This window comes from Candidatus Accumulibacter sp. ACC007 (assembly GCF_907163205.1).
Classification (GTDB): Bacteria; Pseudomonadota; Gammaproteobacteria; order Burkholderiales; family Rhodocyclaceae; genus Accumulibacter; species Accumulibacter regalis.
Map to the genome: position 1 here is coordinate 1,782,847 of NZ_CAJQUD010000001.1, position 57,671 is coordinate 1,840,517.

General features: G+C 63.6%; 42 protein-coding genes, 1 tRNA gene and 1 pseudogene (2 of these 44 only partly in view). 20 read left to right on the forward strand and 24 right to left on the reverse strand.

What is annotated here, in order from left to right; all coding sequences use genetic code 11:
- Together QZ634_RS07695 and QZ634_RS07700 are read right to left on the reverse strand one after the other, a co-directional pair.
- Positions 1–298, reverse strand: the start of a protein-coding gene (locus QZ634_RS07695) for an acetyl-CoA C-acyltransferase (RefSeq protein ID WP_291986966.1). The gene continues 884 nt to the left of window position 1, outside the view; the window shows 298 of its 1,182 coding nt (coding positions 1–298); it begins with the start codon at positions 296–298; the stop codon falls past the left edge of the window.
- Between the two features lie 66 nt (positions 299–364).
- Positions 365–1,132, reverse strand: a complete 768-nt coding sequence (locus tag QZ634_RS07700; RefSeq protein ID WP_042332477.1) for a 3-hydroxyacyl-CoA dehydrogenase — start codon at positions 1,130–1,132, stop codon at positions 365–367.
- A 519-nt stretch (positions 1,133–1,651) separates the two neighbouring features.
- On the opposite strand from QZ634_RS07700, the gene QZ634_RS07705 reads away from it, so the two are divergent.
- Complete coding sequence (locus tag QZ634_RS07705) at positions 1,652–3,184, forward strand: PLP-dependent aminotransferase family protein (protein WP_291986969.1); 1,533 nt, start codon at positions 1,652–1,654, stop codon at positions 3,182–3,184.
- Here QZ634_RS07705 and QZ634_RS07710 read toward each other — a convergent pair.
- The 4 genes from QZ634_RS07710 to QZ634_RS07725 all read right to left on the reverse strand — a co-directional run bounded on the left by QZ634_RS07710 (position 3,181) and on the right by QZ634_RS07725 (position 6,712).
- Complete coding sequence (locus QZ634_RS07710; RefSeq protein ID WP_291986971.1) at positions 3,181–3,378, reverse strand: hypothetical protein; 198 nt, start codon at positions 3,376–3,378, stop codon at positions 3,181–3,183. The two genes, QZ634_RS07705 and QZ634_RS07710, sit on opposite strands and share 4 nt — an antisense overlap.
- A 72-nt stretch (positions 3,379–3,450) precedes the next feature.
- The gene (locus QZ634_RS07715) at positions 3,451–4,773 is read right to left on the reverse strand and encodes a TRAP transporter large permease subunit (RefSeq protein WP_291986973.1); all 1,323 of its coding nucleotides are present in this window, start codon (positions 4,771–4,773) and stop codon (positions 3,451–3,453) included.
- The gene (locus tag QZ634_RS07720) at positions 4,763–5,305 is read right to left on the reverse strand and encodes a TRAP transporter small permease subunit (RefSeq protein WP_291986975.1); all 543 of its coding nucleotides are present in this window, start codon (positions 5,303–5,305) and stop codon (positions 4,763–4,765) included. Before QZ634_RS07720 ends, QZ634_RS07715 begins: the two co-directional genes overlap by 11 nt.
- A 417-nt stretch (positions 5,306–5,722) precedes the next feature.
- Positions 5,723–6,712 carry a TRAP transporter substrate-binding protein gene (locus tag QZ634_RS07725; protein WP_291988082.1) on the reverse strand — a complete coding sequence of 330 codons (990 nt, stop codon included), beginning with the start codon at positions 6,710–6,712 and terminating at the stop codon, positions 5,723–5,725.
- Between the two features lie 1,263 nt (positions 6,713–7,975).
- On the opposite strand from QZ634_RS07725, the gene QZ634_RS07730 reads away from it, so the two are divergent.
- Complete coding sequence (locus QZ634_RS07730; protein ID WP_291986977.1) at positions 7,976–10,078, forward strand: alpha/beta fold hydrolase; 2,103 nt, start codon at positions 7,976–7,978, stop codon at positions 10,076–10,078.
- A gap of 47 nt (positions 10,079–10,125) precedes the next feature.
- On the opposite strand, the gene QZ634_RS07735 is transcribed toward QZ634_RS07730, so the two are convergent.
- Positions 10,126–11,661 (reverse strand): AMP-binding protein, encoded by a 1,536-nt coding sequence (locus tag QZ634_RS07735; RefSeq protein WP_291986979.1) that lies wholly within the window; start codon positions 11,659–11,661, stop codon positions 10,126–10,128.
- 629 nt (positions 11,662–12,290) lie between these two features.
- On the opposite strand from QZ634_RS07735, the gene QZ634_RS07740 reads away from it, so the two are divergent.
- Positions 12,291–13,760 (forward strand): metal transporter, encoded by a 1,470-nt coding sequence (locus QZ634_RS07740; RefSeq protein ID WP_291986981.1) that lies wholly within the window; start codon positions 12,291–12,293, stop codon positions 13,758–13,760.
- A 276-nt stretch (positions 13,761–14,036) separates the two neighbouring features.
- Positions 14,037–14,813, forward strand: a complete 777-nt coding sequence (locus QZ634_RS07745; protein ID WP_291986983.1) for an enoyl-CoA hydratase — start codon at positions 14,037–14,039, stop codon at positions 14,811–14,813.
- Positions 14,814–14,876: 63 nt separating this feature from the next.
- Here the strand turns inward: QZ634_RS07745 and QZ634_RS07750 are convergent, their stop codons facing one another.
- The 3 genes from QZ634_RS07750 to prsT all read right to left on the reverse strand — a co-directional run bounded on the left by QZ634_RS07750 (position 14,877) and on the right by prsT (position 21,521).
- Positions 14,877–17,501, reverse strand: a complete 2,625-nt coding sequence (locus QZ634_RS07750; RefSeq protein WP_291986985.1) for a PHB depolymerase family esterase — start codon at positions 17,499–17,501, stop codon at positions 14,877–14,879.
- A 199-nt stretch (positions 17,502–17,700) separates the two neighbouring features.
- The gene (gene xdp1, locus QZ634_RS07755) at positions 17,701–18,510 is read right to left on the reverse strand and encodes an exosortase-dependent surface protein XDP1 (RefSeq protein WP_291986987.1); all 810 of its coding nucleotides are present in this window, start codon (positions 18,508–18,510) and stop codon (positions 17,701–17,703) included.
- A 143-nt stretch (positions 18,511–18,653) separates the two neighbouring features.
- Entirely contained in the window at positions 18,654–21,521 is a 2,868-nt protein-coding gene (gene prsT / locus QZ634_RS07760; protein ID WP_291986989.1) for an XrtA/PEP-CTERM system TPR-repeat protein PrsT, read from the reverse strand.
- Between the two features lie 358 nt (positions 21,522–21,879).
- Between prsT and fumC the strand changes: the two genes are divergently transcribed.
- Positions 21,880–23,280: a class II fumarate hydratase gene (gene fumC / locus QZ634_RS07765; protein WP_291986991.1), complete on the forward strand. Its 1,401-nt coding sequence runs from the start codon at positions 21,880–21,882 to the stop codon at positions 23,278–23,280.
- Here the strand turns inward: fumC and QZ634_RS07770 are convergent.
- Positions 23,277–24,680 (reverse strand): ATP-binding protein, encoded by a 1,404-nt coding sequence (locus tag QZ634_RS07770; RefSeq protein WP_291986993.1) that lies wholly within the window; start codon positions 24,678–24,680, stop codon positions 23,277–23,279. The two genes, fumC and QZ634_RS07770, sit on opposite strands and share 4 nt — an antisense overlap.
- Positions 24,681–25,031: 351 nt before the next feature.
- On the opposite strand from QZ634_RS07770, the gene QZ634_RS07775 reads away from it, so the two are divergent.
- The 9 genes from QZ634_RS07775 (at position 25,032) to QZ634_RS07815 (ending at position 33,399) form a co-directional block, all read left to right on the forward strand.
- Entirely contained in the window at positions 25,032–26,204 is a 1,173-nt protein-coding gene (locus QZ634_RS07775) for a hydrogenase small subunit (RefSeq protein ID WP_291986995.1), read from the forward strand.
- Position 26,205: 1 nt separating this feature from the next.
- Positions 26,206–27,279 carry a hydrogenase 2 operon protein HybA gene (hybA, locus tag QZ634_RS07780; protein WP_291986998.1) on the forward strand — a complete coding sequence of 358 codons (1,074 nt, stop codon included), beginning with the start codon at positions 26,206–26,208 and terminating at the stop codon, positions 27,277–27,279.
- Entirely contained in the window at positions 27,276–28,445 is a 1,170-nt protein-coding gene (gene hybB / locus QZ634_RS07785) for a Ni/Fe-hydrogenase cytochrome b subunit (protein WP_291987000.1), read from the forward strand. The genes hybA and hybB overlap by 4 nt, the downstream gene beginning before the upstream one ends.
- Positions 28,446–28,467: 22 nt before the next feature.
- Positions 28,468–30,171 (forward strand): nickel-dependent hydrogenase large subunit, encoded by a 1,704-nt coding sequence (locus QZ634_RS07790; protein ID WP_291987002.1) that lies wholly within the window; start codon positions 28,468–28,470, stop codon positions 30,169–30,171.
- 89 nt (positions 30,172–30,260) lie between these two features.
- On the forward strand, positions 30,261–30,752 hold the full coding sequence (locus QZ634_RS07795; RefSeq protein WP_291987004.1) for a HyaD/HybD family hydrogenase maturation endopeptidase: 492 nt from the start codon (positions 30,261–30,263) through the stop codon (positions 30,750–30,752).
- Positions 30,752–31,063: a HypC/HybG/HupF family hydrogenase formation chaperone gene (locus tag QZ634_RS07800; RefSeq protein WP_291987006.1), complete on the forward strand. Its 312-nt coding sequence runs from the start codon at positions 30,752–30,754 to the stop codon at positions 31,061–31,063. Before QZ634_RS07795 ends, QZ634_RS07800 begins: the two co-directional genes overlap by 1 nt.
- Positions 31,060–31,710, forward strand: a complete 651-nt coding sequence (gene hybE, locus QZ634_RS07805) for a [NiFe]-hydrogenase assembly chaperone HybE (protein WP_291987008.1) — start codon at positions 31,060–31,062, stop codon at positions 31,708–31,710. Before QZ634_RS07800 ends, hybE begins: the two co-directional genes overlap by 4 nt.
- A gap of 84 nt (positions 31,711–31,794) precedes the next feature.
- Positions 31,795–32,628: an alpha/beta hydrolase gene (locus QZ634_RS07810; protein ID WP_291987010.1), complete on the forward strand. Its 834-nt coding sequence runs from the start codon at positions 31,795–31,797 to the stop codon at positions 32,626–32,628.
- A gap of 39 nt (positions 32,629–32,667) precedes the next feature.
- Positions 32,668–33,399: a 2-phosphosulfolactate phosphatase gene (locus QZ634_RS07815; RefSeq protein ID WP_291987012.1), complete on the forward strand. Its 732-nt coding sequence runs from the start codon at positions 32,668–32,670 to the stop codon at positions 33,397–33,399.
- A 50-nt stretch (positions 33,400–33,449) separates the two neighbouring features.
- Here the strand turns inward: QZ634_RS07815 and QZ634_RS07820 are convergent, their stop codons facing one another.
- A complete protein-coding gene (locus QZ634_RS07820; RefSeq protein WP_291987013.1) occupies positions 33,450–34,037 on the reverse strand; it encodes a TlpA disulfide reductase family protein in 588 nt (195 codons plus the stop codon).
- A 25-nt stretch (positions 34,038–34,062) separates the two neighbouring features.
- Positions 34,063–35,385: a cbb3-type cytochrome c oxidase subunit I gene (locus QZ634_RS07825; protein WP_291987015.1), complete on the reverse strand. Its 1,323-nt coding sequence runs from the start codon at positions 35,383–35,385 to the stop codon at positions 34,063–34,065.
- 269 nt (positions 35,386–35,654) lie between these two features.
- Here QZ634_RS07825 and QZ634_RS07830 point away from each other — a divergent pair, with 269 nt between their 5' ends.
- The 3 genes from QZ634_RS07830 to dacB all read left to right on the forward strand — a co-directional run bounded on the left by QZ634_RS07830 (position 35,655) and on the right by dacB (position 39,358).
- Complete coding sequence (locus QZ634_RS07830) at positions 35,655–36,347, forward strand: Crp/Fnr family transcriptional regulator (protein WP_291987017.1); 693 nt, start codon at positions 35,655–35,657, stop codon at positions 36,345–36,347.
- A gap of 42 nt (positions 36,348–36,389) precedes the next feature.
- Complete coding sequence (locus tag QZ634_RS07835; protein WP_291987019.1) at positions 36,390–37,868, forward strand: CYTH and CHAD domain-containing protein; 1,479 nt, start codon at positions 36,390–36,392, stop codon at positions 37,866–37,868.
- A 65-nt stretch (positions 37,869–37,933) separates the two neighbouring features.
- The gene (gene dacB, locus QZ634_RS07840) at positions 37,934–39,358 is read left to right on the forward strand and encodes a D-alanyl-D-alanine carboxypeptidase/D-alanyl-D-alanine-endopeptidase (RefSeq protein ID WP_291987021.1); all 1,425 of its coding nucleotides are present in this window, start codon (positions 37,934–37,936) and stop codon (positions 39,356–39,358) included.
- Positions 39,359–39,365: 7 nt separating this feature from the next.
- Here dacB and QZ634_RS07845 read toward each other — a convergent pair whose 3' ends face one another.
- From QZ634_RS07845 to rnr, 11 genes and pseudogenes are all read right to left on the reverse strand, one after another.
- A complete protein-coding gene (locus tag QZ634_RS07845) occupies positions 39,366–42,809 on the reverse strand; it encodes an EAL domain-containing protein (protein WP_291987023.1) in 3,444 nt (1,147 codons plus the stop codon).
- 156 nt (positions 42,810–42,965) lie between these two features.
- Complete coding sequence (locus QZ634_RS07850; protein ID WP_291987024.1) at positions 42,966–43,367, reverse strand: hypothetical protein; 402 nt, start codon at positions 43,365–43,367, stop codon at positions 42,966–42,968.
- Positions 43,368–43,476: 109 nt separating this feature from the next.
- Positions 43,477–44,940 carry a 4-hydroxy-3-polyprenylbenzoate decarboxylase gene (ubiD, locus tag QZ634_RS07855; protein WP_291987026.1) on the reverse strand — a complete coding sequence of 488 codons (1,464 nt, stop codon included), beginning with the start codon at positions 44,938–44,940 and terminating at the stop codon, positions 43,477–43,479.
- A 257-nt stretch (positions 44,941–45,197) separates the two neighbouring features.
- Positions 45,198–46,661 (reverse strand): alpha/beta fold hydrolase, encoded by a 1,464-nt coding sequence (locus QZ634_RS07860; RefSeq protein ID WP_291987028.1) that lies wholly within the window; start codon positions 46,659–46,661, stop codon positions 45,198–45,200.
- Between the two features lie 457 nt (positions 46,662–47,118).
- Positions 47,119–47,553 carry a cytochrome C gene (locus tag QZ634_RS07865; protein ID WP_291987030.1) on the reverse strand — a complete coding sequence of 145 codons (435 nt, stop codon included), beginning with the start codon at positions 47,551–47,553 and terminating at the stop codon, positions 47,119–47,121.
- On the reverse strand, positions 47,550–48,455 hold the full coding sequence (gene ubiA, locus QZ634_RS07870) for a 4-hydroxybenzoate octaprenyltransferase (RefSeq protein ID WP_291987032.1): 906 nt from the start codon (positions 48,453–48,455) through the stop codon (positions 47,550–47,552). The genes QZ634_RS07865 and ubiA overlap by 4 nt, the downstream gene beginning before the upstream one ends.
- A gap of 69 nt (positions 48,456–48,524) precedes the next feature.
- The gene (locus tag QZ634_RS07875; RefSeq protein ID WP_291987034.1) at positions 48,525–50,408 is read right to left on the reverse strand and encodes an MFS transporter; all 1,884 of its coding nucleotides are present in this window, start codon (positions 50,406–50,408) and stop codon (positions 48,525–48,527) included.
- Complete coding sequence (locus QZ634_RS07880) at positions 50,405–51,646, reverse strand: amidohydrolase family protein (protein WP_291987036.1); 1,242 nt, start codon at positions 51,644–51,646, stop codon at positions 50,405–50,407. Before QZ634_RS07880 ends, QZ634_RS07875 begins: the two co-directional genes overlap by 4 nt.
- A gap of 26 nt (positions 51,647–51,672) precedes the next feature.
- A complete protein-coding gene (locus QZ634_RS07885; RefSeq protein ID WP_291987038.1) occupies positions 51,673–51,981 on the reverse strand; it encodes a metalloregulator ArsR/SmtB family transcription factor in 309 nt (102 codons plus the stop codon).
- 473 nt (positions 51,982–52,454) lie between these two features.
- Positions 52,455–52,841 (reverse strand): annotated as a pseudogene (locus QZ634_RS07890) (integrase core domain-containing protein); the annotation flags it as partial.
- A 222-nt stretch (positions 52,842–53,063) separates the two neighbouring features.
- Complete coding sequence (rnr, locus tag QZ634_RS07895) at positions 53,064–55,232, reverse strand: ribonuclease R (protein WP_291987040.1); 2,169 nt, start codon at positions 55,230–55,232, stop codon at positions 53,064–53,066.
- A gap of 38 nt (positions 55,233–55,270) precedes the next feature.
- Between rnr and QZ634_RS07900 the strand changes: the two genes are divergently transcribed.
- The 3 genes from QZ634_RS07900 to QZ634_RS07910 all read left to right on the forward strand — a co-directional run.
- Positions 55,271–55,357, forward strand: a tRNA-Leu gene (locus QZ634_RS07900).
- Positions 55,358–55,806: 449 nt separating this feature from the next.
- Positions 55,807–57,360 carry an acyl-CoA carboxylase subunit beta gene (locus QZ634_RS07905; RefSeq protein WP_291987042.1) on the forward strand — a complete coding sequence of 518 codons (1,554 nt, stop codon included), beginning with the start codon at positions 55,807–55,809 and terminating at the stop codon, positions 57,358–57,360.
- A gap of 24 nt (positions 57,361–57,384) precedes the next feature.
- Positions 57,385–57,671, forward strand: partial view of a hypothetical protein gene (locus QZ634_RS07910; protein WP_291987045.1) — the 5' portion only. 49 nt of this gene lie beyond the right edge of the window; the window shows 287 of its 336 coding nt (coding positions 1–287); its start codon is at positions 57,385–57,387; its stop codon lies beyond the right edge, outside the window.

Here is a 57,671-nt window from a genome sequence, read left to right on the forward strand (position 1 = left end):
GCGCGATCATGACCGTTTTTTGCGCCGAGCTGCACATCTTGGTCAGCGTGGTGCAGGGCACCGACGTCGGTAGACCGGCGCCGAGAACGGCCTGGCGCGCCGGTGCCTGCCGCACACCGGCCATCAGGCAGCAGCCCATCAGCGCTTCGTCGATATCCTCGACCTTGACGCCCGACTGTGCGACGGCGGCCTTGATGGCCACGGCGCCGAGTTCCGGCGCAGTGACTGCCGAAAACTGGCCCTGGAAAGAACCGACGGGGGTACGCTTGGCGCCCACGATGACAACTGATTCACTCATGTAACACTCCTTTCATGCATTAGGGATTGGCGGCATCGACCGCTCGAAGCTCGCGTCTGGCCGTAATTACTTCGGAGCCATGCGGATGGAACCGTCTATGCGGATCACTTCGCCATTCAGGTACGAGTTCTCGCAGATGTGCTGAACGAGAGCGGCGTATTCGGCCGGCTTGCCCAGGCGCGATGGGAACGGAACCATCTGGCCCAGGGAGTCCTGAGCGGCTTGCGGCAGACCCTTGAGCATCGGCGTCTCGAAGATGCCTGGAGCGATGCACATCACCCGGATGCCGTGCGCGGCCAGTTCACGCGCCACCGGCAGCGTCAAGCCAGCCACCGCGGCCTTCGAAGAGGCATAGGCGGCCTGACCGATCTGGCCATCGAAAGCGGCAACCGAAGCGGTATTGACGATCACGCCGCGCTCGCCTTTGTCGTTCGGCTCGTTCTTGCTCATCGCATCGGCCGCCAGGCGAATCATGTTGAAAGTGCCGACCAGATTGATGCTCACCACGCGCGCGAAGGTCGCCAGGTCATGGGGGCCGTTGCGGCCAAGTACTTTCTTGGGGGGGGCAACGCCGGCACAGTTAACCAGGCCATGCAGCCCGCCGAATTCCTTGACCGCGGTTTCGATGGCGGCAGTTGCGCTCGCCTCATCGGTCACGTCGGTCTTCACGAAGCGCGCGCTGGCTCCCAGTTGCGCCGCCTGCGCCTCGCCGGCAGCGGCGTCGATATCGACGATCACCACTTTGCCGCCAGCACTGACCAAGTTGCTGGCCGTTTCCGCGCCAAGTCCCGAACCTGCTCCCGTTACCACAAACACACTACCGTTGATTTGCATTTTTACCCCCAAAAAAATATCGCGACATCACGCGATGTCGCGCTACTGGTCCATGCCGACGTCGATCGTTGCGACCCGACATCGGCACAGAAAACTTCAGCCACCCGCTGACCCGAGGTCGTCCTGGTGACGCAAGTGCCGTTGCGCAGGAAGTGCTGCCCTGTATAGAGAAGGCCGTCTGGCGACCCGCCCCCCCTCGCTGCGTCCACTGTCCGGTTCTTGGCTGTCCGATAGCGGCGGCGAGCAACTTTGGCATTGTCGAATGCCGAGTGCTACCGAGTCAAGCACTGCTCCGGACAGGTGCCGGATTTCAAGATCGAGAATACTTCGCGTCGCTACCGCCGTGCGCTGGCCACCCCTTGGCCACATAGCGAACCTCGCTGCTGCCAGCAGAACACATGCCGACGGGCCCGCGCCGCCACATGGGCCAACGCGCGGTTGATGACAAGCTGCTAATTGGTCATAATATCCAGCGCTTTTACCCGTCATCCAGAAAACCAATTCCCGCCCGGGAGACCCATGGAACAAGGCTTGATCGCAGAACTACTGTTGCAGTACGTCGACCGTCAGGCGCCGACCGTGAAGCTGCGCGTGCGCGTGTACCTCGCGCTACGGAACGCGATCATGGACCGCAGCCTGTCTCCCGGCACCAAGCTACCGTCGACCAGAATCCTGGCCCAGGAACTCGGCATGGGCCGCAATACGGTCGTGCGGGCCTACGAACAACTGCTCGTGGAAGGTTATCTCGAAGGCCGCATCGGTGACGGCACCTATGTTTCCGAGGCCGTCTCCAGCGGACTAAAAGCGCCGGCCCAGAAGCGTCCGCTGGACACCGGTCGGCACACGCTGTCGCGCCGAGGCAAGGCGGTTGCCGCCAGCGTCACCAGCAGCATCGTCCAGCGCGGCGCCTTCATGCCGGGAATTCCGGACGTCGACCTGTTTCCGTTCAGCATCTGGCGCCGCCTGCTCGCCAAGTACCTGCGCGTCGAGCAGTCGCACCTGCTCAACTACTCGCACACCGCCTACGGCCCGCTGAGAGTCGCCCTGGCCAACTACCTGCGCGTAACGCGCATGATGCACGTCGATCCGAAGCAGGTGGTGATCGTCAATGGTTCCCACCAGGCGATCGACCTCTGCGCGCGCATGCTCGCCGACCACGGCGAGCGGGCATGGATCGAGGATCCGGGGTACTGGGGGGCGCGCAACGTCCTCGCCGCAGCCGGCCTGCAGGTGACGCCGATCGCGGTCGACGAGAAAGGCATTGCTCCGACGATCGAGGATTGGTCGCTGCCGCCGCGCCTGATCTTCACCTCGCCGTCGAGCCAGTATCCCACCGGTACCGTGCTTTCGCTCGAGCGCCGCCTGCAACTGCTGGAACGTGCCGACATCGCCGACTCGTGGATCATCGAGGACGATTACGACAACGAACTTCGCTACCACGAACGGCCGCTCGCTTCCCTGTTCGGGCTTTCCGACAAGCAGCGGGTGATCTATCTGGGAACGCTGAGCAAGGTGATGTTCCCCGGCATGCGCCTCGCCTACGTGGTCGTTCCCGAGGGACTGATCGACGCCTTCGTCACCGGTACTTCGGAGCTTCATCGCGGCGGACGGCTGCCGGAGCAGGCGGCCCTCGCCGAATTCATCGACGAAGGCTACTTCACCTCGCACATCAAGCGCATGCGCGGCATTTACGCCGAGCGGCGCGACGCCTTGAAGGAAACAATGAGCGCCCGCCTCGGTGGCGCCGTTGCACCGTCTGGAGGTCATGGTGGCCTGCAACTGCTCTATCGCTTCTGCCAGCCGGTGGACGACGAAAGGGTCGCCGCCGAGGCGCTGGCCGAAGGCATCATCTGCCGCCCGCTGTCGATGTATTACCTCGACCAGGAACGACGCCAACCGGGACTGAACCTGGGTTTTGCCGCCGTCCCGGTGGAACGTATCGGGCCGGCCGCGGCGACGTTGGCGGCGATCATAGAGCGTAATCTGAAACCCTCCCGTCAGGCGACGGCGGGCCAAGAGCGCGCGGTGACGAGCAGTGGCGATTCTGGCTAGCCGCCGCTACGCATGCGTTCGGCACGCCCTCCGAGCCATTCGAGGGTGAGCAGCATCAGGACCGCGAAGAGCGTCAGGACAGTGGCCACCGCGTCGCCGTGGCAGGGTGGTCTGCCCGGGGCCGGCCCGGTGGTCTGCCCGGGGCCGGCCCGAAACAGCGAGCGGGGACGGTTCGGCACCTGTATCAGCCTCACCGGGGTCCCTTCCATACGCAAGGACATAGCGCCAGATAACGCCCCCCGGTCAAGGCCAGCGACCTACTCTGGTCAGCCCATCACCAGATTTGGCAGCCAGAGAATGATCTGCGGAAAGATCATGCAGAGCACGAGGACCACCAAGTTGACCATGATAAACGGCGTGACCGACCGGTAAATATCCGCCATACTGACGTCCACCGGCGCTATTCCCTTCAGATAAAAAAGCGCAAAACCGTAAGGGGGGGTCTGCACCGCGACCAGGATGTTGATGATCATCAGCACCCCGAACCAGATAGGGTCATATCCCATGGAGACTACTATCGGTGTAAACAAGGGCGCGCACATCAGCACGATAATGAATTCATCGATGATGAAGCCCAGCAGCAGCATAATGATCTGAAACATGATGATGATTGCTATCGGAGGCAGATCGAGGCTGCCGGTAAAATCGGCCACCATCGCCTGTACGCCCATCAGCAGATGGAAATTGCTGAATACCGATGCACCAAAGATGATCCACATTGCAACGCTGACCAGCGTCGCAGTCTGCATCCCGGCCGCGCGGAACATATCGAGCTTGAAACGCTTGAACAGAATAGCCAGCAGAATCGCGCCCACCACGCCGATGGCTCCCGACTCGGTCGGCGTGGCGATCCCCGCAATAATGCTGCCAAGCACCGCGACGATCAACAGGATCGCAAAGAATCCGTCACGCGCAATCCTGAATTTTTCTTTGGCACTCAGTTCGGGGACATGCCCCTGTTCATGGTCCAATGGCGCCTTGGTCGGATCCAGTCGGCAACTGATCACCACATAGATAATTAACATAAAGATGGTCAAAAGGGCCGGCATCATCGCCCCCAGGAACATCCTGCCAACCGAGTTCTGGGTAGTGGCAGCGAACATGATCATCGGGATACTGGGTGGAATCAGAATACCCAACGCACCACCCGCCATGATCACACCCAGGGCCAGTTGCCGGTTGTATCCGCGGTCCAGCATAGGTTTCAACGCAATACTGCCGGATGTCATGATTCCGGCACCGATGATACCCACCATCGCGCCGATCATAGAGCACACGCCGATCACGCTGATCGCCAGCGAACCCCGCACTTTTCCGATGACCATCTGAGTGGCGTTGAACATCGCGTCACCGATTCCGGACTTGGTGAGCAGTTGCCCCATATAGATATAGAGCGGGATTGCGAGCAGCACAAAACTGAAGTAGGTTGCCTCGAGCGTGGTAGGTATGACATTGAAAATACCGTCACCCCAGACCATGTATCCAATCGACATGGCAATACCGCCGAGCGCCAGTGCAACAGGCGCACCCAGCGCGAAAAATATCAGCACACAAAGAAGCAATACACCGGTAAGCGCTTCAATTCCCATCAGAATTCTCCTGCGCAAGGAGATCCTTGCCTGTGAATAGGTAGTAGATGGCGACCAGCATATCCCGACCCAACTGGGCGATGAACAGTCCACACGCGATTATCGACATGATCCAGAAATGGTACATGGGCGGCGCCCACTCACTCTCTCGCCGATAATCAAACTCAATCGCCTCCAGCAACTTCCCGATACTCATATCCAAAACGATCCACAGAAAAAATATCCCAAGCGCGTAAGAAATCAAATCGAAAACGTGCCGGGTCCTTTGGGTGACGTTAAAATATAAAATATCCACATTGATATGCGCTTTTTTCTGCTGCGCATAGGCACCGCCGAGCGCGGCAACGTAGCCAAACATAAACAGTGACAAATCAAAGGCCCAGATGGTAGGGCTGTTGAGAACGTAGCGGGAGAAAACTTCATACGCGACCACAAATGCCAGCATCGGCATCAGGTAAGAGGCTGCCTTGCCCATGAGCATGACAACAAGATCTATGCCGCGGCATATCCATTTCAAAGCAGTTATAGTCATTCAGACACCTGCAATGCCAGATGTTATAAGTCGAAAGGAGGGTACGAGCAGCATCGAGAGATCGGCGATCCTGCCGTCTGTCGACAACGCTGTTCAGGGACCCAATTGATATTTCATGACGAAGATTATTAAGGAGACAAACTTTAATGAATTCAAAGAATCCACGACGTTCGGAAAAAACCCGGCAGGCTGGTAACTCCTGGGGCCTGCGCGACTTAACGCTGCTTGGCTGGCGACCCGCTGCCCGGACTGCCTTTGCGAACTCTTGGTGAGTTTGTGGCGCTCTTCCCTACCGTCTCCTCACTGATCTTCGGACACCGCTAGGAAGAGCGCCACCTGCCTGCTGCTCGGATTATTCGCAAATCACCCTTCACCCGCTACTGGCCAATGAAGGCTGCGCTTAAACCCGAGATTAAGTCACTTCTTGTTTTGCATGATATCAATCAGCTGCTTGCTGTACTTGTCCTGTGCCGCATATTCAGCCAACAGACTGGCGCCGGCAGCCGCCCAGGCCTTGCGATCGGCCTCGGACGGTTGCGGGCTCCACAACAGGCCTTTCGCTTCCATTTCGGCAACCGCTTCTGATTCCCACTTCTTGGACATTGCCAGCTGCTCCTCAGCATGTATGACTGTGGCCTTGCGCACGACCTCCTGTAAATCTGCCGGCAGCTTTTTCCAGGCAGCGCGGTTTACAATGATCGGCAGCACCTGTGCGCCTGCCAGCGGCAAACGGTACATGTACTTGGCCACTTCCACATGGTTTCCATCACGGTGGTCAATCATGTTACTGCCGATGGAACCGTCGATGACGCCGGTTGCCATGCTCGTGTAGATCTCGTTCCACGCCAGCGATACCGGGGACGCGCCCAGATTGCGCAGGAACTTTCCATAGGCACCCGGTGCACGGATTTTCAGACCTTTGAAATCGGCGATGGATTTGATCGGGTTTTTGGTGATTACGTAGACCGGCGGCTGAATGTAGGGCTCGAGCCACACCAAGCCCTGCGAGCCGTAGGCTTTTTCCAGCACTTTGTCCCAGCCCTTTTCATGAAACAGCTTGTACAGTTCGGCCGTATCATCGGTTCCGCCCGGCAGCCCGATCTCCACGATGCCGGCGGGCAGCTCACCCGCATGCATCGACTGAAAAGGTGCCCCCATGGTGATCAGGCCTGATTTTACCGCGCTCAAGAGGCCCGTCGTACCGACGCCTTCACCCGAATAGAGCACCTGAACTTTGATACGACCGCCGGACATTGTTTCGATATTACTGCCCAGCTTTTCATAGAGCGTGCCGAACGCCGTGCCGCGCCCGTAGAGGTTAGCGAATCGCCAGTTATACTCAGCCGCGGACACGCCGACCGCTATGAAGCCGGAGACCAACGTGGCTGTCAGTGCCAAACTCGCCATTATCTTTCGAAATTTCATCATATCATCTTACTCCGTGTTGTTACATCGGTTATCGGTAGGATATAAACCCCCCGCTTAGCTACATACTCATCTTTGTATAAATAGGCAGCCATGACAAATAGCATCAACTCTATTTAACGGTTGATTTACTGCTATTAATTACCATCTTTATGGAATTGCCCAACGGACACCTATTCGGATACTGCATTGCTCCCCAATTGACCGAGGATTGATAGAGGTGATGGCGGCAATACTAAAGTGAAAAATCGGAAATCCAAGGGCCTTTGCGACCAGGCGGCTGCGCCCGCCCTCGGTGCCAAAGATGATGCCGATTGTTGCCATCGTCGTAATACCTGTCAGATCCATGTCCGTGCGACCCGTCCCGGCGTCGCGGTCCGCGGCAGGTAGTCGGCGCTCATGCCCGGGATGGCGCCGCGGCGGCCATCGCTGGAGATGTCTGCGGCGGCGCAGAGCCACTCGCCGACCGGAGGGAGGAATCCTGGCCATGTCTTTCTCCTCGTAGGTAGGTGTTACAAAGCAAGTGGTGCGCCCGGCCTGGCAGGAGTCGGTCGCGCCCTTTCCGCTTGTCGGAAAGCCCTGAGCTCCAAGCTTTGCGAGGCTTGGGGCGCAGCGCCCTGGCGCTACCCTTCTGCGTTTTGACGCAGCCATCCGGCGCCTCTGCCCCTTTCGGGTGCAAGCGGCGCAGTGCGGGGCTCCTGCAGAGGGCGGCGCCGTTCCCGTCGATTCAGCGCCTCGACCGACTCGACAGAGCCGCGCAGGACCTTGTTTTTGCGGATGAAAGCGACGATCAGGTGCTCGCCGTCGCAAGTTTTCTGCGTGCCGCGAAACGAGACATGGGGCACCTCTCTGGCGGAACGGGCACTGCGAACGGCTTGGCTCATACTCACCCTCCGGTTTCTGCGCTGCAGGTCGTGAATCGTGGGTCGCGCCCCCTCTTACCTTCCGCGCTGCCGGCGGGGCGACCCGGGCAGACGTGCCAGAACCGATCCTAGGGTATTGATTGGCTGGAAAAACAACCAATCCTGGCTTACAGTATAGAGCCAATTCAACGACAACACGCTGGCAAGCCGCCCCGGCCACCTGAAAACTGCTCGCCAACACCCAATCGGCGAGAGCGCGGGAGCCCAGCAAGTTGACCTGGATCAGCCCGACGGCGGCTCGATGCCTTAGCATTTCCGCTTTGGCCGAAGCGTTTGTCAGCACGGGCTGACGTGTACTCCGGCATCCAGTGGAAGCCCCCCCATGAGCGAGAATCCTGAGAAAGCCATAGCCGCCACCGACGAAGCAGAAACCGAGGCGGCAAGCGTACCGCCGAGCGTGCCCACGACCGCATCGAGCACCGCGGCAACGACCAAGCCCGCTGCCAAGCGGCGTACCAGAGCAGCCACGACAAGCGGCGAGAAGCCGGCGCAGGCGCCAGCAGCGACACGCGCGACAACCGGAAAAGCACCCACCAAACCCCGTCCAACGTCGGCCCAGGCGCCGACCGCAAGGGTCGCGAGAGTCGGCCCGGCGCAACCCGTCGCCGCCAACACCAGGACACAGACGACGAACGACGCGACCACCGCACCGCCACCGCAGGCAGGCTTCTCGCGCCGCCTCGGCGACCGCCACACGCTCGATTCGAGCGCCCTGGAAGAAATCGACCGCATGACCAACATCGCGTTCGGCCAGCTGAGTGGGGGTGTTTCTCCGGCGTCGCTGGCCATGGCCTACCTCGACTGGATGGTGCACCTTGGCTCGTCACCCGGGAAGCAGTTTCAACTGGCCGCCAAGGCGACGCGCAAGGCCATGCGCCTAAGCAGCTACGCCCTGACGTCGGCGATCACCGGCAACGCCGAGCCGTGCATCGAACCGCTCCGCGGCGACCACCGTTTCGACCATCCCGGCTGGCAGCGCTTTCCCTACAACGTCATCTACCAGGGCTTCCTGCTCAATCAGCAGTGGTGGCACAACGCGACCACCGATGTGCGCGGCATCTCGAAGCACAGCCAGGCGGCGGTTTCGTTCACCGCCCGCCAGATCCTCGACATGACGGCGCCGTGCAACATCCCCTTCCTCAACCCCGAGATCGCCGAAGCGACGATCAACGAGCGCGGCGCCAATCTGGCGCGCGGTGCGAGCAACTACCGCGAGGACTTCAAGCGCTCACTGCGCAACGAACCGCCCGCCGGGGTCGAAGCCTTCCGCGTCGGTGAGAACCTGGCCATCACTCCCGGCAAGGTCGTCTACCGCAATCACCTGATCGAGCTGATTCAATATTCGCCAAGCACCGACAGCGTCCAGCGCGAACCCGTCCTGATGCAATCGGCGTGGATGATGAAGTACTACATCCTCGACCTCTCGCCGCACAACTCCCTGGTCAAATACCTGGTCGCCGGTGGCCACACCGTGTACATGGTCTCCTGGCTCAACCCGGGTCCCGAGCACCGCAACCTGGGCATGGAGGACTACCGCCGGCACGGCACGCTGGCCGCCATCGACGTCGTCGCCGAGCTGCAACCCGGGCGCAAGATCCACGCCGCCGGTTATTGCCTGGGCGGCATCCTGCTGACCATCACCGCCGCCGCCATGGCCCGCGACGGCGACGAGCGCCTGGCCAGCGTCACCCTGTTCACCACCATGACCGACTTTACCGAAGTCGGCGAGATCAACGTCTTCATGGATGCCAGCGAAGTGACGCTGCTCGAAGACATGATGTGGCAGAAAGGCTACCTCGATCACAAGCAGGTCTCCGGGGGATTCCAGGTCCTCAAGTCGGCCGACCTGATCTGGTCGAAGATGGTTCGCGAGTACTACCTCGGACACCGCGAGCCGATGTTCGACCTGATGGCGTGGAACGCCGACGGCACGCGCATGCCGTATCGCCAACACTCCGAGCTGCTGCGCCGGCTGTACGTGGACAACGAGCTTTTCGAGGGCAAGTACATGGTCGAGGGCCGCGCCATCTCGATCAGCGACATCCACTGCCCGATCTTTGCCGTTGCCGCGGCTGGCGACCACGTCGCCCCCTGGCACTCGGTGTACAAGCTGCACCTGCAAAGCGACGCCACCGAGCTGACCTTCGTCCTGACCAGCGGCGGCCACAACGTCGGCATCGTCAACGAACCGGGCCACGCCCATCGCTCCTTCCAGCTCAGCGTCTGCCACGAAGGCGACCGCTGCATCGACCCGGAAACCTGGAAGCAGCGCACGCCAACCACCGAGGGTTCGTGGTGGCCGGTGTGGCAGCAGTGGCTGACGCGGCACTCGTCGGGCAGCGAAGCGCCGCCAAGCATGGGTGCCCCGGACAAAGGCTACGAGCCGCTGTGCGACAGCCCGGGAACCTACGTGCTGCAGCAGTAAGCGACAACGCCGCGGGTCAGCGCGGCTTTACCGGCGAGCGCCGCCAGTCAACGATCACCAGCCGCCACCTGATAGGCGTCGCGCATTTCCCGCTTCAGCGTCTTGCCGGCCGCGTTGCGCGGGAAGTCGTCCATGATCTGCAGGGCGTGCAGGCGCTGGTAGCGGGCGCCGACGCGTTCGTTGATCCAGTCGCGCAGTTCGCCGGCGGTGATCGACGCGCCGGCATTGAGGACGACCGCGGCCACCGGTGTCTCGCCCCACTTTTCGTGCGCCACACCGAAGACGGCGACCTCCCTGACCGCCGGGTGACGGGCAGCGACTTCTTCGACGTCCTTCGGGTAGACCTTGACGCCGCCGCTGTCGATCATGTCCTTCTTGCGGTCGACCAGATAGAGGTAGCCCTCGCCGTCGGTGTAGCCGAGGTCACCGGTGAACAGCCAGCCGGCGCGAATCGCCTGCGCAGTGAGGTCGGGGCGACCGTAGTAGCCGCCCATCAGCGAGGGTCCGCGACCGACGATCTCGCCGACTTCTCCGGCTGGCGCGTCACTGCCGTCTTCGCGGACGATGCGCATCTCGTAGAAAACGGGCGGCGCGCCGACCGAACCCGCCTTGCGCAGCGACTGCGTCTTGTCGAGGATGGTCCAGAATCCTTCCGTGAGCCCGTACAGTTCGTAGAAGCGGTCGGGGAGCAAGCGATTGAGAAGGTCCTTGTACTCCTGGTACAGCGGCGCACCGAGCGAGAGAATCATTTCCAGCGAGGCCAGCTTCTCGGGCGAGAAATTCGGCGCATTGAGGATGGCGATGATCTGCGCCGGCACCATCATGGTGTGCGTGACGCGCTCGCGGGCGATGATTTCGATCGCCTCTTCGGCGTCGAACTGTCGCTGCAGGAGGTAGCGCGCGCCAAGGTAGAAGCACGGCATCAGGGTCACGAAAGCGCCGTTGAAGACGATCGCACCGGTGTGCAGGACCACCGACTCCGCGCTCATCCGCCAGGCGGACGCAAACAGCGTGCCGTACATCGAGCGGACGAAATGGCTGTGAATGATCCCTTTCGGCAGTCCGGTCGTGCCGCTGGTGTACATGATGTTGAAAATATCATCGGGGCCGACATGCAGCGGCTCGCTGGCACCTTCCGGACAGGTCTTGAGCAACGACCCGTAGTCGGGGTAATCGGCTGCCGGACCGTCGACCATCAGCACGTGATCGGCGGCCAGCTCGGGCAGATCGGCGCGCACCTGATCGATCATCGGCGCCATCGAGCGCTGCGTGACCAGGCAGTTGGCGCCCGAGTCACGCAGCAGACTTGTCAGGCCCGAAGGCATCAGCAAGGGACTGAGCGGCACCAGTACGGCGCCGATCGACGGCACCGCCCAGTAAACCTCGAGCAGTTCCCGGCAGTTCGCGAGGACCGTCGCCACGCGATCGCCCTTGCGCACGCCAAGCCAGGTGAGCAGGCGAGCGCATTGACTGACGCGTGCCTCGAACTCGCGCCAGGTGAGCCGGTCCCGCTCGAAAACGACAGCGACCTGATCCGGTCGAAACTGCGCATGGTGTTTGATGAGCGTCGCTAGTTGCAGCATATTTCCTCCCTTTGACGAGACCGGGGGTGCGTGGCCCGGCACGCAAAGCCCACCCGTTGGACTGACTCCGCCGCTCGCACGAGGCGAGCGCCACCCGCCTCGTGCGGTGGCCAGACCCGACACGGGCTGCGCCAGCAAGCAGCCAGGCTGCGAGCACGGCAGGAGCACTCCGCATCGCAGCGCAACATACCCATACTATACAACGTCGGCGCGGGCAACGGTGGAGACGCCTGTGGCTCCGCTTCCGCTGGCAAGTCGCCCCTTGACAAGCCAGACTCGGCGGCACCATGAGGGCTGGAACGTTCGTATTTTGGCCTTTCTTGCCATCGATCGAATAATCTTGGCCATAAGCACTGGAGGGGTGAACAAATCCAGCCCAGAGGAGTAGAATGAATTGTGCGGTGCGGAATGACGATCGTTTTTGTGGTCTTTCGGCACCATTTCACAGCGGCCGGGACCGCCGCGAACGGGACACACCGCGCGTCGTTCCGGTTTGGCAACAAAGAACATCAGCGCGCTTTCGGCAATCGCTCCGCCCACATCCGGGCTGCCGGCAAGGCCAGTTACTCGTGGGTCGCCCTTCAGGGGCCGGCCCGTTTTGATTCACTTTGTTTGTTGGAGGTAAAGATATGTATTCACTGCTACGGGAAATGCCGGATTTCACCACGAGTTGGTGGAGATACATGCTGGCCATGATGCGCGCTTCGAACCGCGAAGTCGGCGAGTTCAATGACAATATGTTCATTGCCGCGCACATCGCCATGACCGCCGCCCGCGACAACCCGATGAGCATGCTGGAAACCTTCGAGATCATGGAGCATAGCGTCGGCCTGGCCCGCAAGGGAGCCGCCGGCATGCAGGACAAGATGGCCGACTATGCCTTCGACCAGATCGAGGAAGGTACCCGCGCCTACTTGAACACGATCCTCAAGTCCGACGGTGAGAAGCTCGGCGGTTACATGCGCCGCGAAGCCGAAATCATGGAAGCTGTCTCCAATTTCAACGAACAGATCGAAGCCATCGGCGACGAGTTCGGCTTCCATTTCAACACCAAGGACTACAAGCTGGTGGCCGAAACGGACGCCTTCGAGCTTTACCAGGTGCTGCCGATCAAGGAAGGCGTCAAGGTCCGCAAGGATCTGAAGCCGGTCGTTCTCGTCCCGCCGTACATGCTCGGCGTGCATATCCTGGCCTTCCTGCCTTTCGAGAACAAGAGCTACAGCCACTCGTTCGCCAACGAGGGGATTCCGACCTACGTCCGGGTCGTCAAGGACATCATGACCACCGAGAAGGTGCAGACGATGACCCCGGAGCAGGACTGCGAGCAGACGCGTGAACTCTGCGCCAAGGTCATGGAGCTCAACGACGGCAAGAAGGTGACGTTGAACGGCACCTGCCAGGGTGGCTACATCTGCATGATGAACATCCTCTCGGGCAAGCTGACGGATGTCTGCGACGCCCTGATCACCAACGTGACGCCGGTTGACGGCACCTACAGCGATGCCATCAGCGGCATGCCGCAGATGCACCATGACTTCGTCACCACCACGCTTCCGAGTGGCAACAAGGTTGCCAACGGCTACCTGCTCAGCCTCGGCATGCGCTTCGTGGCCATCGACCGCGAAACGCCGCTGGTCAAGGTGCTCGATCAGGCGTCGCTGCAACGCGCCACCGGCATGAACCCGGGCAAGACCCCGGCCGCGCTCTTCCGCTGGCTGCTCAAGGAACGCGTTCACCTGCCACTGGCCATCGCCAACATGAGCTCGCACACCTTCCAGGATGCGATTTCGGAAGATGGCACGCTGCCCGTGAAGCTCTTCGACCAGCCGCTGAACATCAAGCAGCTGATCGACCTGAAAGTGCCGTGGTACCAGAACTACGCGATCAAGGACGACCTCGTCACACCGGCCTGCGCCACCGCCGGCAACAAGTTCCTGGAAGGTTGGGAGGGCCTTGAATCGGTCGCTTTCTTCGGCGGTCACGTCGCCATCCTGACCAGTCCCTACGGCAAGAAGGCGCCGGTTACCGGCGAGTTCACCGACGCCAATGGCAAGGCCGCCCGCGGCCCGGTGAAGTTCCAGATGGACATCTCGGCCTGAACACGGGAAGAGTCCCGGGGAATGACGGCAGCGTGCAACTGACGATTGCCTTCTGACCCTCTGCAAGTCACGCGGCCGGCCCGACGAGATTCGTCCAGGTCGGCCGCGTTGTTTCCGGACGGGTGGGGTGCGCAGTCAGAGCAAGCGACGGCGGCACAAATCGTTCATGATAGCGGTCGCGCCAAATGCCACACACCAGCCAATCGCGTCAACACGAGTGCCCACCTCGTCGTGGATACTCGAATACCCTTCATTTTGAATCTGGAGATCTCCTTTATGAGCTACGTCAACATCATCGCCGAAGTCCGTGGAAAAGTCGGCCTGATCACCCTCAACCGTCCGAAGCAGCTGAACGCCCTCAACGATGACCTGATGGACGAACTGGGCAGCGCGCTGGCCGCCTATGAAGCCGACGAGAATATCGGTGCGATCGTCATCACCGGTTCGGACAAGGCTTTCGCAGCCGGCGCCGACATTACGGTCATGCAGTCGCTGACCTACATGGAGGCCTACAAGGGCGACTTCATCAGCCGCAACTGGGAAGGCGTCAAGAACTGCCGCAAACCGGTGATTGCAGCGGTCGCCGGCTACGCCCTGGGTGGCGGCTGCGAACTGGCGATGATGTGCGACATCATTCTCGCCGCCGACACGGCACAGTTTGGCCAGCCGGAAGTCCGTCTGGGCATTCTTCCCGGTGCCGGTGGCACACAGCGTCTGCCACGCGCCATTTCCAAGGCCAAGGCGATGGAAATGTGCCTCGCCTCGCGCAACATCGACGCCGAGGAAGCCGAGCGCTCGGGCCTGGTTTCGCGCGTCGTGCCGGCCGACAAGCTGCTCGACGAGGCGATGTCGACCGCCACCCGCATCGCCGGATTCTCGCTACCAGTGGTGATGATGATCAAGGAGTGTATCAATCGCTCGTATGAGAGCTCGCTCAACGAGGGCCTGCTCTTCGAAAGGCGTACCTTCCACTCGGCATTCGCCCTCGACGATCAGAAAGAAGGCATGACCGCCTTCGTCGAGAAACGCAAGGCGGCTTTCACCAACCGCTAAGCGCCTAATCTCTCTGCGTCTCCCGGGCAGCGGCTGAGGCTGCCCGGAAATTGCGCAGCGAAATCAGCAGTGCGCGGCAACTTCGACGGCATTGCTGATTGTCACCTGATCCACCCAGGCCTTGGCGTAAACCGTGCTGTAAATGTTCGAATAGGCCGCCACTTCGAGCGTCAGAGTCACCTGTCGGTTGGCGAAGCGCGCCAGATCGACCGCTGACTGCCGCAGCCATTCGTTCTCCTGGTGCACCATGCCGATCGCCGTGACTTCATCGACGACGACGCCATCGACCAGAACCCGAAAGCTGGCACTGGTGTAGTCATTGACCGCTGCGCTGAGATCCAGCCGCCGCACGTAGCTCAGCTCGGGCCGCGGACCGAGGGTGATGCGCCGCGAGATCGATTGCGCGCGCGCGCCAACCGCGCCCGAATCGCCCGACGAAGCGTGCCCGTAGAGCATCGAGCCCCCGCGAAATGCACGCGGATCGTCGTGCAGCAGATCCCAGCCGGCGCCTTCCCAGCCAGCGCTGCGCAAGGTTTCCGGGCTGAACCGACCGGTGCGGAAGGGACCCGAGTGCTGCGCCCCACCCTTGAGGACTCCCGCCGCTTCCAGTGCGGTCGAAATGATTCCCGGAACGTCGATGCCCAGTGGCGCCGAACTGCGCGGCCGGCTGCCGGGCTTGAGCAGCCCCGCCGCCTGCAGCGAGGCCGAAATGATGCCATGCACGTCGAGACCCATTGGCTGCCTGCCCGCAGCCTGCGCTCCGTCCGCCGCGTCGGCATGCTCGTTCCTGGCGTCCCCGGCGGGCTCTTTGCGCAGCAGCGGCTCGCCACGGTCACGCGGGCTGGCAGAGCCAGCGGACTTGGGTTCTGGAGCCGCTCCGCCAGTGGTCCCATCTACCGCTTCCGCAGGGCTGCCCGTCTGGCTTGCCGCGTCGGCGGCCGCATCTGCCGCAGGCGCCCTTGCGCCCGCCGGGCGCTCGGCGAGCAGGCCCCAGAAATCGGCGATACGGTGCGTCGACGAAATGCCGACGGCGTTGAAGAAGGGTGCCGCGCTCCCGCACTGGTGCGGTTCGGGGCCGGGGTCGAGGGCTGCGCCGTGTGACATGCCGGTAATGGTGTAGGACTCGATCAACTCCTCGCCGTCGGCGCCCTGCCAAACGCGGCGCGGGTAGCCATCGACGCGCATTTCGACGCTCGGCCTGGAGTCCAGTCCGTGCACGTCGGCCCACTGCTTGATCAGCTCTTCAGCATTGACCGGCTTCACCGCGGTATCGGCGTCGCCGTGCCACACTGACAACCTGGGCCATGGCCCCTGATGAGGGGACGCGGCGCGCACCAGCGCTCCCCATTCCGGGCCCGAACGCGAACGCCCCTGGAAGATACTCTCCAGCCCTTCCTGCAAGCCCTTAGCCGTACGATAGGGCACCCCGGCGATGACCGCGCCAGCGGCAAAGACCTCCGGATAGCTGGCCAGCATCACGCTGGTCATCGCCCCACCGGAGGAAGTGCCGGTAACGTAGACCCGGCGCCGATCGATGCCGTACTCGGCGACCATCCTGTCCACCATCTGCGCGATCGACTGCGCCTCACCGCGTTCGCGTTCGTTGTCTTCGGGCCGGAACCAGTTGAAGCAGCGCAGCGGATTGTTGTTCCATTGCTGCTGCGGAAAGAGAAGAGCGAAGCCGTGCCGGTCGGCGACCGTCGACCAGCCGCTGCCCTTGTTGTACGAGGCTGCGCTCTGTGTGCAGCCATGCAGGACGACGACCAGCGGCGCGTTCGCCAGGAGGCCCTCGGGGAGATAGGTATACATCGTCAGTTCGCCGGGATTGCTGCCGAAAGCGCTGACTTCGCGCAAACGGCTTTCCTGCGTGTCGACCTGGTCGGACCAGGCTTTCACCGACGCCAGCGTCGAGAGAAGCTTCTCCCAGCGACTGCCGTGCGGTGTCTTGGCGGCGAGTTTTGCCATATTGGCAATGGCGGCCATCTTGTGGCCCAGTTTGTTCAGCATAGGATTCCTCCTGTCATCGGACAAGGTGGTAAGCGAACCGATCTCGATCAACTTGCGGACCGGCAGAAAAACGCTGTGGAACAGACCGGGATCGACCAATCCACCACGTTGAGGGTCAAGCCAGGCCGGTGGAGCGGCGCCCGGGGCCAGGCCATAGGTGTGACTGAAGACGGCGCGGCGGCCCTGCCACCAGGCGCTGAATTGCAGTGAGGCAACCGGACAGCCACGATTGATCCACACGCCGAAGAGTTCGCCGGCGACGATCGGGCGTGTCTCCTCGGCGCAGGCCAGTTCCAGGAGCTGGCCGAGCGCCTCACCGAAACGCATTCCGTCCAGGCGAATCGCCGCCGCCGGTTGTTCTTCGCCGTCCGCGGTCGCCAGCGCCGGACCGAAGAGGACGCGCGGCGTATTTCCCCCCGGTGCTACCGCCGCCGGCTGCAGGTCTTCATAGCAGCGGATGGCCTCGACGGTCTGCGCCTGCTGCGGCGCGGCCATCGCACCGATCAACAGCTGTGCCGCATACTGCGGCGTCGCCGGCGGCGAGCCGCGGCCGCGCGGGCCAGGAGCGACCAGCCCACCGGTCACCATCAGGGTGACCCGAAAGCGCAGGTCGCGCCGCGACTCGCCGAGCAGGTCGGCGAGTCTCTCGCTGAATTCGTAACGTGCCAGTCGATTAAGCATGGCCGAACGATAGCACGCTCCCCGCCGCTTTGCACGTCTTTTTTGAGTAAGTGACATCTAACCATTTATTGCCGGCCGACCGCCTGGCGAATGACGCTGTTCCAGCGCACGGCACGGCCGACCACGCAAGCTCAGCGGCGACTTTCAGGGGAAAAAAAACGGCACCCTGAGGTGCCGTCGGCGTGTCACGAGGTCCAATTCAGCCCTGCCGCTCCCTGCGCACGCGAAGCATTCCCAGCAACCCAAGCCCGAGAAGCGCCAGCGAGCCAGGCTCCGGAACGGCGCCGCCACAGCCAGCGCTTCCCGGCGCGCAGACAGTCCCGACCACCGAAGCCAATTTCACGTAGTCGTTGCCCAGGCTCCAGCCTTGCGAACCACCCGCCAGCGGGTTGTAGGCGCCGATCAGCCAGTACGACGAGAAGACGCTCGTCGAAATCGCTTGAGTACTCGCCGGCAGGGCGCCCACATCGGAGTAATTACCGATTGCAGCCCAACCCAGACTCGTCAGCTGACCGTAGGTGTTACCGGCAAGCTTGCCGGTCGTGGTCGGATTGCCCGACCCGGTATAGGCCATTACCGTAATGTCGGAATCAACACTCCACCAGCCCAAGGTGACGGCGCTGAGGCTCACCCGACCCGTCGCCGAGAAATCCAGCAGCGCCATGTCGTAACGCTCGTTGTTGTCGATCGCGTGTTCCGGGCTGGTACCTGGACCAATACCTTCCACCGCATCGCAGTAGGGGCCAGGCCGGTTCGTACAGTTGTCCTGGTTATAAATTCCACCATAGGTGGATGTCCAGGTTGCCGCTTCGATCGTCTGAAGCGCGGCGGCATTGGCGGTGTTGGCAGCGGTATCGGAAGCGCTGCCGGTATTGGCGTAAGCAGACACCGTGACGCCGGGAGTGATCGCTCCGTAGTTGGAAGCAAGCGTCCAACTGGTCGCCGCGACAACCTGCCCGGCCATCGCCAGACCCACGGCAACGAAAATTGCTCTTAGCTGATTGTTCATGTTGGAGTCCTCGTATAAGTCCAATCTATTAAAAGCAATATTGATGCCACGCACGTTTCTTGTCGCATATTCAATGTTTTAAGACACTTTTTCATGTCATCAAAAAACCATATGTAAGAAAATTCGACAGAGAGCATCCTGCGCTACAGCCCGAGCTCTTTGCGCAACTGGCTCAGCGAGCGCTCCCCAGCCAGTCGCTGCAGCGACTCTGGCGCGGCGAGCGCGGCGGCCAGCTCTTCCCGTGCTTCCGACGGGCTGCCGGTCCGGGCCAGGGCATAGGCGAGATGGAATCGAATCTCGCCGTCCGCCGGGCGACGCAGGCGCGCGTCGCGCAAGTAACGCAAACCGGCGTCGGCCTGCCCTGTTTGCACCAGGATCCAGCCCAGGGTATCGAGATAGGCGGGATTGTCCGGGGCGACCCTGAGCGCTTTTTCCGCTTCTCCCTGCGCGCCCGGATCCTTCAGCTGCAGGAGCAGGTTGGCATAGTTGTTGAGCACCTCGGCGTCGCCTGGAGCCGCCGCGCTTACGCTGGCATAGGTTTGCCGGGCAGCCGGGAGGTGGCCGGCGCGAAACTGGGCTTCGGCGAGAGCCTTCTGCGCGACAAGGTCGTGCGGCCGCGCCTTGACCCAGCCCTCGAGAAACTGGGCGGCCTTGCCCGCGTCGCCGAGAGCGAGGTAGGCGCCGGCAAGCTGCAGCGCGACGGCGGTACTTTCGTTCGCGGCAAGTGCGGCGCGGTAGGCGGCGACAGCGGCCGGATACTGGCTGCGGGCCATCGCCAGATTGGCGGTAGCCAGCATCGTCTCCGGCCGCTTCGGGTGTTGCGCTTTGAGCGCCTTGAGCGCCGCGTCGGCACGCGCGGGTTCGCCCCGGCGCGCTTCGATCTCGACGACCAAGACCATCGCCGCCGGATGATCGGGCTGCTCCTGCAAAGCCTTGTTCACGCTGTACAGCGCACCGTCTGGATTGTCGGCAGCCAATTGCCAGCGTGCGATATCGACCAGCATCGCCGGGTCGTAATCGGCAAGTCGTGTCGCGCCGCTGAACACGCTCCGCGCCCGGGCTGCATCACCGTTGGTCAGGAAGGCCCTGCCAAGCATCAACTGTACCGAAAGTGTGTCGGCGTACTGGGAAGAAAGCTCCTTGGCCAGCGCCAGAGCAGCGTCGTTCTGCCCCTGGCCAAGGTAAAGTTCGACCAACGCCAGGCCGGGACGCGAGTCGCGGTGCTGCACCTCGGTGGCTTTCTTCAGATGGCGAATCGCTTGTGCGCTTCGCCCGGCGCGTTGTTCGAGCAGGCCGTATTCGAAAAGAGCATCCTTGTCGTTACGTTGCGTGGCGAGCATCGTGTCGAGGCGGCGCCTGCCTTCGTCGAAGCGCTTTTCGGCAACGTCCAGCTTGACCAGATTGAGCACTGCCGGACGGAAGCCTGGTTTCCTGTTCACTGCCTGGGTGTAGGCCGCACGTGCCCCGGCTTTGTCGCCAGCAGCGGTCTTCACCGAGCCAAGGAAATTGAGTGCGGCAAGGTTGTCGGGATGCCGTTTGACCAATCCCTCGGCGATCTGGACAGCCTGGCGCTCCCTGCCAGCACGCATGTGGATCATCGCCAATGCGCTACCCGCCTGCAGATCGGAGGGATCGGCGGCAAATGCCTTCTCGAGACTGGCCACGCCAAGCTCACCCCGCCCCAGGCCCAACTGGCTGAAAGCGAGCGTGCGCGTCATCACGGGCGAGTCGGTCCGCGCGACCGCCTTCTCGAGCAGGTCGCTGGCCATCTGGTAGCGGCGCTCCGCCATGTGCACCGAACCAAGCATGAACATCACCTGCGGATCTTCGGGGGCTGCCTTGTATAGGGCCTCGAGCAGCGACAGTGCCTTGCCGTAGGCCTTCGTTTCCAGATAGATCCGCGCCAGCAGCTTCTTCGCGGCAAGGTTGGCGCTGTTATTGGCAATGCTGATGGTCAGGTACTCGCGAGCTTTCTCGCGATTGCCGAGAGCATGATGCGAGAGGGCACCCGCCATCAGCAACTGATCACGGCGTGCGAGCCACGGCGCAGGCAAGGCATCAACGAGTTTGACGACTTCGTGAAGCGCCGCGTCGGTCGCCGCCAGGTCGCCATGCCGGGCAGCAAGCAGCGCCCGCAGGTAGGCGGCGCGCGGCTCGCCAGGCGCAGACCTGGCCAGAAACGCCAAGTCCACGCGCGCATCCTCTTCCCGATTGAGGTCGATCCGCAGGCCGGCGCGCGCGACGCGCGCGTCGGCGTGCTTCGGTTCTATACTCAGCGCCCGGCCATAGGCGGTCAAAGCGCCATTGACGTCGAGCGCCAGGTGATCGACCGCGGCGTACATGTTCCAGGCGTTGGCATCGTTGGGGGCCAACGCAATCGCTCTGGTTGCGTTCTCGCGCGCCTGCGCAAGCTGTCCGGTGCTCAGCAAAAGCGGAATCTCGGCAATCAGCGGGCTCAACGCCTGCGCATCGAGCGCCTTTGCCTCACTAAAGGTCTGCCGCGCCAGGCGCGCGTTGCCCAGCTCGACGTAGGCTGTCGCACGCATGCTGAGCACCTCCACCTGCAGCGCCCGGGGCAGGCCCGCAGCAGGAATACGCTCGATCACCGCTTCCGGCCGACCAAGGACGAGATAGATTTGCCCCAGCGGCAAGACCACCTCGGAGCGACTCACGCCCTGGCGCAGCGCCTCCTCCAGGGCCGCTTCCGCGCCGTTGAGATCACCATTTCTGAACAAGGCCTTGCCGAGCAGCAGATGGACGGCGAGCATCTGCCGGTCTTCCTGCAGCGCGTTCTTGAGCTGCACCACGGCGCCCGGCATGTCGTTCTGATCGAATCTGCGCTGCGCATCCTCGTAAAAGCGAGCGGCCTTTTCGGGAGTCGCAAAAGCGGGGTTGAGGACAAGAAAACCCACCGCAGCGACGCTGAGCAATTGCCTGGCGCAACGCTGAAAGGGCGTCTCTGGACGGGTGGATGAGCGCATCGATGCGCCAGGCGCGTGCTTGTTGATCATCTGTTTCCAGTAGCAAACGAGGGCAGGAGAAGAGCGAAAGGGCACGGCAAAAGTATCGGCGGCGCAGCCAGCGCCGGTCAATTCAAGTCTCAGGCGTTCTGTGACAAACTGCTGATTGGCCTGCGGATTTTGCGCTGCGACGGACTGTTTTGCAGGCCACGTGAGGGCCAGAAACACGGCAGAAGCGAACACGCGGGCTTGCTCTGCAGCGCGTCGCGGCAAGATGCCGGAAGCCCTCCGCGCAGCCTGCGGCTGGCCGTACGGACAAGCGAAAGTTATGATGCGAGCTGCCAACAGTCAGGAGCAAACTTATGCGCCCACTCCCGGAAGCTCCCCAGCGCAAGCGGCGACCCAGGCGATGAACGCAACGCGCTGGGAACACGACTCCTTCGGCAGCATCGAGGTAGCCAGCGACCGCCTCTGGGGAGCCCAGACGCAGCGTTCGCTCGAGCACTTCGACATCTCCAGCGAGCGCATGCCCGAGGAACTGGTCCTCGCCCTGGCTGCCGTCAAGGCGGCCTGCGCGCGGGTCAACAGTGACCTCGGTCTGCTTCCGGAAAACAAGGCCAGGGCGATCGCCGCCGCCGCCGAGGAAGTCCTGCTCGGCCGCCATCGAGCCGAGTTTCCGCTGTCCGTCTGGCAGACCGGTTCTGGTACGCAGAGCAACATGAACATCAACGAAGTTCTCGCCAACCGTGCTTCGGAACTCCTTGGCGGCGAACGCGGTGAGAAGCGCTGCGTGCACGCCAACGACGACGTCAATCGTGGGCAGTCGTCGAACGATGTTTTCCCGACTGCCATGCATGTCGCTGCAGTTTTCGGCATCACGCGCGCCCTGCTGCCGGCGCTGGCCAGGCTGCGCACCACACTGGCGGCCAAGTCGGCCGCCTTTTCGGACATCGTCAAGATCGGCCGCACCCACCTCCAGGACGCGACGCCACTGACCCTGGGCCAGGAGTTTTCCGGCTACGTCGCCCAGCTCGAACACGCCGAAGCAGTCATCGACGACGCCCTGCCCTCGCTGTACCCGCTCGCCATCGGTGGCACGGCAGTCGGCACCGGCCTCAACACTGCCCCGGGATTCGGTGCTCGCGTGGCCGAGGAACTGGCTCGCGAAAGCGGCCTGCCGTTTGTTGAGGAAAACAACAAATTCGCGGCGCTGGCGGCACACGATGGTCTGGTCGCCGCGCACGGCGCGCTCAGAACGCTGGCCGTGGCGCTGATGAAAATTGCCAACGACATCCGCTGGCTGGCGTCGGGGCCGCGCTGTGGCCTCGGCGAGATCAGCATTCCGGAAAACGAACCGGGCAGTTCGATCATGCCCGGCAAGGTCAACCCGACGCAGTGCGAGGCGCTGACCATGCTCTGTTGCCAGGTGATGGGCAACGACGTCGCGATCGGCATTGGCGGCGCCTCCGGCAACTTCGAACTGAACGTCTTCAAGCCGCTGATCGCCCACAATTTTCTGCAGAGTGTGCGCTTGCTGGCCGACGGCATGAGCAGCTTCGAGGCGCACTGCGTGTGCGGCGTAGAGGCCCGACGCGAACGCATCGGCGAGCTGCTTGAGCGCTCGCTGATGCTGGTCACCGCGCTGGCACCGCATATCGGTTATGACCGCGCCGCGGAAATCGCCAAGCGCGCGCACCATGACGACAGTACGCTACGAGAGGCAGCACTGGCGTTGGGGCAGGTCAGCGGCGAGGACTTCGACCGCTGGGTCAGGCCGAGCGAGATGATCGGCGGCGGCGACCCGATCTAGGTCGGCGCCAGCGGCAAGGTCAGGGTGAACAGGGCGCCGCCCTGCGCCCGGTTCGTCGCTGCCAGGCGTCCGCCGTGCCGTTCGACGATCCCGTAGCTGATCGACAGCCCGAGACCAGTCCCCTGCCCGACCGGCTTGGTGGTGAAGAAGGGGTCGAACAATCGCGCCAGGTTCCCCTGCGTAATACCCGGGCCATTGTCGGCAAAGTGCAGGACGATCATCCCGCCGCGCTGCTCGGCGCTGATTTCGAGCGTCGGCACGGCGCAGCCGGCAGTCGCGTCGCAGGCGTTCTGGACGATGTTCATCAGCACCTGCTGCATCTGCCCGGACGAGCCGATGACCGGCAAGTCGCCCGGCAGATCGACCTTGACGGCGAAATCGCGCACGCCCGAGCGCGCCACCCAGCGCACCGCACGGTCGACCACGGCGGTGAGATTGAAGCCCTGATCGGCACTGCGATCGATAGCCGAGAAGCGCTTCAGTCCATCGACGATGTCGCGGGTGCGCTCGGCGCCTTCGCTCATCCCGTCGAGCAAGGGATTGAGGTCGTCCATGATGCGGTCGATGCGCAGCTCCTGACGCAGCTCGTCCAGTTCGCCTGCTCGCCCGCCGGGGGCGCTGTGCACCGCTTCCAGATAGGTCTGCAGGCGCGCCGTGTACCGCCGGATGGCCAGTACGTTGCCGAGAACGAAGCTGATCGGGTTGTTGAGTTCGTGCGCGACACCCGCGACCAGACGACCGAGCGAAGCCATCTTCTCGGCTTGCAGGAGCTGCTGCTGAGTGCGCTTGAGGTCTTCATGCGCCTGCCGCAAGGCATGGTAAGCGCGGCGCAGTTCGCCAACCGGGCGGCCGGTGAGCACCATGCCAAGCAGCTTGCCGGTTCCCGACAGACGCGGCGTGCAGTTCAGCGAGACCGGCAGCGGGCTGCCATCTCGCCCCATGATCCGCAGCTCGCAGTCCTGAACCGCTGCCGGGCGCGCCGCCGAGAAGAAATCACGGGCGCGTTGCCGCGACGCCTCGTCGGCAAAAAGATCGCACAGCGGCCGGCCACGCAACTCGCCTTCGTCCTGGCCGATGAAGCGGCGCAGCGAGTCGTTGACCTCGTCGATCGCACCGTGGCGATTACAGACGATGAGGATGTCCGACATCGACGCCAGCACGCTCTCGATGAACTGCTGCGAATCCTCGAGTGCCGCATTCTTCTGTTCGAGGACAACCTCGTATTGCAGAAGGTCGTTATACACGTCGTCCATCTTGTGAATCACCTCGATCCACACCGCCTCGTCCACGCCTTCGAACGCCGCCCCTGTCTCCGGCAGGCAGTCAGGGGCGGTCAGGGCGTGCGCGAGCGGCCGCTGCTCCGGGACGCTGGCGCTGCTGGCGATGAGCGATCGTTTCATGCGCCGATCGTAGGGCGAATCGAAACGCGCTGCAACGCTCACTCGAAGAGCAACGCCGTCGGCCGCGACAACCGCGAGCGCAAGGCGACCATCAAGGCGAAGCGGGCGGCCAACTGAGTGGAAAGAAGGTTTCCACTTCTCGACCCGGGCGAAAGCCGCATTACCTTCTCGTGTCGGCCGCGCAAGCGCATGTCGCTGCTTTATTGGCCGTTTTCTGACTGGCACGCTTCTTGTAAGCACCTCTCCTGTAAATGCTTCGGATACACGCGCCGTTCCTGGTGCACCGCGGCGAGATTTCCCGAGCACCGGTCGGGCAACGAAAGCGAGATAGCGAGACAAGGGGGCAGGAAAATGGCAAACACCCGTCTGCTGCAGCTGGAGGACGAGACGAAGATCGCCGATGCGAGCAAGAGACTCGGCATGCCGCGACGCGAATTCCTGCAGTTCTGCGCCACCGTCGCCGCCGGCCTCGGCCTGCCACCCGGCGCCGAAGCGGCGGTCGCCGAAGCGGTGGCCAGCAAGAAGCGGCCTTCGGTGATCTGGCTGCACTTCCAGGAATGTACGGGGTGCACCGAATCGCTGCTGCGCGCCGAGCATCCGACGCTGGAAAGGCTGATCCTCGACGTCATCTCGCTCGACTACCACGAAACGCTCTTTGCCGCCGCCGGCCATCAGGTCGAGCAGGCGCGCAGAACGGCCATGGCCGAAAACAAAGGTGCCTACCTGCTGGTCGTCGAAGGCGCCATCCCGACCCGTGACGGCGGCATCTACTGCAAGGTGGGCGGCCAGACGGCGATTGAACTGACCAAGGAATGCGCCGCCGATGCTGCGGCCGTGATCGCCATCGGCTCCTGCGCAAGCTGGGGTGGCATGCCCTCGACTGCCCCCAACCCGACCGGTTCCTCCGGCGTCGCCGACGTCCTTGGCAAACCGGTCGCGACGATTCCCGGCTGCCCGCCCAACCCCTACAACTTCCTGGCCACGGTGGTGCACTTCCTCACCTTTGGCGCCTTGCCACCGCTCGATGACCTGGGTCGGCCAAAGTTCGCCTATTCGCGCCTGATCCATGAGAACTGCGAGCGACGCGCCCATTTCGACGCCGGCCGTTTTGCCATGCAATTCGGCGATGAAGGGCACCGTAAGGGCTATTGCCTCTACAAGCTCGGCTGCAAGGGGCCGGAAACCTACGCCAACTGCCCGACCGTACTTTTCGGCGACGCCGGGGCGGGCACCTGGCCGGTCGGCTGCGGCCATCCGTGCATCGGCTGTACCGAACAGGGCGTCGGTTTCAGCAAGGCGATTCACATGCTCGCGAAAGTGAAGAATGCCGAGCCACCGCAACAATACCCGCGCATCGTCGAAGAGCAAGGCGTCGGCGCGACGCTTGGCTCGGCATCGCTGCTGGCGGCCGTCGCCGGAGCCGCCGCCGGGGCCGGGGCAATGGTCGCGCGCAATCTGGGTCTTTCACACCAGGCCGAGGAAGCCCAACGCGCCAGGGCAGCGGGCGGGAAAACGGAGGTCTGAGATGCGTACCGAGACACGTGAACCGGGCAGCGACGGGAACCCGCGTCGCAGGTTCCTGAAGAACTGCCTCGGCGCTGCCGGTACGGCGGTCGCCGGCGGAGCGATCGGCACGGTGAGCACGCCGGCGGCGGCACGCGACACCTATCAACGCCCGCCCGAGGCCCTTGGCCTGCTCTACGACGCGACCCTGTGCATTGGCTGCAAGGCGTGTGTGGCCGCGTGCAAGCAGGCAAACGACAATCCGCCCGAGTTCTCGACCGTTGACAAGCTGTGGGATACGCCACTCGATACCAGCGGCCACACCTTCAACATCATCAAGATGTATCGCCACGGGACGATGACCACCAAGGACGCCGAGAGCAACGGTTACGCGTTCATGAAGACCTCGTGCATGCACTGCGCCGACCCGTCGTGCGTTTCGGCGTGCCCGGTGACGGCGATGACCAAGGATCCGGTCACCGGCGTCGTCGCCTACGATCCTGACGCCTGCGTCGGTTGCCGCTACTGCGTCGTCGCCTGCCCCTTCGGAATTCCCAAGTACCAGTACGACTCGCCAACCGGGAAGATCGGCAAGTGCGAACTGTGCCGGCATCGCGTCGCCGACGGTCACTTCTCGGCCTGCGCCGAAGTCTGCCCGACCGGCGCCACCCTGCATGGCCGAACCCGCGATCTGTTGATCGAAGCCAGGCGCCGCCTGGCACTTCCCGCCGGCAGCCTCACCCGCTACCCGCGCGGCAGCATCGACGGCGGCCCGGAGCAAAGTTACGAAGGCTACGTCGGCACCTACCAGCAGCACGTTTATGGCGAGCACGAGTACGGCGGTACGCAGGTGCTCAAGCTCTCGGCGGTTCCCTTCGAAAAAGTCGGCATGCCGAATCTGCCGCCCAAGTCGTCGGCGGCAACCTCCGAGACCATTCAGCACACGCTTTACGGCGGCCTGCTGATGCCCTTTGCCGTCCTCGGCGCAATGACCTACGTCGCCAAGCGCAACGTCCATCACGATGAAGATGACGACGACGATGATGATCACAACTCGCCGGCAGCGACGACCGGACCAGGGAGGGAGTGGTCATGAGCAGTCAACAAAACGCCCGGCCGGCGCCGGTTGGCGGCAGCCTGTTCAACGCCACGACCCTTGTCTGCGGCGTCCTGATCGCGGTCATGGCGACGATCATTCTGGTGCGCCTGATCTTCGGCCTCGGCACCACCACCAACCTCAACGATGGCTATTCCTGGGGCGCGTGGGTGGTGGTCGACGTCTTCATCGGGTCGGCGCTGGCTTGCGGCGGCTTCTCGGTCGCCTTGCTGGTCTACATCTTCAACAAGGGCCAGTACCATCCGCTGGTGCGCCCGGCCCTGCTCGGCAGCCTCTTCGGCTACACCCTGGCCGGTGCGGCGATCACCTTCGACATCGGCCGCTGGTGGAACTTCTGGCACATCTTCTGGCCGGGCTATTTCAACGTCAATTCAGTGATGTTCGAAGTCGCCGCGTGCATCACGCTGTACATCATCGTCATGTGGATCGAGTTCTCGCCGGTATTCCTCGAAAAGCTGGGGCTGCACGACGCGCGCCGCAAGCTGGGCAAACTGCTCTTCTTCTTCATCGCCCTCGGCATCGTCCTGCCGATGATGCACCAGGCTTCGCTGGGGACGATGCTGGTGGTCATGGGCGGACAGGTCAATGCGCTCTGGCAGACCCCGATGCAGCCGCTGATCTACCTGCTCTCGGCGATCATCCTCGGCTACGGCGTCGTGCTCTTCGAGTCCTGCGTCGCCGCGTCGGCCTACCGCCGTCAGGTCGAGGTGTCGATGCTCAATCCGATGGCCCGAGTGATGCTCGGCATCATGGCCTTCTATCTGCTGGTCCGTTTCGCCGACCTCATCGCGCGCGGCGTTCTCGGCCAGGCTTTCCAGCCCAGCTTCATCGCCCTGACTTTCTGGATCGAGAACGCCTGCTTCATCGCCCCCTTCCTGCTCATCCGCACGGTCGACGCGCGACGCAATCCGGCGCGCCTCTTCCTGGCCGGCATCGCCGTCATGCTCGGGGGCGTCCTGTTGCGCCTGAACGGCTTCCTGATCGCCTTCGATACCGGCCCTGGATGGACCTATTTCCCATCGGTCCCCGAATTGCTGGTCACCATCGGCATCTTCGCCGCCGAACTCCTCGGCTACATCGTCATCACCCGCCGCTTCCCGGTACTACCGCGCGAAGAATCGTACGCCCAGCCTGCACACAGCTAGCGCTCTTTCAGGAGACAGGAAAATGTCGCAACGAGTCACGATTGATCCGGTCACGCGAATCGAAGGTCACCTGCGCGTCGATGTCGAGGTCGACGGCGGCAAGGTCAAGAAAGCCTGGGCTTCGGGACAGATGTGGCGCGGCGTCGAAACCATCCTCGTCGGTCGTGACCCGCGCGACGCCTGGGCGATCACCCAGCGTATCTGCGGCGTGTGCACGACGGTTCACGCCATCGCCTCGGTACGCGCGGTCGAGAACGCACTGCAGATGGAAATCCCGCTCAACGCCCAGTACATCCGCAACATGATCATCCTGGCGCACGCGGTGCACGATCACATCGTGCATTTCTACCACCTCTCGGCGCTCGATTGGGTCGATGTCACCAGCGCCCTGCAAGCCGACCCCGGCAAGGCGGCCGCGCTGGCCGAAAGCCTGTCCAGCTGGCCGGGCAACAGCAAGGCCGAATTCACCCGCGTCAAGGAACGCCTGGCCAGCTTTGTCGGCACCGGACAACTGGGGATTTTCACCAACGGCTACTGGGGCCACCCGGCGATGAAGCTGCCGCCGGACGTGAACCTGATCGCCGTCGCCCACTATCTGCAAGCGCTCGACGTGCAGCGTCACGCCAACAAGATCGTCAGCATCCTCGGCGCCAAGACGCCGCACATCCAGAACGTCGCCGTTGGTGGCGTGGCCAACGCACTGTCCATCGACTCGCAGTCGGTGCTCACCGTCGAACGTCTGCTGGCGGTCAAGGGCTGGATCGACCAGCTCAGCGATTTCGTGAAGAACGTGTACCTGATCGACGTCGCCGTGATCGGTGGTTTCTACCCGGAGTGGACGGCCATTGGACGCGGCATCGTCGATTACGTCTCGGTACCCGACATCCCGCTTGACGGCAAGAACACTCGCTTTGCCCTCCCCGGCGGGCATATCGCCGCCGGCGACCTGAGCAGCTTCAAGGAAATCAAGACCCACGACGACGCCTATTTCAGGGAGGGCGTTGCCGAATCGGTGAAACACTCGTGGTACGAAGGTGGCAAGGGCCCACTGCATCCCTACAAGGGCGAAACGCGACCGCAATATACCGACTTCGACGACGACGGCAAGTACTCTTGGCTTAAATCGCCGACCTTCTACGACAAGCCGATGCAGGTCGGTCCGCTGCCACGCGTCCTGGCCATGGTCGCCGCCGGGCACCAGCCGACAATCGCCTACGCAACGCAGGCGCTCGACCTGGTCTCGACGGTCGCCAAGAGCAAGGTCGGTCTCGACGCGCTGCACTCGACGATTGGCCGCCACGCGGCACGCGCCGTCGCTTGCGCGGTGCAGGTCGACGAACTGGCGCGGCAATGGGATCTGCTGCTGGCGAACATGGCCAAGGGTGATCTGACCACTTTCAACAAACCGCTCTTCCCCAAGGACGAAGTCGCTGGCGTCGGCATCCACGAAGCGCCGCGCGGCGTCCTCTCGCACTGGGTGGTCATTGACGACGGCAAGATCAGGAACTACCAGTGCGTCGTACCGACTACCTGGAACGCCGCACCGCGCAACGAGACCGATGCCCCCGGCGCCTACGAGGCCTGCCTGGCGGGAACGCCGGTGGCCATTCCCGACCAGCCGCTCGAAGTGCTGCGCACCGTGCACTCCTTCGATCCCTGCCTGGCCTGCGCCGTACATGTCGTCGACACCGAGCAGCGGCCGCTGGTCACGGTCAAGGCGGCGTGATGGCCGTCGGCCACTGCGCGCGGCGAAAAGCCGACGCCCCCGTCGTCCGCCGCCCGCCGCAGCGATCGCTCGCCGCAGGCGGGCTGAGCATGCGCGTCGTCGTACTGGGGGCCGGCAACATCCTGCTCAGCGATGAAGGGCTGGGAGTGCATGCCATCGAGCGCCTGCCGCTGGCGTACTCGCTACCCAGCGACGTCGACATCATCGACGCCGGCACCTGCGGCATGGAAATGCTCGACGAGCTTGAGGGCCTCGACGCCTTGATCATGGTTGACGCCGTTCGTGCCGGCCAGCCACCCGGGACGCCGGTCCGCCTGACCGGTGACGCGGTACCGGTGTTCTTCAAGACCAAGCTGTCGCCACACCAGATCGGCCTTTGCGATGTACTGGCGACGCTGGATCTTCTCGGCAGAGCGCCAAAATACACGGCTATTATTGGTGTGCAGCCATTGTCGCTGGCGCTGGGAATGGAACTCAGCCCGGAAGTCGAAAGCGTCATGCCAGCGCTGCTGCGCATGGTTGTCGATGAACTGGCACGGCTGGGAATCCGCGCCTCACGACTGCCTGCCGGGGTCGCCTGATGTGCCTGTCGATTCCGCTGCAACTGGTCGCCCTGGAGGACGAAAACGGTGACTTCGCCATCGCCGAGCGGCGGCAGGGAAACGCGCTGCGGCGCGAGCGGGTCAACATGATGCTGATCGGGCGACAACCGCTCGGCAGCTGGATTCTGGCCTCGCTCGGTCTGGCCAGGGAGGTCCTTGACGATCACCAGCGGGCTTTGATCGAAGATGCCCTTGCCGCGGTCGGCGCGTCCCTTGCCGGCGACTACGACCCGTCGGCGCACTTTTCCGATCTGAACACGCCGCGACCAACACGGAGCACGCTTCAATGACCACCGGCATTCGCAAGGCAGCTTTCCAGGCCCCTCCGCCTGCTCCCGCAGAACCGATCAGCGACAACCCGGCCGCGCGCCTCGAAGCCATGTACCGTCGCATCTGGCTGGCCAGCATGCGCGACCTGCCCTTCGTCAATCTCGCCCTGTCCGTGGAAGCGGTTGGTTTCCGTCGCTGGCAGGCAGCGAGTGACCCCACATCGAGCAGCGGCGCCGGGCCGCACGGCCAGGCTGCGCCGCGATCAGCAGTGCGCGGGGAACGCAGCAGTAGCGACGGCATGCTTGGCGATTGGGTCGGCGCGGTGATCACGCCCTGGTTCATCAATCTCTTCATCCTGCCCGGCGGCGGCGACCTTTGGTCGGATCGACCGTCCGGCGAGCGTTGTCGACTCGTTTTCCCGATCGGCCCGCTGGAATTCATCGCCGACGATGACGCCAGCGCCGAGGTTCCTGCCTACCAGTATTGCCCGCTGTTTGCGCCGCCTGGCCAGTTCGCCTCGCAGGCGGCCGCCCGTGCCGGGGCGATGGCTGCCCTGAATGCGATGTTCGGTATGCCGGACGAGGATTGCCCAAGGTCGACGGCCGAGGCAGACCAGCTATTGCTTCCCGCGCGACGCCGCTTCTTGCGACGCGTCGCCAGGCGCTGAGCGAGCGCCCGGTCAGACGGCGATTATAGTTGCCGTTGTCACACGCTTGTGACACCCTGACTCTTTTTCTGCTTGTCCGTTTCGATGACGCATTTCTTTGCCGACGATGGCGAAAAGATCCACGTCCAGATATCTGGCGATGGCTCGCCGATCCTCATGCTGCACGGGTGGACCGCCAGCCACCGCGAATGGCAGCCCTTCCTCGAGCACCTGACAGCGCACCACCGGGTATTCCAATGGGATGCCCGCGGCCATGGCGGCCACCGCCTTGCGCAGGACACGGTACCGACCGTCCAGCGCATGGCGCAAGACATGTGCAACCTGATCGAGCACTACCGGCTCGACGAGTGGGTGGTCGTCGGCCACTCGATGGGCGCCCTGACCCTCTGGCAGTACATCGAGGAACACGGATGCCGGAATCTGCGCAAGGTCGTTTTCATCGATCAATCGCCCAAACTGCTCACCGATGACACTTGGTCCGATGGCATCTACGGCAAGTTCGACCGCGAGCAGTCGGAAGCCTTCCTGCGCCATCTGGAAGACGACTTCGCCGAATCGGTTCTCCGCCTTGGCGGCATGGGGCTCAACGAGCGCGCCCGGCAGAAGTATCACGAGAACGCGGGCGGTCTGGAGAAAGCCCGGCAATGGCTGAGCGCGCAGGATCCGGCGCCGTTGATCGCCTGCTGGGAGAGTCTTGCCGAAGCCGACTACCGCAACGCTCTCGAGCGCATCGACATCCCGGCGCTACTGGTCTACGGTGGCGACAGCAATTACTACCGTAGCGAGACCGCCCACTACGTCAAGAACCGCATCGCCGGCGCCATCCTGCACATCTACGAAGGTAGCGACCACTCTCCGCACCAGTGGCAACGCGACCGCTTCGTTCGCGACCTGCGCGAGTTCATTGATTCGCCTTGAGCTCTGCATGGGCTATGCCAGAAGGGTATTGAAGCCAGCATGCGCACCCGCCGCGTTTTCCTGAATCGCCTCGATCCGCAAGAACACGATCCCGACGATGCCGTGGTGGTGATCGACGTACTGCGGTCCTTCTCGACGGCGGCCTACGCTTTTGCCGCCGGTGCCAGTGCCATCTACCCGGTGGAAACGATCGCCGGAGCATTCCACCTGCAACGCACCCTGCCAAACGCACTGACCACCGGCGCGGTCGGCGGCGGCGACCCGATACCCGGTTTCGACTTCGGCAATTCGCCGTCGGCTCTGCAGGGCGCCGACCTGGCCGGTCGACCGCTCATTCAGACCACCGCTGCGGGAGTTCGCGGCCTGGCGCGCTTCCGCTCCTGCCGCGCGCTGTTCGCCGGCAGCCTGGTTCTCGGGCGCGCCACCGCGCAGGCGCTGCTCGCCTTGCGACCGGCCGAGGTTTGCTTCGTCATCACTGGCGAATGGGTAGATCGCGATGGCGACGAGGACATCGCCTGCGCAGACTACATGGAAGCGCTACTGCACGGCGAAAACCCCGACCCTGAACCCTACGCAGCGCGCGTGCGCAACTCCGATTTCGGGCGTCGCTTTCGGGCCGACTGCAACGCCAACCTGCCGGCCGCCGACCTCAGGCTCTGCGCACACGTCGATCGCTTCGACTTTGCTCTGCGCGCTGCCCATAGCGACGGCCACCTGCGACTTCAGCGCGCTCAGGCCAGCGTGGAGCGCGCCCTATCCGGCCGCGACTAAGGCTGGTTTTCCAGGCTAACGATCGCGATTCGTCACCGCCGACCGCCGGCTCACTGCCCGATCAGTTCTTTCAGCAGCGGCTCCAGTCTTGCCTCGTCGAGCCGCCCCAGGCGACTGCTCGCGAAGCGCCCGTCGCGCCCGATGACCACCGTATACGGCAGCGCCTTGACCTGCAGCCCGGGCGTCTGGGTGGCTTCCTTGCCGCCGACCAGCAAGGGGTACGAAACCGGCGTCCGGTCGAGAAAAGAGCGCATGTTGTCGACTTCGTCGATACCGATGCCGAGAAACTGCACGCCCTGCGCCGCATAGCGGCTGTACAGGCGCGAGAAAGCCGGCATCTCCTCGACGCAGGGTTTGCACCAACTGGCCCAGTAATTGACCACCAGCACCTTGCCTCGCCACTGGGCAAGGGCCTGCGGCTGGCCGTCGAGATCATCCAGGGTCAGTGCCATGATCGCGTCGACCTCGGCCTGTGCCTCTGCCGGCGACAACTGCGGCGCCGAACGCAGGCTGTCGGGAATCGTATCGCCGGGCGGCAATCCGCCGAGGACCAGGAGACGGTAGGCGAGCAGCGCGACGGTGGCGACGGTGAGCACGCCAGCGACTACCGCCACCCATAGCGCGCGCTCCTGATTCATGGGCCGAGCTGGCGCCGCAGCGCCTTCATTTCGCCCGCCGCCGCGACATCGCCTTCAGGCACACCAGTACGAACATCAGGCCGCCGATGACCGCGATCAGGCCGCCGAGGCCCATCATCCCCATGCCGATCTTCTGCGGCAAGGTGGTCAGCATCTGCTCGGCACCGGCGACCTTGCGCTGCACGCCGTAGCCTCCCGACCAGGCCAGGCCGAGCACGTGGATCAACTGCCCGCCGCCGTAGACGTACGGCTGCCAGAGCGCCATGCGGCCATCGATCGTGCCGAACCCGAGCTGCGGCAACAGCACGTAGGCCAGTCCCATGAAGGCCAGCGTGACGCCGACCGTCGACCCGTGGTAGTGCGCGGGTATGACGACGTTGACGCCATGAATCATGTAACCGAGAACGCCACCGAGCGCAAACAGCGTGAAGGATGCGACAAACGCCGACTTGGCGGGCGCCGCGGGCAGCGTCCGCACCCCCCACAAGGACAGCGCACCAAGGAGGATCAGGGGCCCCATGTAGGGATGGCCCCACTCCATCAGCTTGGCAAACAACTCCATGTGCGGCAGTGAGCCAGCGGGCACCAGCAGATAGATCGCCGGCACCACCAGCAGCGGCAGCGCGGCGACCAGGAAGAGCACCGACAGCGCGCGCGGAGACGCTAGGGACGGGCGTCCGAGGTCTGCGGCAATCCACAGCCAGGCGACGACCATCAGTAGCGCGTGCTGAAACTGCAGGGTGTGCCCGCCGCCCCAGAACATCACTTCGTAATAGATCGTCCCCTCGACCTCGGGCACGGCCCACCACGACCAGTAGAAAGCGGCCAGGGCCAGGAAAGCGGCGACGGCACCGAGAAAAGCACCAAGGCGCAGCGGTTCGCCAAGAAAGCGTTGCGGCCAGGTGGTGATCAGCGCGCGCAACACCGCCAAAGAGATGCCGGCGCCGAAGATCCACAGGGAGGCAAAGAACAGCGGTTGCTTCAACACCGGAATGTAGTTGTTGAGCACCGGCTCGGCACCCGGAAAGAACGGTGAGACGGTCATCAGCGCCGTGCCCAGGGCGGCCAGGGCGAAACCGCTCCAGCCCAGCCACGCCATTGACCTTGCGCCGACCGCGGACCAGATGACGGCGGCAAAAGCCATGAACCACACGGCCACCGACAGGTCGACGTGTACCACCAGCGCAGCGCGAAACATGTCCTTGAGGGGAAAGACATCCTGAATACCCGGTGTGCGCGAGAGAACCAGCAGTACCGCCAGCAGGCCCGAACCAATCAGCGCCATTACCCCCAACCACAACCAGGCGCGCGCCATGTTGGCGGGCGTGCCTGCGGATATTTCCGGCACCGGAGGTGCTTCCGAACCAAGCGTCACGACATGCGAATCCACAACTGCCTCGCGTAAAAAATCGGCCGAGTATACGACCAGACGATGCGATATGCCAAACGGCCCTCGCTGGCGGAGACTTGCGCGAACCATCCACACGTCATTTCTCTCCTCGGCGTAACCGGTTGACCGCGCCTGCGCGGCAGATCGCTTGCCCCCGGCGAGTACAAATGCGAATATTGTTGCCGCCCGCTATTCCTGCTGCCGGCTGACTGTTTCGGAAACCGCTTATGCATTCGTCCCATCACGGCATCAATATTGAAGCGCTACTGGCGCATGTACCGCTGTTCAATGAGTTGGAGAAAGAAGAAATTGCGCGCCTCGCCCGCGGCACCCGCGAAATCAACGCGACGCGTGGCGACATTCTCTTCCACAAGGGCGACACACCGACCGGCTTCTACCTGATCGTCTACGGCCAGGTCAAGCTGGCATTCACGTCGCCGCAAGGCGGCGAAAAAGTCGTCGACATCCTGCCGCAGGGGCAAACCTTCGGCGAGGCGGTGATGTTCACCGACAGGCCGTTCATGGTCTATGCGCAGGCGCTGGCCGACTCGCTGGTGCTGCACATCTCGAAGGCGGCGATCAACGAAGAACTCGATGCCGACCCCAGACTCGGCCGCAAGATGATCGCCGGACTGGCCATGCGCTTGCACCAGTTGATGAATGACGTCGAATCGTATTCGCTGCATTCGGGCCGTCGGCGAATCATCGGCTACCTGTTGCGCGAACACAGCGAGGATTGCGAGAACAAGATCATCGTGACGCTGCCGACCAACAAGGGCGTCATCGCCTCGCGTCTCAATCTGACGCAGGAGCATTTCTCGCGCATCCTGCACGAGCTCTCGGAAAAAGGTCTGATCGTCGTCGACGGACGCAGAATCCACATCGCCGATGTCGACCAACTGCGCAACTATGATCTCTGAAATCTGCCGCACCCATAACAACTTCACGAGGAGACCCCATCAATGGCATTGGAAACCGAGATCAAGCTGAGCGTGCCGGCCAGTTCAGCGCGAAGGCTGCCGACACACCCGCTCCTGGCCGACGCCAAGCCGTACCGACAGAAACTGGTCAGCACCTACTACGACACCCCCGACCGACGACTCCAGGGCAAGCGAGTTGCCGTGCGCTATCGCCAGAAAGGTGCCGAGTGGCTGCTGACCGTCAAGAGCGACTTGCCGTCACCGGGGGGGCTGGCGCAGCGCAATGAATGGGAGATCCCCGGTCAACCCGGCGAGTTCGATTTTTCGCACGTCGACAATCCGAAGCTGCGCCGCTTCCTCGAAGCCGCGACGCCGGAGCTTGCACCGCTGTTCTGCACCGACTTCACGCGCCTCAGCTGGCTTCTCGCCCCTCAGGAAGGGACGCGCATCGAGGTGGCCATGGATCGTGGAAAGATCGACGCCAACGGACGTCAGGAGACGATCTGCGAAGTCGAGCTCGAACTGCTAGAGGGAAGCGTTGCCGATCTGTTTGCGGTGGCCATCGCCCTGCAGAAGGATCTGCCACTGCACCCGGAGAGCCCGAGCAAGGCCGAGCGCGGTTACCGCCTGGCCGCCAACACGCAGCGGACGCCGGTCAAGGCTGCCGACGCCCAACTGCAATTGGGCATGTCGAGCATCGGCGTTTTCCGTAGCTCGGTCTTCGCCTGCCTGAACCAATTGCAGGGCAACGAGCGCGGCGCACGTGAAAGCGACGACCCGGGCTTCGTCCATCAGGCGCGGGTCTCGATCCGTCGCCTGCGCTCGGCAATTCGCCTTTGGAGACCGCTCTTGCCGGTCGACTACGTCGCTGAATTCGACCCCCGCTGGGGCACACTCGCCAGCCAACTCGGCGACACCCGCAACTGGGACGTTTTCCTCACCGAGGTCCTGCCACCGATCAGCAAGGCTTTTCCCGATCACAACGATGTCAAGGCGGTCGCCAAACAGGCGGCGATCCAGCTGACTGCCTGTCGCAAGGCGGCGCAAGCGGCGATGGCATCTCCCAGCTACTCGCAGCTGCTCCTCGAGTTCACTGCGGAAACGATGGCCCTGGCGGAAAAAAAGAAGCCCGCGCTGACCGTGTTTGCCCCACGTTCGCTGAACAAACGCGCCAAGAAGGTCGCCGAACTGGCCGCCGAAACCAAGGACTCGAATCCAGAGGCCCGGCACGACCTGCGCAAGGCTCTGAAGCGGCTGCGTTACGCACTGGAGTTCTTTGCCCCGCTGATTCCGGCCCGCCGCCTGCAGCGTTATCATCAAAGTGCCGCCGGGCTGCTCGACCTTCTCGGCCGGATGAACGACTTCACCGTTGCCGGACACCTGGTGGCGCAGGCCCTGCCGGGCCACCACAGCGATCTCGTGCGCGCCTGGCTGGCCGGACGTAACGATCTGCTGCTCGCTCAGCTCGACGCGATGCTGAGCGAGTTCCTCAGCCATCCGGCACCCTGGGACCAGGGGTGAGCTAGGACACGCCGCTGCGGCCGCCGCTTTCCCCGACCCGCCTCGCACGGCCACTTCCTCCGCTGATGACCCACCCTTCACCGCTGCTCGGCGCCGCAAGAGCGCTTTTTCCAATCGTGCTTGCCGGGCTGCTCGGCGGCCTGCCGCTGGCCCGGGCGGCCGACCTGCCGAGCGTCGTCAGCCAGGCGCTGCAGCAGGCAGGCATCCCGGCGAGTTCGGTCGGCATCGTCGTGCAGGCGGTCGACGGCGGACCGCCGCTGCTCAGCCACAACGCCCAGAAAGCGATGAACCCGGCGTCGGCGATGAAACTGGTGACCACCTACGCTGCCCTCGAGATGCTCGGGCCAGCCTATACCTGGCGCAGCGAAATACTCGCCGACGCCAGCCCGCACGACGGCCTCATCAAGGGCAACCTGTACCTGCGCGGCAGCGGCGACCCGAAGCTGGCGCTGGAACAGTTCTGGCTATTGCTGCGCCAGTTGCGCACGCGCGGGGTGAGCGAAATCAACGGTGACCTGATCCTCGATCGCAGTGCCTTTGCACTACCGGCACACGACCCGGGTGAGTTCGACCAGCAGCCGCTGCGGCCCTACAACGCTGGCCCCGACGCCTTGCTGGTGAACTTCAGGAGCCTGCGCCTGCTCCTGCAGGCAGACGCGGCAGGAAACACGGTACGCGTGATCGCCGAGACGCCGAGCGAGGGCCTGCGCATCGATAATCGCCTGCGCCTCGAACGTGGCGCCTGCGGCGACTGGCGGGAGCAACTGACGCCAGTGGTCAAGGGGATGAGCATCGAACTCAGTGGCAGCTTTCCGGCAGCCTGTGGCGAACGCAGCCTGAGCCTGGCCCCGTGGACCGCCGATCTCCAGGTCGAAGACCTGTTTCGTGTGCTGTGGCGCGAACTCGGAGGCAGTTTCAGGGGCCGCGTGCGCGAAGGACGCACGCCGGTTGGCGCCAGTACGCTGGTCGTCCAGGAGTCGCCGACGCTCGGCGAGATCGTGCGCGACATCAACAAGTACAGCAACAACGTCATGGCCCGCCAGCTGTTCCTGACGCTGGACAGCGAACGGCCGGCGACGATCGAGGGCGCGCGGCGTCAGATTGCCGGCTGGCTGCTGGCCAACGGTCTGCAGCTACCCGAACTGTTCATCGACAATGGCTCCGGCCTGTCGCGCCACGCGCGCGTCTCGGCGGCTGGCCTGGCGCAGGTCCTGAGCGCCGCCTGGCGAAGTCCGGTGATGGCCGAACTGATCGCCTCGCTGCCGGTCGCCGGCGTCGACGGCACCTTGCGCAAGCGCTTGAAGAATGGATCAGCGGCTGGCCGGGCGCACCTGAAGACCGGCTATCTTGAAGGCGTGCGGGCGATTTCCGGCTTTGTGCTCGACAACAGCGGCAGGCGCTGGATCGTCGTCGGCCTGATCAATGACCCGAATGCCCGCCTCGGCAAGGCGGCTCTGGATGCCCTGCTGGTGTGGGTTGCCGAGCGCTGATCGTTGACTAGCGCTCGGCGGGCTGGTAACGCGTGCGAACCAGATCCTCGAACTGCGCCGCCGGCAGCGGCCCGCCGAAGAGGTGGCCTTGCGCCTCGTCGCAGCCCTTCGCGCACAGGTACACCAGCTGCGCTTCGTTTTCCACACCGCAGGCGGTGCTGCGCAGGCCAAGGTTGTGCGCCAGGCTGATGACCGCCGCAACGATGGCTTCATCGTCGGGATCGGCAGCCAGGTCGGCAACGAACGAGCGAGGAATCTTGAGCGTGTGCACGCGAAATCGCTTGAGGTAGCCCATCGACGAATAGCCGCTACCGAAGTCGTCGATGGCCAGGCGCACGCCGAACGCGCGTAGTTGATCGATCATCAGGATGGCGGCGAGCGGGTTGTCCATGGTCACACTTTCCGTCAGCTCGAGTTCGAGATACTGCCTTGGCAGCGCCTCTTCATCAAGAATCCGCGACACCCCCTGCACCAGATTGGCCTGACGGAACTGCGCTGCCGAGAGATTGACGGCGACGCGCATCGGCGGCAGCCCGGCCTGGTGCCAGCGGCGCATCTGGCGGACTGCCGAACGCAGCGCCCATTCGCTGATCGGCAGAATAAGCCCCGACTCTTCGGCCAGTGGAATGAACTCGCCTGGCGAAACCATTCCGAATTCGGGGTGCTGCCAGCGCAGCAGCGCTTCGGCGCCAATCAGCTGGCGCCCCGGCAGCGCCAGCTGCGGCTGGTAGAAGACGGCCAGTTCGCCGCGCTCGAGCGCGCGCCGCAAGTCATTCTCGAGCTGCAAGCTGCGTGCCGAGCGCTCCTGCATCTCGGCGGTGAAAAAGCAGAAGGCATTGCGACCGCCCTGTTTGGCGCGATACATGGCGGTATCGGCGCACATCGACAGCTGTTCCAGATTCTCGCCGTCAACCGGGTACATGGCGATGCCGACGGACACCGAGCAGCTCAGCTCGTGTTGATCGATGCGATACGGGGGCGCGGTGATTTCCAGCAACTTGGCCGCGACGTGCGCTGCGCCTTCGGCATCGGTATTCGGCAGGACGAGGATGAACTCGTCGCCACCCAGGCGACACAGCGTATCTTCGTCGCGCACCGTGTGGCGGAGACGCTCGGCGAGCTGGATCAGCAGTTCATCGCCGATCCGGTGACCGAGGGAATCGTTGACCTGCTTGAAACGGTCGATATCAAGGAAGATCAGCGCCAGCGACTCGCGGCCCCGCTGGGCACGGCTCAGATCATGGTGGACGCGCTCTTCAAGCAGGCTGCGGTTGGGCAGAAAGGTCAGCGAATCGAAGTGAGCCAGATGCTGGATGCGCGCTTCGGCTTCCTTCTGCTCGCTGATGTCGACCACTGTCCCGAGGTAGCCGGTGAGGTCGCCGGCGGCGTTGTGCAGAACGGTCACCGCCAGACGAACGGCAAGCCGGCGGCCATCCCTGCGTACATAGTCCACTTCGCGCTCGTCAACTTCGCCGCGGCAACGCGCCTTGATGACCAGGGCATCGAAGCCCGGATCGACCTGGCAATTCAGCTCTTCACTGCGCATCCTGGCCGTCGCCGCGACCTCGGCGGGATCGTGAAAGGCGATCGGCGTCAGCCTGCCGACGACTTCCTGCGCAGCATAGCCAAGGATCGCCTCAGCAACCGGATTGAAGACCGTGATCAGCCCCTGCGGATCGGTGGCAATGATCCCGCAGGCGGCGCTGGCGAGCACCGAAGCCTTGAGCGCTTCACTTTCCCGCAGAGCCTCTTCCGCTCGCCGCCGTTCGGCGAGCAGCGCGGTGTTTTCCAACGCCACCGCGGCGCTTGCCGCCAGGCCCTGCAAGAGATGCACGTCGTCGTCGTCGAATCCGCCGGGCTTGTTGTGGATTTCGAAACAGCCGAGCAGGTCGCCGTGGCGACTGAGGATCGGGGTATCGAGCAGGTTATCGAAGCCGAGCGCCTGGCGAATCTCGGCAATGACGTACGGATCGTTCTCGGCATCGTTGCTGAGGTGGAAGCGACGGGTCTCCATCACCCGACCCGGAACACCCTGACCCGACGAAAAGCGGAAATCGACCGGCAGCAGTTCGCCGCCCTGGTTGTACTCGCTGAACACCAGTTCGCCGGCACTCATGCGCGCCGCCGCCCCGGAGGTGGCGCCGGTGATCTTCAATGCCGCGGCGACGAGCTGACGCAGAACCAGCGGCGTATCAAGCTCGCTGTTGATCTCCTTACTCGCCGCGGCCATCAGCGCCAGTTGCTCACTACGGCGCAACAGTCCCGCTTCGGCGTGCTTGCGGGCGGTGATGTCGCGCGCCAGCGTCACAAAGCGCGGCGCTTCACCGCTGACGACCGGCTTGCGTGCAACCGACAGCTCGAAGCAGAACTTTCCCTGTGGCAACTGCAGTTCGTACTGTCGACCACCCGAGTAGCCTGTTTCATTGGCCTCCTGCAAGGCGGCCAGGCAGCTCGCCGCGGCAGCGGGCGGCAGCACCTCGCTGAGTCGCCGACCCGGCAAGGACTCGGCGGGCGCTGCCAGCAGGCCACGGCGCCGCGAATGATAGTCATGGTAGCTGCCGTCGAGTCCCAACTCGAACATCAGATCGGGAATGGCATCGAGCGTTGCCGCGAGCTTAGCCGTTCGCTGCCGGACGAGCCGTCGCAAACTCATCACCCAAAGCAGCAGGACAGCGCCAAGCAGCGCACCCAGCACGAGAGCGTAAGCGAGATAGCGGACGTAGGGCGAGCGCAGCAGGGGAGTTCCCATCCACTTGTCGCGCAGGATCTTTTCCTCGCCAGGCGTGATGCTGGCAAAACCATGCTCCACCAGCGCCAGCGTCGCATCGTCGCCAGCGTTCACGGCGCGATGAAACTCGCCCGTGTACAGGGTGAAGGCCTTGTTGAACCCCTCGTCGGCGCCATTCCGGTAGAGCAGGTAATTGGCCGGTGGCTCGTCGAGGCAAAAGACCCTCACCCGGCCAGCAATGGCCCCCTGCACCAGCGCCTCGTAACTGCTGAAGGGCTGCACGCTGTCAATCCCCGCGTCGGCGAGCACCTCGACGCAGGCGTCTCCGGCCTTCACACCAACCAGAAAGCCGTGCAAGGTTGCCAGATCGACGATCCCGCCGATACTGGCATGGGTATAGATGGCCACCGGGATCTGCGCGTAGGGCAGCGTGAAAGCGAATCTGCGCTCGCGCTCGGCGGTCTTGAAGATGGTATCGATCACCTCTGCCTGCCGATCGGCCATACGCTGCTGGGCCGTCGCCCAGTCGCTGCCGAGCAAGTCGACGCGAACCCCGGTCTTCTTCTCCCACAGTCGCCAACTATCGACCAGATAACCGGTGAGCGCGCCATCGCCATCGCGAAACACGTACGGCGGGTAGTTGTCGTCCGTCACCACCGTCAGCGCCCGGCCATCCGCACTGGAGGAGACCCGTTCGCCGCCAGTGGCAGCGCCCGACGCCAAGCCGGCAGCCAGCGCGAGAACAAGGTGGCGAAGGCAGCAAAGAAAGCGCATGAATGCGGGCCATTGACTTGACTGATACTTAAGGATAGCCGACCAGCCGCGGAAAAGTGTCTCGATACCGGCCAACGCGGCGACCGGCAGGCCCTGCGGAGCCGTTCAGCCGTCGTCGATGGTTCTTCGTCCGGACAGGGCGAGCCAGCCGCGAACGACGCGATAGCCGACCCACACGCCAAGGATGACGATCAACAACCAGGCGATCGGAATGAAGATGATGGTGATGATCAGCAGGCCGTAGACCAGCAACCACAGCGCCGTGAACCAGAAGGTCCGGATCTGCCAGCGATAGTGACTTTCGAGCCAGGTGCCGCGGACATCGCTGCGCTTGACGTAGTTGAGAACCACGGCAATCAGCGATGGCACGCCGAAAACGAAGGCTCCGGCGACGCTCGCCGCACCGGCGACGCCGATCACCACGGCCAGCGCGTGCAGGCCGTAGATGACGTGGCACCAGGCGCGTTCGCCTTCGAGGTAGGAATCGGGGATCAGGTCATTACTCATTTCGTTCTCCAGTCCCGGCACGCGCTTGCCGCGCGACGAGGGCCATCAATCGCCAGCCGAGCGATGGAAAAATGACGCGGCGGATGGGTCGCGGACAGGCAAGTCGCGCTCACAACCCCAGTTCGGCCCACCGGGCATCGACGCGCTGTTTCACGGCGACATCCATGACGATCGGTGTTCCCCACTCGCGACTGGTCTCGCCGGGCCATTTGTTGGTCGCATCGAGACCCATCTTGCTGCCCAGACCGGCGACCGGACTGGCGAAGTCGAGGTAGTCGATCGGCGTATTCTCGGCGATCAGGGTGTCGCGCGCCGCGTCGACACGCGTGGTCATCGCCCAGATCACTTCCTTCCACTCGCGGATATCGACGTCGTCGTCGACGACGATGATGAACTTGGTGTACATGAACTGGCGCAGGAAACTCCAGATGCCGAACATCACCCGCTTGGCGTGCCCCGGATACTGCTTCCTGATGCTTACCGTCGCCAGGCGGTAAGAGCAGCCCTCGGGCGGCAGGTAGAAATCGACGATCTCGGGAAACTGCTTCTGCAACAGCGGCACGAAGACTTCGTTGAGCGCCACGCCGAGCATCGCCGGTTCGTCGGGTGGCTTGCCGGTGTAGGTGCTGTGGTAGATCGGCTCGCGGCGCATGCTGATGCGCTCGATGGTAAACACCGGGAAGAGTGATTTTTCGTTGTAGTAGCCGGTATGGTCGCCGTACGGTCCTTCGAGCGCGCTTTCCGCCGGGTCGATGAAGCCTTCGAGAACGATCTCGGCGGAAGCCGGCACCTGCAGATCCGAACCCAGGCATTTCACCAGTTCGGTCTTGGCGCCACGCAGCAGACCGGCAAACTGATATTCGGAGAGGCTGTCCGGGACCGGCGTCACCGCCGCGAGAATGGTTGCCGGGTCGGCGCCCAGCGCCACGGCCACCGCAAAAGGCTGGCCGGGGTTGTGCAGGCGGTGTTCGCGAAAATCGAGTGCGCCGCCACGATGCGCCAGCCAGCGCATGATCACCTTGTTTGGCCCGAGCACCTGCTGGCGATAGATGCCGAGGTTCTGGCGCGTCTTGTGCGGCCCGCGCGTCACGGTCAGCCCCCAGGTGATCAGCGGTGCGGCGTCACCCGGCCAGCAGAGCTGGATCGGCAGGCGCGACAGATCGACGTCCTTGCCTTCCCAGACCACTTCCTGGCACGGCGCGGAAGAGCGCACCCGCGGCGCCATGTTGAGAACCTGCTTGAGCACCGGCAACTTGTCCCAGGCGTCCTTGAGTCCTTTTGGCGGCTCGGGCTCCTTGAGGTAGGCGAGCAGTTTGCCGACTTCGCGCAACGCGAGAACCGATTCCTGCCCCATCCCGAGCGCCACCCGTCGCGGCGTCCCGAAGAGGTTGGCCAGCACCGGTATGCTGTGCCCCCTGGGCTTCTCGAAGAGCAGAGCCGGCCCCCCGGCACGCAACACGCGGTCGCAGATCTCGGTCATTTCGAGGCGCGGGTCGACCTCGACGCTGATACGCTTGAGTTCGCCAATTCCTTCAAGTTGCGCGATGAAGTCGCGCAGGTCGTGATATTTCATCGGTAGCTTTCCGGCCGGCAGCGTTCCGGCGGCAGAGTCGCCATGGCGACCATCGAGTTACGCCCTGCTTGAAGGCCGGGCCAAAGCGTGTAGCCGGTCGCTTGCCGGGACGTCCTGCGGCTGATTATAGCCGCGTCGCGGATCAACGGCCGACCGATCGACGCCGCGAGCGTCGGGCTTTCAGCGACCGCCACACGCAGCCCACCGGCTTCGCTCGCCGCCTGCCGCTATTCCCCGCTATTCCCCGCTATTCCCCGCTATTCCCCGCCAAGCCCAGTGAACGCCAGCGCCCGCGCTTCCACGTAGGGAAAGAAAGGGTTCCAGCGCAGACGCAGCATATCCGCCGCCGGGATCTGCAGCACACCGCGCTCGCCGCGCAGCGCGAGCTGGCCAAGAGGGACGCTACGCCCGGTGCGCAGAGCCTGCCCGCCGTAGATGGGATCGTCGGGAGCAAACGGCAGCGCAACGTGTGCCAGCGAGTAGATGTCCGGCGGCCAGGCAAGGCCGAGCGGCGTCTCGGTGAGTGTCGCATCGCCGGGGCCCTCGCTGCGCACCACCAGCTTGCGGCTCCTGGCGTTCTCGTTGGTCACCACGCTCAGCGCGAAGGGCCGCAGCGGATTGTCCAGCAGAGCCTGCACGGCGGCGGTCGGATCCGAGGTCATGATCGGTTCCATTTCGGCCATGCGGTTGATGTCGAACAACACCAGCTCGTGGCCTCCCTGCGGCAGGCGGTCGAAAAGGTTGCGCACCAGAGCCGGGGTCGAGACAGTGGCGTCGACGACCGAGGAAAAGGCCAACACTGGCGGGAAAGTGGCGAGCTTGCCGCTGCTGCCAAGCTCGTCCAGGCGATTCTGGATGTGCAGCGTCAGGCGGTAGACCACGTCGCCCGCGTTCACCGCGAAAGAGCCGTATTTGTACGGATCGTACTCGGGCAGAATGGAGGTCCAGGCGAGTTTTTCGAGGCCCAGCAGGTGACCCAGCCGCCCCTGCCAGACGGCGAAGGCCGCCGCGCCGCTGACCCCGATCGCCGGTGACAGCAGGATCATCCTGGCGACCTTCGGCAGCGCCCCGTCATCGAGCGTCGCCAGCGCGTAGTTCACTGCCAGGGCGGCGCCGGTCGAGTAGCCGACGATGTACAGCGGTCGCTCGGCGACCTGCGTGGCGAGATGACTCATCGCCAGGCGCACTGCAGCCGCCATGTCCTGCCAGGTGATTTCTACGAGACCGGACGGCGCCGTTCCGTGTCCCGGCAGGCGCATCCCGACGACCGTGGCGCCAGCCGCGTTGAGCGTCTCGCCAAGCGCACGCAGGCTGTAAGGCGAGTCCGACATGCCGTGCAGCAGCAGGACGCCGGCCTTCGGCGTCGCCGCTGTCAGCTCGAAACTGCGGTTCCAGTTCGGCGACCAGCTTTCCGGATCGGACAAGCTGTTGCCGTCGTAGCGGTTGATCAAGCGTCGCCCGCTCGCCGGCACCTTGGCATAGACCTGCGCGTGCAATTGCGCGAAGAGGCGTTCTTCGAGCGCCAGGTAGGCGGCGAAGCTATCCACTCCGGAGTTCTCGGTGAACTCCTCGTCGAGGCCCGCCAGGTGCCAGACGTCGAGGTCAGGTCGAGCCTCCATGTAGACCACGCCAACGACCGCCAGCATCACAACGGCCCCACCAACGCTGTAGGCCACGGCGACAAGTATTCGCCGGGCAAACCTGGTCAAGTGCAAGATCATCGGTTGGTTCCCCGCTGCCCGCTCGTGTAGTGCTGCCTTCCTGATGAGACTTTCAGCGACCCTGGCAGCAGCGTGAAAGCCGTTCGGCGGCAGGCTTTCACCCGTTCCACAGCGCTCCCCGCGTCGCCAAATCGGGCAGGCATTCCCCGGCCACCGTCATCGCGAGGAGGCGCAGCCGACGCAGAAATCCAGTGCCATTCTCTGACGACCTGTGCGCCCCATCAGCCAGGCGAGAAAAAAGACCTCTCGATTGCCACGTCGGCTACGCCTCCTCGCAATGACGTGCGGGCTGCTGTGGCGCCGCATTTCCCACACGACCTTCAGCCAACCGGACAGCGGCTCGAAAGCATGTCGTCGCCGGATTTCTCATGTTCCATACCGCGTGTAACGCGGCACCGACGCTGCGGCTCGTCGACCAGGAGAGGACGTCATCCGCCCGCGGCGGCGGTGGCCAAACCTAGCGCAGGCGATACACGTAGTGACAGGCAACGCAGCCGCTGGTCAGTGACGGCAGCGCGGCGATGGTCTTGTCGCGATCGCCGCTGGCGGCGATGCGGGCAAATTCACTGGCCGCGCGATGCCCGTCCATGCCGATACTGTGCATCGCCGGCGGCATGTGCGGTCCGGGACGGGCTTCGAAGGGCAGGCTGCGATGCTTGCCCATCGCCGAGACGCCAAGCTCCTGCTCGGCGATCTGGCCCGCCTCCTTGAACTTGCCGGTCGAGACCAGGCCAAGGATCTCGTTCAGGGCCAGCAGGTTGGCGCGCATCTCGGCACGCAGAGTCGATTCCGCAGCCGCCGGCAAGGACGCCAGCTGCCGCGTATCGTCGCCGTCGGCCGCGTGCACGGTTGCCGCGAGCAGCGCGAGCGAGCAAAGCAGGGGAGCTTTCATCCGGAAATCCCTTTCGAGGCCAGAAAATCGACGGCAATGCCGGCAAAAACACTGGCTCCGAACCAGTTGTTGTGCAGGAAAGCCTTGAAGCAATGCGCCGGGCTACGTTCCCGGATCAGCGTGTAATGGTAGCCGGCAATCGCCGCCGCCACTACCAGGCCGGCGTAGAAAAACACACCGAGGCCAAGGCCGTAACCGACCGCGCCGATAAGCGCCAGCGCCAGCGCGTAGCAAAGCATCACCGCCGCAACATCGAAGCGGCCGAAGGTGATCGCCGAAGTACGGATGCCGATCTTCAGGTCGTCGACACGATCGACCATCGCATACTCGGTGTCGTAGGCGATCGCCCAGAGGACATTGGCCAGCAACAGCCACCAGGCTTCCGCAGGTACGGCCCCGAGCTGTGCCGCATAGGCCATCGGGATGCCGAAACCGAAGGCGACGCCGAGGTAGGCCTGCGGAATGGCCAGGAAGCGCTTGGTGAAGGGGTAGCTTGCGGCAAGAAACAGCGCCGCGACGCAGAGCGCGCCAAGCAGCCAGCTGCGCAGCGGCAGAACGACGACGACCGCACAGGCGACCAGTGCGGTGAACAGGAGCAAGGCTTCCCTGACCGATACCTGGCCAGCGGCCAGCGGGCGCTGGCTGGTGCGTGCCACATGCGGGTCGAAATCGCGATCGGCGAGGTCGTTGATCACGCACCCTGCCGAACGCATGAGCACGGTGCCAAGGACGAAGATCCACACCACCAGCCCGTCCGGCCGGCCCAGGGCGGACAGCCACAATCCCCACAGCGTCGGCCAGAGGAGCAGCAGAATGCCGATCGGCTTGTCGAGGCGCATCAGCCGTTCGTAGAGATCGAGCCGCTCGCGCAGCGCTGGGCCGGAAAATCGCATAGCGTTCATTCTAACTCGTCTGCTCACCCTCTCCAGCCGCCGGCCTCGGCTCTCCTCGCGCCGTTGAAAGACCCGGACTCACTGCCAGTCACCGCGCAGGCCGGCGACAACCTCATGCAAATGCTCGGGCGTCGCCGCCGCGGGCTCGACCGCGGTGCCGACGCTCAGTGCGATTCTGGAGAACAGGCCGAGCAGGCGCCGCGGCCTGCTCATCGCCGGGCCACCCTGGCGACTGAAGAAGCTGCCCCACAGACCTTGCAACGCCATCGGAATCACCGCCACCGGCGTACGTCCGACGATCCGCTGCACGCCCGGACGGAAGGGAGAGAGGTCGCCGTTGTCGGTGATCCGCCCTTCCGGAAAGATGGCCACCAGCTCGCCCTCCTCGAGCGCCCGCGCCACTTCCTCGAACGCCGCCTCCATCATCAGCGGATCTTCGCGCCCGGGAGCGATCGGGATGGTGTTCATGTGGCGAAAGACAAAGCTGATCACCGGCATACGATAGATGCGGTGGTCCATCACGAAGCGGATCGGCCGGCGGCTGGCGGCGGCGATGACGATTGGATCGACGAAGCTGACGTGGTTGCAGACCAGCACCGCCGGCCCTTCCTGGGGGATGTTCTGCAGCCCTTTCTGCTCCAGGCGGTACACGGAGTGGATCAACAGCCAGGCGATGAAGCGCAACATGAACTCGGGTACCAGGCTGTAGATGTAGACCGCCACTGCCGCATTGCACAGTGCCGCAATGGCGAACAGGACCGGGATCGAGATACCGTTGCCGAGCAGCCCGGCAGCCACCAGCGCGCCGCAGACCATGAACAGCGCGTTGAGAATGTTGTTGGCGGCGATGATTCGTGCCCGCTGTTCCGGCGCGCTGCGCAACTGGATCAGCGCATACAGCGGGACGATGAAAAATCCGCCGAACACCCCGAGTGCGAAAAGGTCGAAGAGCACCCGCCAGGTCTCGTGCATGGCGAGGATGGCGGCGAGTGCCAGCGGCGCGCCAGCAGGCAGCGCGGCGGGCGAGGCGAACGCCAGGTCGATGCCGAAGAGGGTCAGCCCGATGGAACCGAAAGGCACCAGGCCAATCTCGACGTGCCCGGCCGAGAGCCGATCGCAGAGCAGCGAGCCAAGACCGATGCCGACGGTGAACACCGACAGCAGAAGGGTCACTGTCGTCTCGTCACCACCAAGGACACTCTTCGAATAAACCGGAAACTGCGCCAGGAACAGCGCACCGTACAGCCAGAACCACGAGATACCGAGAATCGACAGAAAGACAGTGCGGTTTTCGCGGGCGAGACCGATGTTGCGCCAGGTTTCAGAGAAGGGATTGAGGCCGACCACCAGGTCCGGTGCCGGCGCCGGCGCCGCCGGAATTCCCCAACTGCACAGGTAGCCGACCACGGCGACCAACAACCCGGCGTAGGCGACCCAGGTCGGCTGGCCCGCCGCTCCGGCGAGCAGCCCGCCGGCGATGGTGCCGATGAGAATGGCGACGAAAGTCCCGGACTCGACGAGTGCGTTACCGCCGACCAGTTCGTTCTCGTGCAGGTGTTGCGGCAGGATGGCGTACTTGACCGGGCCGAACAGGGCCGACTGAAGACCGAGCAGGAACAGCGCCAGGAGCAGGACTTCCAGGCTGTGCATCATGAACCCCAGCAGTGCGAAAGCCATGATGACGATTTCGAGCAGCTTGGTCAGCCGCGCCAGGCGAGCCTTGTCGTACTTGTCGGCCAACTGCCCGGCGGTCGCCGAGAACAGGAAGAAGGGCAGGATGAAGAGGCCGGCGGCCAGGTTGGCCAGCACCTCCGGGGTCAGCGTCGTCCAGCTGGCAGCCTGGAAAGTAAGCAACACGACCAGCGCGTTCTTGTACAGGTTGTCATTGAAGGCGCCGAGAAACTGGGTGCCGAAAAAAGGCGCGAAGCGACGGGTCTTGAGCAGACCGAACTGGGAACTCATGCAGTCTTCCTTTCAAAGAAGGCGCGCGTCTCGAAGATTGACGCTGGCAAACGCCGCCCAGCCGCCGACAACTGTCGCTTGAGAACAAAATCAAAGAGCAGCGGATTATGCTGCCTAATCGCCTCCAGCACCGCCACTGCCGACAGCGGCAACATGCCGCGCTCGGCGAACTCGCCCGGCGCAACCAGCGGCACGATCCCGGGCAAGGGGTAGTCGGAACCGTTCAGCAAGCGCGGATGCCATTCGCTGCGCTCTATCACCGCGCGTACGATCTCGGCGCCGCGGTTGCGCAGGGTCAGCGCCGAGATGTCGGCGAAGAGCAGTTTTTCGTAGCGCGCTTCGGCCATGAGCCGCGCAAAGAGCGCGAAGCACGAGCGCAGCGGTCCGTTCGCGCCCTGATCGAGGTCGACGGCGTCACCGATCGAAGCGCAATGGGCAACCACCACCCGCACGCCGTGGTCCATCGCCCGCCGCAGCAGCAGCGGGTTGCCGAAGGCCTGCTGACCACCGCCGTGCACGGCTTTCTCCTCCCCGGCGTGGCTGATCAGCGGCAGGTCGTGCGCGGCGAGCGCGGCGTAGAAGCGGTCGCAGCGCGGCGACGAGGGATCGATACCCATCGCCGGTGGCAGCCATTTCACGGCCAGCGCGCCGCCCTTCACGACGGCCGCCAACGCGTCGACGCAGTCGACACGATAGGGATGAATCGACGCCGCCCACGCGAAGCTTCCTGGATGGCGTTCGGCAACCACCTGCGCGTAGGCGTTCGGCGTGTAGAAGGAGCTGCGCGCCGGGTCGGCACGCCCCTGCTCGTCGTGAAAGCGATCAAAAGCGAAAAGCAGCAGGCGCGCTCCCGGTCGCAGGCCGTCGACCAGGTTCTGCATGCGCTCGACGTAGCTGTCGTCGATCCGTCCCGGCGCGTCATGCACACAACCCGCGTTGAGGTAGAACAGGCGCTGCGCGTACTGCAGCGGATGAAAGAGGCTGTCCATCTGCGGGTTGACCTCGATACCGCTGCCCGAATCGCCGGTACCCACCAGGTGCACGTGAGCATCGAGAAAGCGCGCCGGGTCGATTCCCGCCCAGGCCGCTTCGATCAACTCGTGCCTGGCGGTCGCTGGCGGCAGCTGCGCATGGCAGGCGTTGAACAGCGTCGACGAGTTGCGCGCGACGACTGCCGACAGGCCGACGCCAGCGACCGCCAGACCGCCGACCAGGAAGCGGCGACGGCGGGGACTCATCGCGCTACCCGAAGGGTGACGCCGGCTCATGCAGATTCGCGCAGGTAGTCGAGGACCTTGCCCAGGCATTCCTGGAAATACGCCTTGTTGATCCAGAAATAGACTTCCTTGCCGAGCTTCTCCGAGTGCAGCACGTCAGCGTCGCGCAAGGTCTTCAGATGATGTGAAACGGTCGACCGGGCGAGCGTCGACACTTCGGCGATCTGGCCGACGTTGAGTCGTTCTCCGGGCTCGAAGAGCAGGAGAATGCGCTGTCGATGCTCGTCGCCAAGCGCTGAAAAGACCCTGGACATCGCTTGCCAGTCGCGCGGAATCGCCTGTCCGTAATCACGCATCTCGCCTGCCCGCAAGAGAAAAAAGCCTGCTCGGCCGAAAACATATCGACCAGTGTAGGCATATCGACATTCAAGTCAAGGGGATGCGCTTGGCCGGTGCGGACGAGCTCGCGGGCCACGGGCGCCGGAGCGCGAACATGCCTGCCTGGCTACGACCCACAGTGGTCCCACCCAATAGGTCGGTCGGCGGCACTGGTGTGCGATGGCCAGGACGACAATCCGGGCTGGTTCGACGCGATAGATTACATGGAAAGGAAACCGCTGCAGTTCGGCTTGGCGAATGTCAGGCGTGTCGGTGAGTCGATAGCGGGTGGGGGTAGTGCAGATCTGCGCCATCACCGCTTCGAATTCGACACTTCGGCAAGGTAGTCCGCGCCCAGGCCGGGGAGCCGGCTCTCATAGAAGACCACCTGATCCAGATGTTCATCCACCGCAACCGGAACGTGTCAAGGACTTTGAGACACCGATGCACACTAATTTAGTGAGAGTGGATCGGGTGTTTTCGTCGGCGAGTTCTCCTGCGTGGGTGGGTTGATCCAGGCGGCGCTGGGCAGCGTTGGAGGTTGCGGGCAGTGGCCCTTGAATCGCCTCGGGTGAGCAGCGAAGTCGGTGTTCAGGGTGTCGGCGCGTTGCTCGAACAACTGTGCGGCCTGGCCATGGTGGACCGCGGTCGGGGTCATGAAGCCGATGCCGGAATGGCGATGCTGTTCGTTGTACAACTGGAAGAAGCGCTGGCAGTGAGCGCGGGCCTCCTCGATGCTACCGAAGCGCTCGGGGAAGTCCGGGCGGTACTTCAAGGTTTTGAACTGCGCCTCCGAGAAGGGGTTGTCGTCGGAGACGTAGGGACGACTGTGAGATTTGGCCACATTACCGGGGCGTACGGACAGCTCCCCGGACGGACTTCAACCCGCCAGACTTACTGCTGTTACTGCGAACAATCGGGCTCCTGCAGGGAGGTCCGTGGGCATCCTGCCATCCACCTGACCACGCGTAGGAGCCTTATTCATCGGGCGATAAATCCGCTTGCCGAAAACAGCACCATCAACCCTCGTGCGACGGCCAGCCTGCGCAATGCCAGCCAGCTAGCCGTCGGCCAGCACGAAGTCGATGCGCCCGGTTTCGAGATCGGCCTTGACCAGTTTCACCTGCAGGCGGTCACCGAGGCGATAACGTTTCCCGCTGCGCTCGCCAAGCATCTGATGCCTGATGCTGTCGTACTGGAAGTAGTCTTCGCCAAGCTCCGAAACATGCACCAGTCCCTCGACATAGACCTCGTCGAGCGCGACAAACACGCCGAAAGGCACGACCGCGGCAATCGTTCCGGCAAAGGCCTCGCCGATGCGGTCGCGCATGTAGTAACACTTGAGCCAGTTGGTGACATCGCGTGTCGCCTCGTCGGCGCGCCGCTCGGTCTGCGAACAGTGCATTCCGATCTCGGCCCACTTGCCGGGTGCGTAAGTCGTGCCGGCGAGCGCGGCCTTGATCGAACGATGCACCAGGAGGTCCGGATAGCGCCGTATCGGTGAGGTGAAATGCGTGTAATGCTCGTAGGAAAGCCCGAAGTGGCCGACATTGTCCGGGCTGTACTGGGCCTGACGCAGTGAGCGCAGCATCACCGTCTGCAGCAACTGTGCATCCGGGCGATCCTTGATGCTCTCCAGCAGTTCGGCATAATCGCTGGCGCTCGGATCGTCACCGCCACCAAGACCGATGGCGAATTCCTTGAGGAAATTGCGCAAGGCGCCGAGTTTCTCCGGCGTCGGCCCTTCGTGAATGCGGTACAGGCACGGCTGCCGCTTGGCCTGCAGAAATCCAGAGGCGCAGACGTTCGCCGCCAGCATGCACTCCTCGATGACGCGGTGCGCGTCGTTGCGGTGAACGGGAACGATGCTCTCGATCTTGCCCTGCTCGTTGAACAGCATCATCGTCTCGATGGTCTCGAAATCGATGGCGCCGCGTTTGCCGCGCGCTTCACTCAAGACCTTGAACAGGGCGTAGAGCGCCTGCAGCTGTGGCTGCAGGCGCCGATGAACGTCGCTTTCAGGCTGCGCGGTCCCTGCCAGCCAGCTCCAGACCTGGTCATAGGTCAAACGCGCGTGCGAGCGGAAAATGGCTTCATGGAAGGTGTAATCGGTGACCGCGCCGCTGCCGTCGATTTCCATGTCGCAGACCATCGCCAGACGATCGACGTCGGGGTTCAGCGAACACAGGCCATTGGAGAGTTTTTCCGGCAGCATCGGAATCACCCGGCGCGGAAAATAGACCGAATTTCCACGCTCGCTCGCCTCACGATCGAGGGCCCTTCCCGGCCGAACATAGTGGCTGACGTCGGCGATGGCCACGACCAGGCGCCAACCCGCCCCTTTCCGCTCGGCGAAAACGGCGTCGTCGAAGTCCCTGGCCGTCTCACCATCGATGGTCAGCAGGGGCAGCGCGCGCAGATCCTTCCTTCCTTCGGCGTCCGACGGCCCGAGCCGCTCGGGTAGCTGCGCCGCCTCTGCCAGGGCGCTGCTGGAGAACTCGAATGGCAACTCGTGCTTGCGCAAGGCGATTTCTATCTCCATGCCCGGATCGGCGTAGTTGCCGAGCACTTCGACAATGCGTCCGATCGGCTTCGAATGGCGATCGGGTTGTTCGATGATTTCGACGGTCACCACTTCGCCCGAACGCACAGCGCTCCGGCTATCCGGCGTCACCAGTATGTCCTGGTTGATGCGCCGATTCTCCGGAACCACCAGCGTAATGCCATGCTCGACCAGCACGCGGCCGACGACTCTGCTGTTCGCCCGCTCAAGAACTTCGACGATCACGCCTTCGCGACGCCCGCGACGATCGACGCCGACGACACGCACCAGAGCACGGTCGCCGTGCAGCACTTTCGACATCTGCCTGGCTTCGAGAAACAGGTCCTCGCCGGCATCGTCGGGAACCAGAAAGCCATAGCCATCCGGGTGGCCCTCGATACGCCCGGCAATCAGACTGGCGCGTTCGGGCAGAATGAATGAGCCCTTGCGGTTACGCAGCAACTGCGCCTCACGCTCCATTGCCCGCAAGCGGCGCTGCAGGAGTTCCAGTTCGTGGGCGCGGATGTCGAGCAAGGCGCACAGCGCGTCGAAGCTGACCGGCTTGCCCTGCTCCTCGAGAATCTGCAGGATGTATTCGCGCGACGGCAAGGGTTGTTCATAGGTCTTCAGCTCGCGCTCAAGAAAGGGGTCGGCACGGCGAATCGCCGACAGTTTGCTTATTGACATTTGCTCTTGTTCCTATAGAATTCGGCCTCTCTGGAAATGCCCAGGTGGCGAAATTGGTAGACGCGCTAGGTTCAGGTCCTAGTGGTGGCAACACCGTGGAGGTTCGATTCCTCTCTTGGGCACCAGACGAAAACAACGAAAGCTCTGATTAGTCAGGGCTTTTTTTGTTTCTGCGCCGCGCCATTTCCTGTTTCTGCGCCGCGCCATTCCCTTGCTCGTCGGCCCGGTTGCGCACCCGCTCTGTAACGCGAAGCCAGCCACGGCGCATTGTACGCCCACTGCGCCCCCGCTTGCGCCGCACAGCGAGCGATCATCGCGTCGTCGTTCTCCTCCGACGATCTGCCATGGCGCCGGAAGATGACGCCAATCGAGGCTCTCTGCCAGTCACCGCACACGCTCCAAAACCGACGATCCTCCGCCCCCGCAGAGGCAGATTCTCCGTGGCTGATCTGCCTGCGAATGATTTTCAAAACACTAGCCAGCACTCACAAAAGTGTGGATACTACGCTGCCGGAAAGTCGCCAGCCCCGCTGCTGCGAGTTAGTTCAAACTTAGCCACCCGTTAGGATTCCAGATGACGATACGACCGGAATTAATCGATAAGCTGCGCACCAAGCGCACACAGCTGACTGAGAATGTCAGCCCCGAGAAGTTGGAAGAGCTGCACGCCAAGGGCTTGCTGTCGGCTCGCGAACGCCTCGGCACCCTCTTTGTCGAGGGAACATTCCAGGAACTCGGTCTGCACGCCTCGCACAGTGCCACCAACTTCGGCATGGCAACGAAGACGCTGCCCGCCGACGGCGTCGTCTGCGGCACCGGCTACGTCGGCGCGATGCAGGTCGCCGCTTTCAGCCAGGATTTCAGCGTCGTCGCCGGGACGCTTGGCAAGATGCAGGCCAGAAAAATCAACCGCACCATGCGCCACGCGCTGAGAAATGGCGTGCCGGTCGTGGCCTTCAAGGATTCGGGCGGCGCACGTATTCAGGAAGGCGTCGACGCGCTTTCCGGCTACGGTGACGTCTTCTACTCCAACGTCCTGCTTTCCGGCGTCGTGCCGCAGATCGCGGTGATCTGTGGCCCCTGCGCCGGCGGCGCGGCGTACTCGCCGGCGCTGATGGACTTCGTGATCATGACGCGCGAGAACGCGCACATGTTCCTGACCGGTCCGCAGGTGATCAAGGCGGTGACCGGGCGCGCAACGACGATGGCCGAAGTCGGCGGTGCCGAAATGCACGCCACGATCAGTGGCAACGCTCATTTCATCGCCGAAGACGACCAGCACGCCATCGGCGTGGTCAAGCAGTTGCTCTCGTACCTGCCGTCCAACAACACCGAGGACCCACCGCACGACCTGACGGTGCCGATCGAGGAGATGGAAGACCCGGGCATCAACGACTGCATCCCGGACAGCCCGTCGGAGCCACTCGACATGTACGCCGTCATTCGTCGACTGGTCGACAACGGCGAGCTGCTGGAAGTCCATGCCGGCTTCGCCCGCAACATCATCGTCGGCTTTGCGCGCATCAGCGGCGTGGTCGTCGGGCTGATCGCCAACCAGCCAATGGTCATGGCCGGCGCCCTCGACCTCAATGCCGCCGACAAGGTGGCGCGCTTCGTTCGCACCTGCAACGTGTTCAACGTGCCGGTCGTCACGCTGGTCGACGTTCCCGGCTTCCTGCCCGGCGTCGAACAGGAGCGCGGCGGCATCATTCGCCACGGCGCGAAGATGCTTTTTGCCTACGGCTCGTGCACCACACCAAAGATCACGGTCATCCTGCGCAAGGCCTACGGTGGCTCGTATCTCGCCATGTGCAGCCAGGAAATGGGCGCGGACATGGTCTTCGCCTGGCCAACGGCCGAGATCGCGGTCATGGGCGCGGAAGCGGCGGTCAAGATTCTCTATCGCAAGGAAATCGCGGCGGCCGAAGATCAATCGGCGAAAGCCGCCGAAATGGCGCAGGAGTACCGTGAGAAGTTTGCCTCACCGTACGTGTCGGCCAGCAACTTCTATATCACCGACGTCATCGAGCCACAGGATACGCGCTGGATGGTTGCCCTGGCCCTGCGCAAGGTACTCGACAAGCGTGAACTCAGGCCGACCAAGAAACACGGCAACATCCCCATGTAACCGGCGACGGAAGGAAAAGACCCCATGATCACAGCAGCCATCATCAAATCGCTACAGGTCTACGGCATCGCCATTGTGGTGTCGTTGGTCGTGGCCGTGTTGATCAAGGTGCTGGTACTCGTGACCGCCAGGATGGAAAAACGCCCAGCGGTCGAAGTTCCGACCGGAAGTGTTTGCCCAGTGCTCCTCGGCGTTCCGGATGAGGATGTCGCCGCCTTGTCGGCGGCGATCTTCGCGGCCATCGGCCCGCACCGCATACTGCACATTTCGCAACCCAGTCACGGCTGGGCAGTCGGCGGTCGCGCCGCCCA

Bases quoted from the DNA above. Each gene is read 5' to 3' on its own strand.
- QZ634_RS07720 (WP_291986975.1), bottom strand. From the start codon at position 5,305: ATGACTATAACTGCTTTGAAATGGATATGCCGCGGCATAGATCTTGTT.
- QZ634_RS07820 (WP_291987013.1), bottom strand. From the start codon at position 34,037: ATGAATCAGGAGCGCGCGCTATGGGTGGCGGTAGTCGCTGGCGTGCTC.
- QZ634_RS07865 (WP_291987030.1), bottom strand. From the start codon at position 47,553: ATGAAAGCTCCCCTGCTTTGCTCGCTCGCGCTGCTCGCGGCAACCGTG.
- QZ634_RS07740 (WP_291986981.1), top strand. From the start codon at position 12,291: ATGTATTCACTGCTACGGGAAATGCCGGATTTCACCACGAGTTGGTGG.
- QZ634_RS07705 (WP_291986969.1), top strand. From the start codon at position 1,652: ATGGAACAAGGCTTGATCGCAGAACTACTGTTGCAGTACGTCGACCGT.
- QZ634_RS07735 (WP_291986979.1), bottom strand. From the start codon at position 11,661: ATGCTGCAACTAGCGACGCTCATCAAACACCATGCGCAGTTTCGACCG.
- QZ634_RS07835 (WP_291987019.1), top strand. From the start codon at position 36,390: ATGGCATTGGAAACCGAGATCAAGCTGAGCGTGCCGGCCAGTTCAGCG.
- xdp1 (WP_291986987.1), bottom strand. From the start codon at position 18,510: ATGAACAATCAGCTAAGAGCAATTTTCGTTGCCGTGGGTCTGGCGATG.
- QZ634_RS07795 (WP_291987004.1), top strand. From the start codon at position 30,261: ATGCGCGTCGTCGTACTGGGGGCCGGCAACATCCTGCTCAGCGATGAA.
- QZ634_RS07875 (WP_291987034.1), bottom strand. From the start codon at position 50,408: ATGAGTTCCCAGTTCGGTCTGCTCAAGACCCGTCGCTTCGCGCCTTTT.
- QZ634_RS07770 (WP_291986993.1), bottom strand. From the start codon at position 24,680: ATGAAACGATCGCTCATCGCCAGCAGCGCCAGCGTCCCGGAGCAGCGG.
- QZ634_RS07725 (WP_291988082.1), bottom strand. From the start codon at position 6,712: ATGGCGAGTTTGGCACTGACAGCCACGTTGGTCTCCGGCTTCATAGCG.
- QZ634_RS07775 (WP_291986995.1), top strand. From the start codon at position 25,032: ATGGCAAACACCCGTCTGCTGCAGCTGGAGGACGAGACGAAGATCGCC.
- QZ634_RS07800 (WP_291987006.1), top strand. From the start codon at position 30,752: ATGTGCCTGTCGATTCCGCTGCAACTGGTCGCCCTGGAGGACGAAAAC.
- QZ634_RS07750 (WP_291986985.1), bottom strand. From the start codon at position 17,501: ATGCTTAATCGACTGGCACGTTACGAATTCAGCGAGAGACTCGCCGAC.
- QZ634_RS07880 (WP_291987036.1), bottom strand. From the start codon at position 51,646: ATGAGTCCCCGCCGTCGCCGCTTCCTGGTCGGCGGTCTGGCGGTCGCT.
- QZ634_RS07905 (WP_291987042.1), top strand. From the start codon at position 55,807: ATGACGATACGACCGGAATTAATCGATAAGCTGCGCACCAAGCGCACA.
- QZ634_RS07830 (WP_291987017.1), top strand. From the start codon at position 35,655: ATGCATTCGTCCCATCACGGCATCAATATTGAAGCGCTACTGGCGCAT.
- QZ634_RS07860 (WP_291987028.1), bottom strand. From the start codon at position 46,661: ATGATCTTGCACTTGACCAGGTTTGCCCGGCGAATACTTGTCGCCGTG.
- ubiA (WP_291987032.1), bottom strand. From the start codon at position 48,455: ATGAACGCTATGCGATTTTCCGGCCCAGCGCTGCGCGAGCGGCTCGAT.
- QZ634_RS07745 (WP_291986983.1), top strand. From the start codon at position 14,037: ATGAGCTACGTCAACATCATCGCCGAAGTCCGTGGAAAAGTCGGCCTG.
- QZ634_RS07700 (WP_042332477.1), bottom strand. From the start codon at position 1,132: ATGCAAATCAACGGTAGTGTGTTTGTGGTAACGGGAGCAGGTTCGGGA.
- rnr (WP_291987040.1), bottom strand. From the start codon at position 55,232: ATGTCAATAAGCAAACTGTCGGCGATTCGCCGTGCCGACCCCTTTCTT.
- QZ634_RS07850 (WP_291987024.1), bottom strand. From the start codon at position 43,367: ATGAGTAATGACCTGATCCCCGATTCCTACCTCGAAGGCGAACGCGCC.
- dacB (WP_291987021.1), top strand. From the start codon at position 37,934: ATGACCCACCCTTCACCGCTGCTCGGCGCCGCAAGAGCGCTTTTTCCA.
- hybB (WP_291987000.1), top strand. From the start codon at position 27,276: ATGAGCAGTCAACAAAACGCCCGGCCGGCGCCGGTTGGCGGCAGCCTG.
- fumC (WP_291986991.1), top strand. From the start codon at position 21,880: ATGAACGCAACGCGCTGGGAACACGACTCCTTCGGCAGCATCGAGGTA.
- ubiD (WP_291987026.1), bottom strand. From the start codon at position 44,940: ATGAAATATCACGACCTGCGCGACTTCATCGCGCAACTTGAAGGAATT.
- QZ634_RS07810 (WP_291987010.1), top strand. From the start codon at position 31,795: ATGACGCATTTCTTTGCCGACGATGGCGAAAAGATCCACGTCCAGATA.
- hybE (WP_291987008.1), top strand. From the start codon at position 31,060: ATGACCACCGGCATTCGCAAGGCAGCTTTCCAGGCCCCTCCGCCTGCT.
- QZ634_RS07885 (WP_291987038.1), bottom strand. From the start codon at position 51,981: ATGCGTGATTACGGACAGGCGATTCCGCGCGACTGGCAAGCGATGTCC.
- QZ634_RS07815 (WP_291987012.1), top strand. From the start codon at position 32,668: ATGCGCACCCGCCGCGTTTTCCTGAATCGCCTCGATCCGCAAGAACAC.
- QZ634_RS07715 (WP_291986973.1), bottom strand. From the start codon at position 4,773: ATGGGAATTGAAGCGCTTACCGGTGTATTGCTTCTTTGTGTGCTGATA.
- hybA (WP_291986998.1), top strand. From the start codon at position 26,206: ATGCGTACCGAGACACGTGAACCGGGCAGCGACGGGAACCCGCGTCGC.
- prsT (WP_291986989.1), bottom strand. From the start codon at position 21,521: ATGATCAACAAGCACGCGCCTGGCGCATCGATGCGCTCATCCACCCGT.
- QZ634_RS07790 (WP_291987002.1), top strand. From the start codon at position 28,468: ATGTCGCAACGAGTCACGATTGATCCGGTCACGCGAATCGAAGGTCAC.
- QZ634_RS07730 (WP_291986977.1), top strand. From the start codon at position 7,976: ATGAGCGAGAATCCTGAGAAAGCCATAGCCGCCACCGACGAAGCAGAA.